Here is a 56354-nt window from a genome sequence, read left to right as displayed (position 1 = left end):
ATAGCAGCTCCGACGGTAAGAACGGTCAGGCTGGCTACCAGTTCAACAACAATGGTGGTTATGCGAAGGACGCTGGCGAGGTTAATAACAAAACCTGGAGCGCCATGTTCACCTATAGCCTGGGTGGCAGTGCGTTCATGGTCGGTCACCAGCGTGTGAATGATGACGGCGGTTTCGTCTGGTTGAACCAGGGCGGTGTTGTCGACGGTAATGGCCGTAACGAAGGCGCTGGCGGTTCCAGCTTCTACCTCTTCACCGATAGCATGATCAACTCCTTCGTGCGTGCGGGTGAAAACACCACCTTCGGTCAGTACTCCTACGACTTCGCTGCATTGGGCGTTCCAGGTCTGAAAACCTCGATTGCTTACCTGCATGGCGACAACATCAAAGCCAAGAACGGCGGCAGCGACCAGTCCGAGTGGGAACGCGATATGCGTGTCGACTACACCATTCAGCAGGGCGCTCTGAAAGGCTTTGGCACCACACTGCGTCACGGTGTCTATCGCGGCAGCGGCACTGGCATCCAGGACCAAGACCAGACTCGTCTGATCTTCAACTACACTTACAGCTTCCTGTAAGAACCGTTGAGAAAAAAACCTCGCGTTAATCGCGAGGTTTTTTTTGCCCAGAAATTGGTCAATCAACGCAAAGCTGTATATTCATTTATGGTCTAAATAAATCGATATTTATTCTTTTTAAATTAAATTCAAAGCAGGCACAGTGGGCTCCATAAGCACTCATCAGGAGCCACACCATGAGCCTCAGACTGGGCGATATCGCCCCCGACTTTGAACAGGATTCCAGCGCCGGCAAGATTCGCTTCCACGAGTGGCTGGGCGATAGCTGGGGCGTGTTGTTTTCCCACCCGGCGGACTTCACCCCGGTGTGCACCACCGAGCTGGGTTTCACCGCCAAGCTCAAGGACGAATTCGCCCAGCGTGGGGTCAAGGCCATTGCCCTGTCGGTAGACCCGGTGGACTCCCACCACAAGTGGATCGAGGACATCAACGAAACCCAGGCCACTGTCGTCAATTTCCCGATCCTGGCCGATGCCGACCGCAAGGTTTCGGACCTCTACGACCTGATCCACCCCAATGCCAACGACACGCTCACCGTGCGTTCGCTGTTCGTGATTGACCCGAACAAAAAGATTCGCCTGACCATCACCTACCCGGCCAGCACCGGGCGCAACTTCCACGAAATCCTGCGGGTCATCGACTCGTTGCAACTGACCGACAACTACAAAGTCGCCACTCCGGCCAACTGGCAGGACGGTGATGAAGTGGTGATCGTGCCGTCGCTCAAGGATGAGGACGAGATCAAGCAACGCTTTCCCAAGGGCTATCGCGCGGTGAAGCCGTATCTGCGGCTCACGCCACAGCCTAATCGTTAACCCGCTCCCACAGGTTGATCGCATTTCAGTGCTCACATAGCAGGGGTTTTCAGGCCGTTTCGACGGCCTTTTTTTCGCCTGGCGAATGATTTCTCGCATATGCAATTTAAGAATAAACAAATGAATAAATAAGATTTATAGATATATAAATCTGCTGCTAAGGTCTGTTCCATCTTGGCGTCATCGCCGCACCGCGAACCGCCGACACTTGCTCAAGGAAACTCCCAGATGCTGGTCGTAACACTTGGTGGCAGTCCCAGCCAACGCTCCCGCTCAGGGGTGCTGCTGGATCATTCGCGGCGCTGGTTGCAGCAGCAAGGCGTGGAAGTGGTGAGTTATCAGATACGGGACTTCCCCGCCGAGGATTTGCTGTACGCACGCTTCGACAGCCCCAAGGTCCTCGACTTGCTGGCCCAGGTAGCCAATGCCGATGGCTTGTTGATCGCCACGCCGGTGTACAAGGCGTCGTTTTCTGGCGCGTTGAAAACCATCCTCGATCTGCTGCCGGAACGCGCCCTGGCCCACAAAGTGGTATTGCCCATGGCCACCGGCGGCAGTATCGCCCACATGCTGGCGGTGGATTACGCCTTGAAACCCGTGCTGTCGGCACTCAAGGCCCAGGAATTGCTGCATGGGATTTTCGCCGAAGACAGCCAGATCGCCTACGGCGAAGGCAGTGCCCAGGCGCAGTTGGTGCCGATCCTTGAACAACGCTTGAGCGAAGCCCTGGAGCAGTTCTACAGCGCCATGGCCCGCCGCCCGCAACCGCTGGACCCCCATGTGTTGAATGAACGTTTGTTGAGTGCTCGCTGGAGCATCTAAGCCTCACCCGGATGTAAGCCACACCCTAATGTAAGAAACCCTCACCTTACTCAGCCGCCATCGGCCAAGCAGGTGCAGCCACAACCCTCATCGTCAATTTGGAGAGCGCCATGCGCACTGTCATCTTGCGTCGGGGCCTGGTCGCACTGTTTGCTGCGGCTGTGTCCTTCGGCGCCATTGTTCAAGCTCAAGCGGCCGAAACCCTGCGGATCGGTTATCAGAAGTACGGCACCCTGGTGCTGCTCAAAGCCAAGGGCACCCTGGAAAAGCGCCTGGCTGAGCAGGGCGTGAACGTGCAGTGGACCGAATTTCCCGGTGGCCCGCAGTTGCTCGAAGGGCTGAATGTCGGCTCCATCGACTTTGGTGTGACTGGCGAAACCCCGCCGGTATTCGCCCAGGCCGCCGGTGCCGATCTGCTCTACGTTGCCTACGAACCGCCAGCGCCGACCAGCGAGGCCATCCTGGTGCCCAAGGACTCGCCGATCAAGTCGGTGGCTGAGCTCAAGGGCAAGAAAGTCGTGCTCAACAAAGGCTCCAACGTGCATTACCTGCTGGTGCGCGCCCTGGAAGACGCCGGCCTGAAATACACCGACGTACAGACCGTGTTCCTGCCGCCCGCCGACGCCCGTGCCGCCTTCGAACGTGGCAGTGTCGATGCCTGGGTGATCTGGGACCCGTACCAGGCTGCCGCCGAGAAACAACTGCAAGCGCGCACCCTGCGTGACGCCACCGGCATTGCCGATAACCACCAGTTCTACCTGGCCACCAAGCCTTACACCGAAAAACATCCGGACGTGATCAGGGCGCTGGTGGAAGAAGTGCGCGCCGTGGGCGAATGGTCCAAGGCCAACCCCCAGGAAGTCACCGAACAAGTCGCCCCACTGCTTGGCCTGCCGGCTGACATCACCCTGACCTCGGTGAAACGCCAGGGTTACGGCGCGCTGTTCCTGACCCCGGAAGTGGTCGCCGCCCAGCAGAAAATCGCCGACACCTTCTACCAGCTCAAATTGATTCCCAAGCCCTTGAGCATCAAGGACGTGATCTGGACGCCACCTGCGACCGTGGCCAAAGCGCCGTAATCCGATTTCTTCAGGAGACAACTCCATGAGCCTCAATATTTTCTGGTTCCTGCCTACCCACGGCGACGGCCATTACCTTGGCACCGCCGAAGGCGCGCGCGCCGTGGATCACGGTTATCTGCAACAGGTCGCCCAGGCCGCAGATCGCCTGGGCTTTGGCGGGGTACTGATCCCCACCGGACGTTCCTGCGAAGACTCGTGGCTGGTGGCCGCCTCGCTGATCCCGGTGACCCAGCGTCTGAAATTTCTGGTCGCACTGCGCCCCGGGATCATCTCGCCGACGGTGGCCGCGCGTCAGGCCGCGACCCTGGACCGATTGTCCGGTGGGCGGGCGCTGTTCAACCTGGTGACCGGCGGTGATCCAGAGGAACTGGCTGGCGACGGTCTGTTCCTCAGCCATGAGGAGCGCTACCAGGCCTCGGTGGAATTCACTCGCATCTGGCGCCGCGTGCTGGAAGGTGAAACCGTGGACTACGACGGCCAGCACATCAGCGTCAAAGGCGCCAAATTGCTGTACCCACCGATCCAGCAGCCACGTCCGCCGCTGTATTTCGGCGGATCTTCCGAAGCGGCCCAGGACCTGGCAGCCGAACAAGTGGAAATGGTCCTGACCTGGGGCGAACCACCGGCGGCAGTGGCGGAAAAAATCCAGCAGGTGCGGGCCAAGGCAGCCAAGCTTGGGCGTACCGTGCGCTTTGGTATTCGCTTGCATGTGATCGTGCGTGAAACCAACGATGAAGCCTGGAAAGCCGCCGACAAACTGATCTCCCATCTGGACGACGACACCATCGCCCGTGCCCAGGCCTCGCTGGCGCGCTTTGATTCGGTGGGCCAGCAACGCATGGCCGCCTTGCATGGTGGCAGTCGCGACAACCTCGAAGTCAGCCCCAACCTGTGGGCCGGCGTCGGCCTGGTGCGCGGCGGCGCCGGCACTGCACTGGTAGGCGATGGGCCGACCGTGGCGGCGCGGGTCAAGGAGTACGCAGAGCTGGGCATCGATACCTTCATCTTCTCCGGTTATCCCCACTTGGAAGAGTCGTACCGGGTTGCGGAGTTGCTGTTCCCGCACCTGGATATCGAACGTCCCGAGCTGCCGAAAAGCGCCGGTTACGTGAGCCCGTTTGGCGAGATGGTGGCCAACGATATTCTTCCCAAAGCCGCGTCGCAGAGCTGAGGCGCCGTCATGAATAGTCAACGGATTCTGCATCGACTGGCGCCCTGGGCGCTGCCGATCCTGTTGCTGGCAGTGTGGCAGTTGTCGGTGTCGGCGGGCTGGTTGTCGACACGTATTCTGCCGGCGCCCAGCGCAGTGATTGCGGCTGGGGTACACCTGGTCAGCAGTGGTGAAATCTGGACCCACCTGGCCATCAGCGGCTGGCGCGCGGGCCTGGGTTTTGTGATCGGTGGCGGCATCGGCCTGGCCCTGGGCTTTATCACCGGCCTGTCGACATGGGGCGAACGCCTGTTGGACAGCTCGGTGCAGATGATTCGCAACGTGCCGCACCTGGCGCTGATCCCGCTGGTGATTTTGTGGTTCGGCATTGATGAGACGGCGAAGATTTTCCTGGTCGCCCTCGGCACGCTGTTTCCGATCTACCTCAATACGTATCACGGCATCCGCAACGTCGATCCGGCGCTGGTGGAGATGGCTCGCAGTTATGGCTTGTCCGGCTTCAGTCTGTTTCGTCAGGTGATCCTGCCGGGCGCGTTGCCGTCGATCCTGGTGGGTGTGCGCTTTGCCCTGGGCTTTATGTGGCTGACGCTGATCGTTGCAGAAACCATCTCTGCCAGCTCCGGCATCGGCTACCTGGCGATGAATGCCCGGGAGTTCCTGCAAACCGACGTGGTGGTGCTGGCGATTGTGCTGTACGCGGTGCTCGGCAAATTGGCAGACCTGGCGGCGCGTGGCCTGGAGCGTGTGTGGCTGCGCTGGCATCCGGCCTATCAAGTGCAAAAAGGAGGTGCGGCATGACCGCTCAACAACCTCCACGCCTGCTGCGGGGTATCCCGTTGGCGGTGCGCAAGCTGCGCAAGGCGTTTGGCGCGCGGGAAGTCTTGCGCGAGATCGACCTGCACATTCCGGCGGGGCAGTTCGTGGCTGTTGTCGGCCGCAGTGGCTGTGGCAAAAGTACCTTGCTGCGCTTGCTGGCCGGCCTTGATAGCGCCAGCAGTGGCGAATTGCTCGCAGGCTCTGCACCGCTGAGCGAAGCGCTCGAAGACACGCGGCTGATGTTCCAGGAAGCACGCCTGCTGCCGTGGAAAAAGATCATCGATAACGTCGGCCTGGGCCTTAAAGGCAACTGGCGGCCCCAGGCGCTTGAGGCGCTGGAGGCGGTCGGCCTGGCCGAGCGTGCCGATGAATGGCCGGCGGCGTTGTCCGGTGGCCAGAAACAACGGGTGGCCCTGGCCCGCGCGTTGATTCACCAGCCGCGCCTGTTACTGCTGGATGAACCCCTGGGTGCGCTGGATGCCCTGACCCGCATCGAGATGCAGCAACTGATCGAAAACCTGTGGCGCAAGCACGGTTTCACCGTGTTGCTGGTGACCCATGACGTCAGCGAAGCCGTGGCCATTGCCGATCGGGTAATCCTGATCGAAGACGGCGAAATCGGCCTCGACCTGCATGTGGAACTGCCACGCCCGCGGGTCCGCGGCTCCCATCGCCTGGCGGCCCTGGAAACTGAAGTGCTCAACCGTGTGCTGTCACTGCCCGGCACGCCGCCGGAGCCGGAACCTGTTTCACCGTTGCCTACGCAATTGCGGTGGGCGCAATAACTCACTTGTCCCTTAAGGAGTAACACCATGACTATCAAAGCGATCAACGTGCGTAACCAGTTCAAAGGCACCATCAAGGAAATCGTCGAAGGCGACGTGCTGTCGGAAATCGACGTGCAGACTGCGTCCGGCATCGTCACTTCGGTAATCACTACCCGCTCGGTGAAAGAGCTGGAGTTGGTGATTGGCAGTGAAGTGATTGCGTTTGTGAAGTCTACCGAGGTGTCGATCGCCAAGCTGTGATCGGCTTCCGACCGCTATCGCGAGCAAGCTCGCGCCCACATTTTTGAATGTATTCACAAATCAAAATGTGGGCGCGGGCTTGCTCGCGAAGAGGCCGACCCAGTCACCACAACACTTATCGCTTAGGTAAAAACACCGGCAAATAAAGCCCCACATACGCATCAAACACCCGCATCCCTTCCTCCGCCATGCGCGGGGTGATCTGCCCATGCTGATGCACCGAGCGCGCGTAAACGCGGTCGCTCAACTCCAGCGCCAGGGCAAACACGTCCACGTCCGCCGGCAGCACCGGTACTTCAAAGTGGCGGTTGAACACTTGCAGCATCAAGTCCCCCAACTCCAGGTCGTGCTGGCGGTCGGCCTGGGTGACTTCGGTGAGGCCGTGCTGGGCGAGGATCAATTGCCGGGCGGCGGCGTCGTTGCTGTAGATGGTCAGCATGCGCAACTCCACTACGCGCGACAGGTCGCGCCAAGTGTGCAGTTGATCGTGGTCGATGGGCGCTTGCAGCGCGGCGCGAAACGCGGCGTGCACGTCAGCTGTCAGCGCTTCGAGCAAGGCCGGTACGCTGGCGAAAAAGTGATACACCGACGACGGCGGAATCTGCGCCCGTTCGGCCACGCTGTAGATCGACAGGCTGGCCACGCCTTCGGCGGCCAGCAAGGTGCGGGCGGCGTCGAGGATCGCGTCGATCCGGGCCTGGCTGCGGGCGCGGGGTTTGCGAGGGGCGGCGGGGCGGGTCATGGAAGTCTCCTACAGGGCAGCGGGCATTGTATGAGCAGCCGTCTGTGTTGTCTGCCAGGACGCCTTCGCGAGCAAGCCCGCTCCCACATTCGACCGTATTCCACCTTTGAAATGAGGTCGAATGTGGGAGCGGGCTTGCTCGCGAAGAGGCCAGCCAGGTCTCCCTGAAGAATCCCAAAAAAAACGCCACAGACCAAAGGCCTGTGGCGTTTTTTCAATGCAACCACCGCTTATACGGTATGCAGGTACCAGTTGTACTCAAGGTCGGAGATGGAGTGTTCGAACTCCTCCAGCTCACTTTCCTTGCAGGCGACGAAGATATCGATGTATTTCGGATCGATGTACTTGGCCATCACCTCGCTGTCGTCCAACTCGCGCAGGGCATCACGCAGGTTGTTCGGCAGGCTTTGCTCGTTCTGCTCGTAGCTGTTGCCTTCCACCGGTGCGCCAGGTTCGATCTTGTTGGTCAGACCGTGGTGCACGCCTGCCAGGACCGAAGCCATCAGCAGGTAAGGGTTGGCGTCGGCGCCGGCCACACGGTGTTCGATACGTACCGCGTCGGACGAGCCGGTCGGTACGCGAATCGCCACGGTGCGGTTGTCCAGGCCCCAGCACGGCGAGTTCGGCACGTAGAACTGTGCGCCGAAACGACGGTAGGAGTTGACGTTGGGGCACAGGAAAGCCATTTGTGCAGGCAGGGTCTCCAGCACACCGCCGATCGCGTGACGCAATGCGGCGTTCTGCTCGGGATCCTCGCTGGCAAAGATGTTCTTGCCGTCTTTGTCCAGGATCGAAATATGCACGTGCAAACCATTGCCTGCCTGGCCCGGGTAAGGCTTGGCCATGAAGGTGGTGTCCATCTCATGGTCGTAGGCAATGTTCTTGATCAAACGCTTGAGCAGTACCGCGTAGTCGCATGCCTTGATCGGGTCGGCGACGTGGTGCAGGTTCACTTCGAACTGCGCCGGGGCACTTTCCTTGACGATGGCGTCAGCTGGGATGCCTTGCTCTTTGGCACCTTCCAGAATGTCCTGGAGGCAGTCGACGTATTCGTCGAGGTCGTCGATCAGGTAGACCTGTGTCGAGTGCGGGCGTTTGCCGGAGATCGGCGAGCGGGGAGGCTGTGGCCGGCCGTTCACGTTCTCCTGGTCGATCAGGTAGAACTCAAGCTCGAAGGCAGCGCAGATGGTCAGGCCTAGATCGTCAAACTTGGTTACAACTTGGCGGAGCACTTCGCGCGGATCGGCGAAGAAAGGTTCACCTTCAAGTTCGTGCATGGTCATCAGCAGTTGCGCGGTAGGGCGCTTTTGCCAGGGCTCATTGCACAGGGTATCGGGGATTGGATAACAGATTCGGTCAGCATCACCGATGTCCAGACCCAGGCCGGTGCTTTCCACCGTCGAGCCATTGATATCCAGGGCAAATAAAGAGGCAGGCAGGTTAATGCCCTTCTCGTAAACCTTGTGGAGGCTGGTGCGTTCGATGCGCTTACCGCGCACCACACCATTCATATCCGCAATTAGAAGGTCTACGTACAGAACCTCAGGATGATCCTTAAGGAACGCGTTCGCTTCGTTAAGCTGAACGGCACGCGGGGGTACCGACATGATGCAACACCTTTGTTGTTAAAAATATCAATCATTGATCTTTTCTGGTTTCAGTCAACCCGAACGGCATGCCGAAGTCAAGCGAGGCCTTTTTTGCCCTAAAAAAGCGCCTTGGGGGCTTTTTTGCGGCTTTTTTGGGCAGTTTTGCCAGTTTGACCGGCTTGGGACTAGCAGGCTTGAGCGGGCCGTGTTGTATTTTTTACGGGGGTGTTGTGTAAAAAAATGAACAAGGCTAAGCTCGATTCAAACCCATAACAGCAATAATACCGGGGTGCTTCATGTCTGGCCTGCCGTTAATCGGCGTCACCGCCTGCTCCAAACAGGTTGGTCTGCATGCTTATCACATCAGTGGCGACAAATACGTCCGCGCCGTGGCAATCGCTGCCAAGGGCTTGCCATTGATTATTCCGTCCCTGGCGGATCTGTTCGATCCGGCCAATATTCTTGACGGCCTGGACGGCATTCTCTTTACCGGTTCCCCCTCCAATATCGAACCCTTTCACTACGACGGCCCGGCCAGTGCGCCTGGGACTGCCCATGATCCTGCACGGGACCAAAACACCCTGCCGCTGATTCGCGCCGCGATTGCCGCAGGCGTACCGGTGCTGGGGATTTGCCGGGGCTTCCAGGAAATGAACGTGGCCCTGGGCGGCAGCCTGCACCAGAAGGTTCATGAACTGCCGGGCATGATGGATCACCGCGAAGACGACACCCAGCCGCTGGAAGTCCAGTACGGCCCGGCGCACGCCGTGGCGATCAGCCCGGGCGGTGTATTGGCGAGCCTGGGCTTGCCGGACACGATCCAGGTCAACTCGATCCACAGCCAGGGCGTTGACCGCCTGGCGCCCGGCCTGCAGGTCGAAGCGCGCGCGCCGGATGGCCTGGTCGAAGCTTTTTCGCTCAAACAGGGCAAGGCTTTTGCAGACGCTTTTGCATTAGGAGTGCAATGGCACCCTGAATGGCAGGTAAGCTCCAATCCGTACTACCTCGCGATCTTCAAGGCATTTGGCGATGCCTGCCGAAAGCGGGCGAAACAAAGAGACGCGCACGCGTCAAACAACGCCTGACCTTTAATGGATGTCAGGAAACCCAGCCCAGAGGCATTTATGAGTAACAACCTCGACCAGCTCACCGATTGGTTGAAAGACCACAAGATCACAGAAGTCGAATGCATGATTGGCGACCTCACCGGGATCACCCGGGGCAAGATCTCGCCGACCAACAAGTTCATTGCCGAAAAAGGCATGCGCCTGCCCGAGAGCGTTCTGTTGCAGACCGTGACCGGCGACTATGTCGAAGACGACATCTATTACGAACTGCTCGACCCGGCCGACATCGACATGATCTGCCGCCCCGACCAGAACGCCGTGTTCCTCGTGCCCTGGGCCATCGAACCCACCGCCCAGGTGATCCACGACACCTACGACAAGCAAGGCAACCCGATCGAGCTGTCGCCGCGCAACGTGCTCAAGAAAGTCCTCAAGCTCTACGCCGACAAAGGCTGGCAGCCCATCGTGGCGCCGGAGATGGAGTTCTACCTGACCAAGCGTTGCGAGGACCCGGACTTCCCGCTGCAACCGCCGATTGGCCGTTCCGGCCGCCCGGAAACCGGTCGCCAGTCCTTCTCTATAGAAGCGGCCAACGAATTCGACCCCTTGTTCGAAGACGTCTACGACTGGTGCGAGCTGCAAGAGCTGGACCTCGACACGCTGATCCACGAGGACGGCACGGCGCAGATGGAAATCAACTTCCGTCATGGCGATGCCCTGTCCCTGGCCGACCAGATCCTGGTGTTCAAGCGCACCATGCGTGAAGCCGCGCTCAAGCACGACGTTGCCGCCACCTTCATGGCCAAGCCCATGACCGGCGAGCCCGGCAGTGCCATGCACTTGCACCAGAGCATCATCGACATCGCCACTGGCAAGAACGTGTTCTCCAATGAAGACGGTTCCAAGAGCGAGCTGTTCCTGCACCACATTGGCGGCCTGCAGAAGTTCATTCCCGAGCTGTTGCCGCTGTTCGCCCCCAACGTCAACTCGTTCCGCCGCTTCCTGCCCGACACCTCGGCGCCGGTGAACGTGGAGTGGGGCGAAGAGAACCGCACCGTCGGCCTGCGCGTACCGGATGCCGGCCCGCAGAACCGTCGCGTGGAAAACCGCCTGCCGGGCGCCGATGCCAACCCGTACCTGGCGATCGCCGCCAGCTTGCTGTGCGGCTATATCGGCATGGTCGAAGGCATCAGCCCGAGTGCGCCGGTGGTCGGTCGTGGTTACGAACGGCGCAACCTGCGCCTGCCGTTGACTATCGAAGACGCGCTGGAGCGCATGGAAAACAGCAAGACCATCGAGAAATACCTGGGTCACAAATTCATCACTGGCTACGTCGCGGTCAAGCGGGCCGAGCATGAAAACTTCAAGCGCGTGATCAGTTCGTGGGAGCGGGAATTCCTGCTCTTCGCCGTCTGATGCGCCGGGTGCGGCCGGGATGCGCCGCACCCTCACCTGCTACTTTTGGAGATTGGTATGTCCAGCAACAACCCGCAAACCCGTGAATGGCAAGCCCTGAGCAACGATCACCACCTGGCGCCGTTCAGCGACTTCAAGCAATTGAAAGAAAAAGGCCCGCGCATCATCACCAACGCCAAGGGCGTTTACCTGTGGGACAGTGAAGGCAACAAGATCCTCGACGGCATGGCCGGCCTGTGGTGCGTGGCCATCGGTTACGGTCGCGATGAACTGGCCGACGCCGCCGCCAAGCAGATGAAACAACTGCCTTACTACAACCTGTTCTTCCAGACCGCCCACCCGCCGGTGCTGGAGCTGGCCAAGGCCATCGCCGATATCGCCCCGGCCGGCATGAACCATGTGTTCTTCACTGGCTCCGGCTCCGAAGGCAACGACACGATGTTGCGCATGGTTCGCCACTACTGGGCGATCAAGGGCCAGCCGACCAAGAAAACCATCATCAGCCGCAAGAACGGCTACCACGGCTCCACCGTGGCCGGCGCGAGCCTGGGCGGCATGACGTATATGCACGAGCAAGGCGACTTGCCGATCCCGGGTATCGTGCATATCGCGCAGCCGTACTGGTTCGGTGAAGGCGGCGACATGAGCCCTGAAGAGTTCGGGGTCTGGGCTGCCAATCAACTGGAAGAGAAAATTCTGGAAGTCGGCGTGGACAACGTCGGTGCCTTTATTGCCGAGCCGATCCAGGGTGCCGGTGGCGTGATCGTGCCGCCAGCGACCTACTGGCCGCGCATCAAGGAAATCCTCGCCAAGTACGACATCCTGTTTGTCGCCGACGAAGTGATCTGTGGCTTTGGCCGTACCGGTGAGTGGTTCGGTAGCGATTTCTACGATCTGACGCCAGACATGATGACCATCGCCAAGGGCCTGACCTCGGGCTACATCCCCATGGGCGGCCTGATCGTGCGCGACGAAGTGGTGGCGGTGCTCAACGAAGGGGGCGATTTCAACCACGGTTTCACCTACTCCGGGCACCCGGTGGCGGCTGCGGTGGCGCTGGAAAACATCCGCATCCTGCGCGATGAAAAAATTGTCAGCCGCGTCCATGACGAAACGGCACCGTATTTGCAAAAGCGTCTACGCGAGCTGGCGGATCATCCGTTGGTGGGCGAAGTACGTGGTGTCGGCATGTTGGGTGCGATCGAGCTGGTGCAGGACAAGGCCACGCGCAAGCGTTATGAAGGCAAAGGCGTGGGGATGATCTGCCGCACCTTCTGCTTCGAGAATGGCCTGATCATGCGCGCCGTGGGCGACACCATGATCATTTCGCCGCCGCTGGTGATCAGCAAGGCCGAGATTGACGAGCTGGTGACCAAGGCTCGCCAGTGCCTGGACCTGACTTTGGCGGCATTGCAGGGCTAAGTGCTAGGCTCAGAATGCAGCGGCTTGCGGCTGTTGCATTCGGGCAATGATAAATGCGGGGCTTTGGTTGAAAGCCGGCCCCTGAACTTGCCAGACTGTCGCCCTGTTTTGTCGCCCTTCGACGGGCCATGAAACGTAGAAAGATGTGGCCCAAAAAAGAAAAATTGGAGCATGACCGAATGAAGGCATTAGGTTTGAAGAACGCTGGCAAGACCCTCCTGGCCTTGTCCCTGATGGGCGCAATGGCCGGCACGGCCCAGGCTGCCGACAAAGTGCTGCACGTCTACAACTGGTCCGACTACATTGCACCGGACACCGTCGCCAACTTTGAGAAAGAGTCTGGCATCAAGGTGGTGTACGACGTTTTTGACAGCAACGAAACCCTGGAAGCCAAGCTGTTGGCGGGCAAGTCCGGCTACGACATCGTCGTACCGTCGAACAACTTCCTGGCCAAGCAGATCAAGGCCGGTGTGTACCAGGAGCTGGACAAGTCCAAGCTGCCAAACTGGAAAAACCTCGATACCGACCTGCTCAAGGCCGTGGGCGATGCCAGTGACAAAGGCAACAAATATGCATTCCCCTACATGTGGGGCACCATCGGCATCGGCTACAACCCGGACAAGGTCAAGGCCGCGCTGGGCGTCGACAAGATCGACTCGTGGGACGTGCTGTTCAAGCCCGAGAACATCGAAAAACTCAAAAGCTGTGGCGTGAGCTTCCTCGACTCGCCGACCGAAATGATCCCGGTGGCCCTGCATTACCTGGGTTACCCGACCGACAGCCAGGACAAGAAACAGCTGGCTGAAGCCGAAGCGCTGTTCCTCAAGATCCGTCCTTCGGTGGGCTACTTCCACTCCTCCAAGTACATTTCCGACCTTGCCAACGGCAACATCTGCGTGGCCGTGGGTTACTCGGGTGACCTGGAACAATCCAAGTCCCGCGCGGCTGAAGCCGGTGGCAAGGTCAAGGTTTCCTACGCCATTCCCAAGGAAGGTGCAGGCAGCTTCTATGACATGGTCGCCATCCCTAAAGATGCCGAGAACCTGGACGCCGCCTACCAGTTCATGAACTACCTGATGAAGCCTGAAGTCATGGCCGCCATCACCAACAGCGTACGTTTCCCGAACGGTAACAAGGCTGCCACGCCGCTGGTGAACAAGGATATCTCGGGCGATCCGAGTATCTATCCATCGGATGATGTGAAGGCCAAGCTGTATGCAATCAGCGATCTGCCAGCCGCGACCCAGCGTCTGCTGACGCGCAGCTGGACCAAGATCAAATCGGGTAAATAAGCACGAATCTGTAGGAGCGAGCTTGCTCGCGAAAAACTCAAATGCGCCGCGGGGTGCCTGATGCCCCGCGTTATCGTTGACGACCTTCGCGAGCAAGCTCGCTCCTACAAAAAATTAAATGACAGAAAGTTTTGCCGGATCGGTTTATCGAGGGTAAGTTGCGCGCCGGTTTTGTTGCCGGGCAACAACTTCGGGCCCAACTATTTAAGAGGACCTCCACTTGCCAATTTCTTTATTTCGCAAAGCCTTGCTGGTTGGGGCAGGCCTCACGTTGGCAGTCAGCGTGCAGGCAGCTTCCACCGTGCATGTTTATAACTGGTCGGACTATATCGGCCCCGACACTCTGGCCAACTTTGAAAAGGCCACTGGCATCAAGCCCGTCTACGACGTGTTCGACTCCAACGAAACCCTGGAAGGCAAGTTGCTGGCCGGGCGCACCGGGTATGACGTGGTGGTGCCGTCCAACCACTTCCTGGGCAAGCAGATCAAGGCCGGTGCGTTCCAGAAGATCGACAAGTCGTTGCTGAGCAACTACGCCAATCTCGACCCGGCGCTGCTCAAGCGCCTGGAAAAGAACGATCCGGGCAACCAATACGCCGTGCCTTACCTGTGGGGCACCAACGGCATCGGCTACAACGTCGATAAAGTGAAGGAAGTGCTGGGCGTCGACAAGATCGACTCCTGGGCTGTGCTGTTCGAGCCGGAAAACATGAAGAAGCTGGCCAGTTGCGGTGTGTCCTTCATGGACTCGGCCGATGAAATGCTGCCGGCGGTACTCAACTACATGGGCCTGGACCCTAACAGCACCAACCCGGCGGACTACAAGAAAGCCGAGGAAAAACTGCTGAAAGTGCGTCCCTACGTGACCTACTTCCACTCATCCAAATACATCTCGGACCTGGCCAACGGCAATATCTGCGTGGCCGCCGGGTTCTCCGGCGATGTGTTCCAGGCCAAGGCCCGCGCGGCCGAGGCCGGCAAAGGCGTGAACATCGCCTACGCGATTCCGAAAGAAGGCGGCAACCTGTGGTTTGACGTACTGGCGATCCCCAAGGACTCGACCAACGTCAAAGAGGCCCATGCCTTCATCAACTATTTACTGCAACCTGAAGTGATCGCTCAGGTCAGTGATTACGTCGGCTACGCCAACCCTAACCCAGGGGCGGACACGCTGATGGAGCAATCGATACGCACCGACGAAGCGGTTTATCCACCGCAGGCGGTTCTCGACCGGACGTTTGTCAACTTCGAGCTACCCCCGAAAGTGCAACGCTTGATGACCCGTAGCTGGACCAAGGTCAAGACGGGCAAGTAAGGCTCAAATTATCCAAGGTTCGTCCGTATTGGACGTTCTGCACTCTTTTTTTTGGGAGTTTCGTAAATGGCAGTTGCCTCCGGCGCCTATAAGAAAGCCCTCGAGGGCGACCAGACACCGAAAAAGGTGTTGGTCAAAATCGACCGGGTCACGAAGAAGTTCGACGAGACGATTGCCGTGGACGATGTGTCCCTGGAAATCAAGAAAGGCGAGATCTTTGCCTTGCTCGGCGGTTCGGGTTCGGGCAAGTCCACCTTGCTGCGTATGCTCGCAGGTTTCGAGCGCCCGACCGAAGGGCGGATTTTCCTCGACGGTGTGGATATCACCGACATGCCGCCCTACGAGCGGCCGATCAACATGATGTTCCAGTCCTACGCCTTGTTCCCACACATGACGGTGGCGCAGAACATCGCCTTCGGCCTGCAACAGGACAAGATTCCCAAGGCCGAGGTCGAGGCCCGTGTGGCCGAGATGCTCAAGCTGGTGCAGATGAGCCAGTACGCCAAGCGCAAGCCGCACCAGCTGTCTGGCGGCCAGCGTCAGCGCGTGGCATTGGCCCGTTCCCTGGCCAAGCGCCCGAAACTGCTGCTGCTCGATGAGCCGATGGGCGCCCTGGACAAGAAGCTGCGCTCGCAGATGCAACTGGAGCTGGTGGAAATCATCGAGCGCGTCGGCGTGACCTGTGTGATGGTGACCCACGATCAGGAAGAGGCCATGACCATGGCCGAGCGCATCGCAATCATGCACCTGGGCTGGATCGCGCAGATCGGCAGCCCGATCGACATCTACGAAACCCCCACCAGCCGTCTGGTGTGCGAGTTTATCGGCAACGTCAACATCTTCGACACCGTGGTGGTGGATGACGCCGAAGGCCATGCGGTGCTCAAGTGCGCCGACCTGGACCGCGATATCTACGTGGGTTATGGCATCGCCACTTCGGTGGAAGACAAGTCGGTGACCTACGCCATCCGCCCGGAAAAGCTGCTGGTCACCACCGAAATGCCGACCTGCGAGCACAACTGGTCCAGCGGCAAGGTGCATGACATTGCCTACCTGGGCGGCCACTCTGTGTTCTACGTTGAACTGCCGAGCGGCAAGCTGGTGCAGTCCTTCGTCGCCAACGCCGAACGCCGTGGCGCGCGACCGACCTGGGGTGACCAGGTCTACGTGTGGTGGGAAGACGACAGCGGCGTGGTACTTCGCTCATGAACATGAAGAAATTCAAACGGCGACTGCACCGAATAATTCCCAGCGGCAAACAGGTGGTCATCGGGATTCCATTCCTGTGGCTGTTCATGTTCTTCATGCTACCGTTCTTCATCGTCCTGAAGATCAGCTTTGCCGAAGCCGACGTGGCGATCCCGCCCTACACCGAGATCTATACCTACATCGAGCAGAAGCTGGAGGTGGTGCTCAACCTGGCCAACTACAGCCTGCTGGCCGGCGACGAGTTGTACATCGCCGCCTACCTGGGCTCGCTGAAGATGGCGTTTTTCAGCACGGCGCTCTGCCTGCTGATCGGCTACCCGATGGCCTACGCCATCGCCAGTGCGCGCAAAGAGATGCAGACCGTGCTGGTGCTGCTGATCATGATGCCGACCTGGACCGCGATCCTGATCCGCGTGTACGCGTGGATGGGCATCCTCAGCAACAACGGCTTGCTCAATGGCTTCCTGATGTCCATGGGGTTGATCAACGAACCGTTGCAGATCCTCAACACCAACATCGCGGTGTATATCGGCGTGGTCTATTCGTACCTGCCGTTCATGATCCTGCCGCTGTACGCCAACCTGGTCAAACATGACCAGAGCCTGCTGGAAGCGGCCTCGGACCTGGGTTCGAGCACCTTCAACAGCTTCTGGAAAATCACCGTGCCGCTGTCCAAGAACGGCATCATCGCCGGCTGCATGCTGGTGTTCATCCCGGTGGTGGGCGAGTTCGTGATCCCGGAACTGCTGGGCGGCCCGGAAACCCTGATGATCGGTAAAGTGTTGTGGCAAGAGTTCTTCAACAACCGCGACTGGCCGGTGGCGTCTGCCCTGGCGGTGGTGATGCTGGCGATCCTGATCGTGCCAATCATTCTGTTTAACCGCAGCCAAGCCAAAGAGATGGAGGGCAAGGTATGAAGCGCTTCAGTTTCTCCAGCTTCATGCTGGTCGTAGGGCTGCTGTTCATCTACCTGCCGATGCTGATCCTGGTGATCTATTCGTTCAACGAATCGAAACTGGTGACGGTGTGGGGCGGCTGGTCGATCAAGTGGTACGTGGGCCTGCTGGACAACACCCAGTTGATGGGCTCGGTGGCCCGCTCCCTGGAAATCGCCTGCTACACGGCGGTGGCTGCGGTGGCGTTGGGTACGTTGGCGGCGTTTGTGCTGACGCGTATCAGCCAGTTCAAGGGCCGCACGCTGTTCGGCGGCCTGGTGACGGCGCCGCTGGTGATGCCGGAAGTGATCACCGGTCTGTCGCTGTTGCTGCTGTTCGTGGCCATGGCGCAGATGATCGGTTGGCCCCAGGAGCGTGGCATCGTCACCATCTGGATCGCCCACACCACGTTCTGTGCGGCGTACGTGGCGGTGGTGGTGTCGGCGCGCCTGCGTGAGCTGGACCTGTCGATCGAAGAAGCGGCCATGGACCTGGGTGCGCGGCCGTGGAAGGTGTTCTTCCTGATCACCATCCCGATGATCGCGCCATCGTTAGCGGCGGGCGGCATGATGTCGTTCGCGTTGTCGCTGGATGATTTGGTTCTGGCCAGCTTCGTCTCGGGCCCGGGTTCGACTACCTTGCCGATGGAAGTGTTCTCGGCGGTGCGCCTTGGGGTCAAACCCGAGATCAACGCCGTGGCCAGCCTGATTCTGCTGGCGGTGTCGCTGGTGACGTTCCTGGTGTGGTACTTCAGCCGTCGCGCGGAAGAGCGGCGCAAGAAGGCGATCCAGCAAGCCATCGAAGAAGCGGCAGCGGATGGCTGGAAACAGCCGGACGTGCGCCGCGCGCCCGCACCGGTCTAAAAATGTGGGAGCTGGCTTGCCTGCGATAGCTGAGTGTCAGTCACTGAAGAGGTGACTGAACCACCGCTATCGCAGGCAAGCCAGCTCCCACACTTGATTGCATTTCAAGTTGATTAGGCAGTCCACGGCGACTGGCGAATCACCTCGACAAAGTTCATCGGCTTGAACCCCGGTTCCTGATCCACCAACACATCGGTCTTCACGTTGCCAAACGTGGTCTGCGGGCGATGGCGCAAGCCGTCGGCAAACGCACAGATGATGCACTCCTTGAACCCTTCGCCCCGTGGATGCGCATGCACCACCGCTTCGCGCTGCACGTGGCTAAAGGCGGCGTAGTCCATGCCCAGCACATCCATCTCCACACCGGCCGTGACCAGCGCGACAGTGGGGCGCAGGTGCTGGGGCACGCCAGGGGTGGTGTGCAGGGCGATGGACAGCCACACCTGCTCGATATCGTCGTCGCTTAAACCGTAGGGCTTGAGAAAGTCGGCGGCAGCGTTGGCACCGTCTACTTCAAAGCGTTCGTTGTCGCTGCGATGGCCTGCCACCAGGCCCAGATCGTGGAACATCGCGCCGACGTAGAGCAGCTCCGGGTTGTAGGCCAGTTGCTTGCGTTCACCGCTGAGCGCGCCGAACAGGAACACCCGGCGGGAGTGGTGGTAGAGCAGGTCGGATTCAATGTCGCGGATGTACTCGGTGGTAGCCTTGGCCAGGGCGCTGTCGGGGATTTTGATACCGGCGATGGTGGTGCTCATGGTCATGATCCTCAAGAAGGCGCCGGGTTGGCGCTGATGAGTCCAGTTTGGTCGCGCCTGTGCGCGAGGGCCATCGCGGTGAGGATGCGATCCCGGCCAATGTGCGGTCACATCGTGCCACGTGAAATCGGCTAGGGTGTAGCAGGCACTGCTATCGCTTGAAGCCTGCAACAATCCAAATGTTTCTTCGTTTATTCCGATAGAAAGGTGTGCCATCCATGCACAAAACCGTCGCCATCCTGATCTTCCCCGGCGTCCAGTCACTGGATGTGACCGGTCCCATGGACGTGTTCTGCGAGGCCAATCGCTTCCTGGCGCCTGCGGATCATTACCAGCTCGAAGTCATCGGCCAGGTCCAGGGCAACATTGCCTGCTCCAACGGTCTGTCATTGCAGGCCCATATCCATTACAGCGATGCGCTGCAAGCCTATGACCTGTTGTTGGTAGCCGGTGGCCCGCAGTTGCCCTTCGAGGATTTCGGCCCGGCGTTCAATCAGTGGTTGCAAGGCGCCAGCGCCAGGGCTCGGCGTTTCGGCTCGATTTGCAATGGCGCGTTCATGCTCGCGCGCGCCGGTTTGCTGGAGGGGCGCACGGTCACCACGCACTGGGGTGACGCGGCGGATCTGGCGCGCCTGTGCCCCTCGACCCAGGTCGACGCCGACCGCCTGTACGTGCAAGACGCCAACCTCTACACCTCGGCCGGGGTCACGGCGGGCATCGATCTGTCGTTGTACCTGCTGGCCCAGGACCACGGCCCGGAAGTGGCCTTGAGCGTGGCCAAGCGCCTGGTGGTGTTTACCCAGCGTAGCGGCGGGCAGTCACAGTTCAGTCCGTTCCTGACACCCCATGCCGAATCTTCCTCGGCCGTGGCGCAGGTGCAGTTGTACGTGCTGGCGAACCTGACCGGCGACCTGGGCATTGCCGACCTGGCCCGCGCAGCCAACATGAGTGCGCGCAACTTCTCGCGGGTATTTGCCCGTGAGGCGCGAATCACCCCGGCAGAATTTGTCGAGCGGGCGCGGGTGGATGCGGCGCGGGTGATGCTCGAAAGCAGCAGCGCGCCGCTCAAGACCGTGGCCTATCAATGCGGCTTTCGTGATGCCCAGCACCTGCGCAGTGTGTTCAACCGCCGGCTGGGCGTGACGCCGCAGCAGTTTCGGCTCAACTTTGCGGCGCCGGTTTAAGCGTGTCGTAGGCTTCCAGCGCGCGCAGCGAGTAGATGTAGGCGGCGCCGGCATTCAGTGAGATGGCAGTGGCCAAGGTTGCGGCGACTTCTTCGCGGGTGGCGCCGGCCTTGATCGCGGCGTCGGCATGCACGCCGATGCAACCGTCGCAGCGAGTGGTGATCGCCACTGCAATCGAGATCAGTTCGCGGGTCTTGGCATCCAGGACGTTGTTTTCCTCGGCGGCTTCGCCAAGCGCCATGTAGGCTTTGACCATCTTCGGGTTGCTCTTGCCCAGTGTGCCAAAGGCTTTCTTCACGGTAGGCAGCAAGTCGGACCAGTTATTGAACATTGCGATAACTCCTGAACGGGTTGGGTGTGAAGCCAGTGTGTTCCGTCCGGGTTTGGCGGTATTGTTCGATCCGCTCAACTTTTTGACCGATATTCGCAAATGAACGCTATCGACACCCTGATCACCATGGCCAACCTGCGCGGCAGCCTCGATGTACGTTGCCAGTTCCAGGGCGACTGGGCCCTGGACCATGCGCCCGAATCCCTGGGCGTGGCGCCGTATCACATTGTGCTCAGTGGCACCTGCCACGCCGAGCTTTCGGGCGGGCAACGAGTGACCCTGGAAGAGGGCGACATCCTGCTGCTGCCCGGCGGTGCGACTCACCTGTTGCGCAGCCAGGGCGCGACGGTGCCAGCGATGTTACCCAGGGTGATCGACGACGGTGTCCTCAAGGTGCATCGCCTGGGTGGCGATCAGCCGGAGGTGGAGATGCTCTGTGGCAGCTTTCACTACAACCGCCAGTCGTTGCTGTTCGCGGCCTTGCCGGCGTATCTGGTGGTGTCCAGCCGGCAATGGCAGGCCGATGGGCAACTGGCGGCCCTGATTGCGCTGATGCGCAGCGAAGCGGATGGCGAGCGGCTCGGTGCGCGGTCGTTCATCGATGCGCTGTCGGTGGCCCTGTTCACTTTGCTGGTGCGCACCTGGCTGGCACAACAAGCGCCGTTGGCGGGGACGTTTGCCTTGCTCACCGACAAACGCCTGGGCCGCGCCTGGCAGGCGATGCTGGCCGAGCCCGGGCATGACTGGACCATCGACAGCCTGGCCGGCGCAGCGTCGATGTCCCGGGCCACGTTCATGCGCGCGTTTGTCAAAGTGGCGGGCGTATCGCCGTGGGTGTTGCTGACCCAGTTGCGCATGGAGCTGGCGTTCAACCTGTTGCAGCAGTCGCGGTTGAGCCTGACGGATATCGCGGCCCGGGTGGGTTATCAATCCCAGGCGGCGTTCAGCAAGAAGTTCAAGGAGGCGTATGGCCAGGCACCCGGTCGAATGCGCAACGCAGATTAAAACTGTGGGGGCGAGCAAGTCGAATCGTCGCACCGCCGCTCCCACATTTTTGATGGTGTTTCGTCAGGGCTGTTGTGGGGGGCGGGCCGGCAACAGCTTGAGGGTGCCGCGAGTATTGGCCTGGACCTCTTCTTCATCAAAATGCGCTTGCTCGTACCCGCCCTCGATGTAGGTCTCGGCCTGGTCGGCATAGTGCTTGTCGAACGGCACGCCGCTTTGCCCGACCGGGTTGATGGTCAGTGCGTGGGCGGCGTCGGCGAAGTCGACCAGGCGCCGGGTAGACGGACCATAAGTCACCGGCCATGGCGCCGGGCCAATGATTGCGGACAGGTTGTTCGGCACTTCGTGGCTGCCCGGTGAGGCAAACGGGCCGACATTGACGATCTGGTCCAACGGCTTCTTGATACCCAGTGGATGGCCGTGGGTCAGGGTGTGCGCCTTGCCCCACTGCCATTGGGTCGGGTCATCGCCGAAGGTGGTTTTCAGATGGGCCAGGCTCTTGTCCCAGGCGCGCTTGACGGTCTCGGTGCGCTGCCCGTTCCACCACGGCGAGTCCGCGGCGGCGGCCAGGCGTGGCAGGGCGGCGTCGATCACGCGAGTGGTGATCAGGGTCTTGAACATGTCGTCACCCAACTTGGGGCGAAAGGCCGCGTCTGTCAGGTCATACAGCAACTGGTTGAACACGGTGGCCGGGATCGACTCCACCGGGTAGTCACCTTTCCACGTGGCCAGTTGCTCCACCAGTTTGAGCTCGGACGGATCCTTGACCACCTCACGCAGCACCGGCAACAGCGGCGCCAGCAGGCGGGGCCCGTAGGCGGTGGTGGTGCCCAGTTGCAGGGCCTGGCTGTTGTCCAGGTCCCACTTGACCTGGTTGTCGCTCAACTGCGCGTTTAGCTGCTGGCCACGATCCGCCAGGTTGTAATAGCCGGGGATCTGCATGCCGGTGGGCGATACCGGCTGGGCATTGGCCGAGACCACATAACCACGCGCCGGGTTTTCTTCCTGGGGGTTGGCGCTGAACGGGTAGAAGCCCAGCTTGTCAGCCTGAGGCGTGCTGCCGTCGAGGATAAACCCGGCATTGGCACCCGCCGGGCGGATCGGCAACTGCGCGGCTGCCCACCAGCCGATATCGCCCTTGGCATTGGCCCACACGATGTTGAGTCCCGGCGCATGCACCTTGGCGGCCGCCGTGCGCGCCTTGGCCAGCGTGTCGGCGCGGTTGAGTTGGTAGAACCCGTCGAGGATCGGGTTTTCGGTGTCGAGGAACGCCCACCACATGGCAATCGGTGTCTTGCCGGCGTTGGCTCCGAGTACGTCGTTGATGATCGGGCCGTGGGGCGAGCGGCGCAGGGTCAACGTCACCGGGGCCTGGCCCTTGACGGCGATATGCTGTTCGCTGCTGGTCATATCGACCCACTGGCCGCGGTACCACACCTGGTTGGGATTATCCGGGTTGACCTTCTCGGCGATCAGGTCGAGGTCGTCGTTCTGGAACATCGTCAGGCTCCAGCCAAACGCTTTGTTGTGCCCCAGGAACGCCACCGGCACCAACGCATTGTGATAGCCATAGAGTTCGAAGCCGGGCGCCGAGAGGTGCGCCTCGTACCACACCGACGGCACCGAGAAACGGATATGCGGGTCGCCCGCCAGCAACGGCTTGCCGCTCTTGGTGCGATTGCCGCTGATGGCCCAGGCGTTGCTGCCTTCGAACTGCGGCAGGCCGTTGTCGGCCAGGGCCTGCTCACTGAGGCGGGCGATGGCGTCGAGGTCTTGCCAGTCACCGGCGGTCAGGCCGAGGTCGCCCTTGGCTTTCCAGTCGAGGTCAAACACCTTCAGGTAGTCGCTGCCCAGTTGGTCTCGCACATAAGTCAGCAACGGTTCTGTGCGAAAGGCTGCAGCAAAGCTGTAGGCCAGGTAGCCGGCGATGCTGATGGTGTCTTCAGCGGTGAACGGCCGCTTGGGGATGCCCAGTACGTCAAACTCCATGGGGCTGGCGTGGTTGTCCTGATATTGGTTGATCCCGTCCAGATAGGCTTGCAGGGCCTTCCAGTGCGGTGACTGGCGGTCCATCTGCGCCGCGTAGGTGGCGGCGCGCTCGCGGATGCGCAGGGTGCGGAACAGTTTGTCGGTGTCCAGCAACTTGGCGCCCAGCACTTCGGCCAGCTCGCCCTGGGCCAGGCGCCGCATGATTTCCATCTGGAACAGGCGGTCCTGGGCGTGTACATAACCCAGGGCACGATACAGGTCAGCCTCGTTCTCGGCGCGGATATGCGGCACGCCACGGTCGTCGTAACGCACCGTGACCGAACCTTGCAGGTTGGCCAGCTCCACGGTGCCCTGGCGGGTGGGTTGCTTGCTGTAGACATACCAGCCGGCGCCGAGGGCGATCAGCACCAGCAGGGCCGCGAGACCCGACACGACGCGCTTCATGAACAATCCTTATTATTAGACGTGGGGCTACTTTAGAAGAGCTACGAACCTTCTGGCCAGGAACAATAGCAGCCAACCGCCAGGGTGTGGGTCGCGTTCACCGTGCGCCCGCCCTGGAGTGCCTGCAGGATCGGTTCGATAAAACTGTTGCTTGAATTACAGGTCAGCCCTTCGCTGTACGGCCCGAAATACGCCAGTTTACCGTTGCGATCCCAGATGCCGACTGCCGGGCTGGCGGGCACCTGATTGGCGCCGGGCAGGGCATTGAGGACTTTCATGGCGCCAAGGGTGGTGGGCAATTGGCCGTGGCTGCCGGCTTTTTGCAGGGCATAGAATTCCACGCCCAGGGGCGCGTATTGCTCGATCAGTTCACTGAGGTGTTGTTGATTGCCGACATTGCACGGGCAGGCCGGGTCCCAGAAGTGCACCAGGCGGATCGGGCCGGGGCCTGCGAGCTCGTCGGGCAGGCGCAATGGGTCGCCGGAAAACACCGCCGTGTGTGCGCTGAATGCCCGCAGGTAGCGGCCCTGGAACCAGTCATACGCGGCCCACAGAACGGCGGCGCAGATCAGCATGATCAGGCTGGCGAGCAGGGCGGTGCGGTAGGGTTTTCGCATTCAGAGCAATCCTCGAAGGTCGCGTAGCTTGCCATGCTTGCCCTGACAGATGAATATCGCGACTCGATATTCATCTGTCAGGGCTGTGAAGCCCTAGTCTGGAAGTTCTTATGCCCGTTACCTTTGACCCCGATCATTTGCGCGAAAGCTTGCGGCCCCTGGTGGACGCGCAGTCGCTTTCGGCCGAAGCCAGGGTCTACCAGCGCTTCTATGGGCTGGACCTGGCCGCGCGCAAAGAGCCTGCGGTCAGTCGCCTGGGGCGCTTCGAGGTGGATGGGTTCGAGGTGGTCAGCCAGGTCTGGTGGCCGGCGAAACCGGTGGCCACACTGTTTATGTTCCACGGTTTCTACGACCACATGGGACTGTACCGCAGCGTGGTGGAGTGGGGCCTGGACCAGGGTTTCGTAGTGATTGCCTGCGACTTGCCGGGCCATGGCCTGTCCAGCGGCGTGCGTGCCAGCATCGATGATTTTGCGGTGTACCAGCGGGTGGTGAGCGGCTTGTTCGAACAGGCCGACGCGCTGCAACTGCCCAAGCCCTGGCATCTGTTCGGGCAAAGCACCGGCGGGGCGATTGTGGTGGATCATCTGCTCAACCATGGCGCAGGCAGCCCGGCGCAAGGCCAGACTTTCCTGTTGTCGCCGCTGGTGCGGCCGCGGGCCTGGGGCTGGTCGCAGCTCAGTTATTACCTGCTCAAGCCGTTCGTCAAAGGCATCGCCCGGCGTTTCAGCGATAACAGCAATGACCCGGCGTTCCGCCCGTTCCTCGAAGCTGACCCCTTGCAGCCCCGGCAACTGCCCACCGCCTGGGTGGGCGCGTTGGCGCGCTGGATCAAACGCATCGAAGCTGCGCCACGCAGCACACGACGGCCACTGATCGTGCAGGGCGAGGAGGATATGACCGTGGATTGGCAGCACAACTTGCAGGTGCTGCGCGGCAAGTTCGATCAGCCACAGATCCTGATGTTGCCGCGTGGGCGGCATCACTTGGCAAATGAATTGCCTGAAATCCGCGAGCAATACTTCAAGTTCCTCACCGACCACCTGAAATAACCCTGCACCCCTGTAGGAGCGAGCTTGCTCGCGAAGAACGTCAACGATAACGCGCGCTGCCTGGTTAGACGCGGCGTCCTTGAGTTTTTCGCGAGCAAGCTCGCTCCTACAGGGGGAGGGGCGTCAGGGGGCCAGGCTGGAGGTGCTTTGGCCGACCGCCAGGCCGGCACGGATCGCTGCCAGCGCCGCTTGGTAATACGCCTTGCCTTGCGGTGACTCGGCAAACGTGGCGAACTCTTCCAGCTCCGGGTCTGACAAGTCCCGATACACATACAACAAGGTGTTGTTCAGGTCATTGCCGATCTGCTGCATCAAGCGCTCGCGCTGACCGTTCAACATACTCTGCGCCTGACCGCCGCCCAACAGACCGGGGATCATCTGGCTCAGGCTGTCTGCTGCCACGCCAGCAATCGCCAGGCTGACCTCGGCCCCGGCTTCGCGGGCGGGCAGGGCCTGGGCCAGGTGGCCGATGATCAGGCTGCGGGTGGCGTCGGCCTGGATCTGTGGCAAGCCCTGGGCATTCTTGGCCAACTGGTCACGGCGGGTCGCCAGCAATTCGGCGGCGACAATCTTGCGCCCCAGAGGCGACTGGAAAAACGCCAGCGCGGGTTTTGGATCGGCCAGGTTCTGGCGCAACTGGGCTTCAGCCCGCTGATCCATGGCCTTGGGGGCGAAGCGTTTATTGCTGTTGTCCACCAGCGCCTGGTACACCGCCGGCGGCAAGCTGTTGCGGTAGCGCTGCTGGGCGGCACTCAAGGCGTCACTGAAATGCGCACGTTGTTGCGGCCAGCCGGCGACCGTGTACAACTGGTCATGGCTGTCTGCCCAGGCGGGCAACACGCAGAACATCAGCAAGGATAAAAACAAACGACGCATATGGACTCCTGTCAGTCGGCCACTATTGTCCGTGTCGGGCGTAGGATTTGTCGAGAAGTCCTATCAGTTGCCTGACTAAAGTGTATTTAGGTGCTCGGCGGCGCTGTCGGTTTTCCAGGCGTATGGATACTATGCGCGCCATGCAAATATCCCCTGATGACCCGCTGCTGCTACGCATCGTCGACGACCTGGCCGTGAAAGGTTGGTCGCAGCAGAACATCTTCCTGCCAGAGGCTCTGACCCTGGAACTGGCGGCTGAGTGCCATAAACGTGCCGTTGAAGGTGAATTGGCACCGGCCGCTGTCGGACGCGGGCCGGCCCAGGAGATTCGCGAGGGGATCCGTGGCGACCATATCCAATGGCTGGAGCCCGGCCAGGCGCCTATTTGCGATCGCTATCTGCTGTTGATGGACAGCCTGCGACTGGCAATGAACCGAGGGCTGTTCCTGGGCCTGGAAGAGTTTGAATGCCACTTCGCGATGTACCCGCCGGGGGCGTTCTACCTCAAGCACCTCGACCGTTTTCGCGACGATGACCGGCGCATGGTCTCGGCGGTGGTCTACCTGAACCAGGACTGGCTGCCCGAACATGGCGGCCAGTTACGCATGTACCTCAAGGATGGCGTCGAACACGACGTGGACCCCACCGGCGGGTGCCTGGTGGTGTTCCTGTCGGGGGAAGTACCCCACGAAGTCCTGCCTGCCCATCGCGAGCGCCTGTCCCTGACCGGCTGGTTTCGCCGGCGGGGCAACGAGCCGTTTTGAGCATGCAAAAGATTCTGGTCAGCCGCTGCCTGCTGGGGCATCGCGTACGTTATGACGGCGGGGCCAGCGGGCCGTTCGATCAACTGGCCGCCTGGCAGGCCGAAGGCCGGGTGGTTGCGGTGTGCCCGGAAGTCGCTGGCGGCCTGCCTACGCCACGCCCTTCTGCCGAGATTCCGGGCGGGCAGGGGATGGATGTGTGGGAAGGTCGTGCGCAAGTGCTGACTGCCGATGGCGAGGACTTCAGCGAAGCCTTTCTCGATGGGGCGCGGCAGGCCCTGGCCCTGGTGCAGCGCCATGGCATCCGCATCGCCGTGCTCAAGGCCAACAGCCCCTCATGCGGCAATCTGCTGACTTATGACGGCACGTTCAGTGGGGTGAAAGTCACGGGCGAAGGGGTGACGGCAGCGTTGCTCAAGCGCCATGGGGTGCAGGTGTTCAGCGAGTTGGAGTTGGCCGAGGCGGTGGTAGCCCTGGACCAGCTCCCAAACCCCACCTAAATCCAATCTAGGACCAGGCTTTTTGTGGGAGCGAGCAAGCCCGCTCCCACAAAAGCCCACTCACAAGCCTATTTGGTGGGTTTGCTGGTGTCGGCCTCCAGCCACTTTTGTGACAGCGCCGCCAGCCGTCCATCGGCCTTGATGCGCTCCAGCGCCTTGTCCAGGCTCGACTTGAACGCCGGGTTGCCCTTATGGAACGGGATGGCCAGGGTCAACGTGGCCTTGGCATCGACACGGTTGCGCAGGTCCACACCCTCGGTGGGCTTGGCGGCAAATTGGCTGCTGGTGAGGGTGTCGAGGTTGCCCAGCAGACGCTTTTGTTGCTTTTTCGCAAGCATCTGGGCATTGGCATAGCTATACGGCACGCTGAAATCGAAACGATCCTGCAGTTGCGCAGTCACAGCGATATGGTTAATCGCCACGTCGTACTTGCCGCTCTCTACACCGGGCAGCAAGTCGCTGTCGTCGGTGGTGATAAAGGAGGCACGTACGTCCATTTCCCGCGCCAGCAACTCACCCAGCTCCACTTCAAAGCCGGTGAGTTTGTCGCCTTCCTTGAAGTTGAAGGGTGGCGTATCGGCTTCGAGGGCAATGCGCAGTTCCCCACGGTCAAACACGTCGTCGAACAGTTCGGCGTGAGCCAAGGGGCTCAGAAGAGGCAGCAAAAGTAACAGGCCAGGCAAAAAGCGCATGGTCACTCCTAAAGAATTCGAAGGTGCGAGACGCGGTTCAGGCTCGCTTTGCTATGGTGTCGAGTGCCTTGGACAACGTTTCGTCACTAAGTTGTCATAACCCTACAGATTTCACAGAAAAACTGGAGAAGTTAATGAAAGCCATTTTGTCTCGTGCAACCCTGGCCAGTCTTTTGCTGGGAGCTTCCATGCTGGCGTCAGCCGCCGATATCCCACGTACACCTGCGCCCAAGGGGGCTGAGGTGTTTATTGTCTCGCCTAAGGATGGCGCTACCGTCGACAAGACCTTCACCGTTGAGTTTGGCATCAAGGGCATGGACCTTGAGCCTATCGACAAACAAGTCCCAGGTGCCGGCCATCACCACTTGCTGGTTGATCAGAAGGCATTGCCTGACCCAAGCCAGCCGATTCCAGCCACCGATACCGTGATCCACTTCGGCAAGGCACAAACCAAGACCGAACTGACCCTGGCCCCGGGCAAGCACACCCTGCAACTGGTGGCGGGCGATAACGTTCACCGTCAGTTTGAACCTACTGTAGCCTCAAAAGTGATCACCGTTACCGTCAAGTAAGATTTGTTCAGACGAAAAAAAGGGAGCCCTCAGGGCTCCCTTCTTCGTGGTGCGTCTGAAACCTTAGAACAACACGCGGCTACGGATAGTACCGCTGATGTGCTGCAGCTTCTCTTGCGCCAGGTCCGAGTACTCGGCGTCGACGTCGATCACCACGTAGCCAACCTTCTCGTTGGTCTGCAGGAATTGACCGGAAATGTTGATGCCGTTTTCCGCGAATACCTTGTTGATCTCCATCATCACACCCGGGATGTTCTGGTGGATGTGCAGCAGGCGGTGCTTGCCAGGGTGAGCCGGCAGGGCTACCTCCGGGAAGTTGACCGAGGACACCGACGTACCGTTGTCGCTGTACTTGACCAGCTTTTCCGCCACTTCCAGGCCGATGTTGGCCTGGGCTTCAGCGGTGGAGCCGCCGATGTGCGGGGTCAGGATCACGTTGTCCAGGCCACGCAGCGGGCTTTCGAAGATGTCATCGTTGGAGCGTGGCTCCACCGGGAACACGTCGATGGCGGCGCCGATCAGGTGCTTGTCCTTGATCGCGTCGGCCAGGGCATCCAGTTCGACCACGGTGCCGCGTGCGGCGTTGATCAGGATCCCGCCTTTCTTGATGGCGCGGATTTCCTTCTCGCCGATCATCCACTGGGTCTCAGCGGTTTCCGGAACGTGCAGGGTCACGATATCGGACATGCCCAGCAGCTCGGTCAGGCTCGACACCTGGGTGGCGTTGCCCAGCGGCAGCTTGGTCAGGGTGTCATAGAAGAACACCTGCATCCCCAGGCCTTCGGCCAGTACCGACAATTGCGTGCCGATCGAACCGTAACCAACGATACCCAGCTTCTTGCCGCGGATTTCGAAGGAGTTGGCCGCGCTCTTGATCCAGCCGCCACGGTGGCAGGAAGCGTTCTTCTCAGGGATGCCGCGCAGCAACAGGATGGCCTCGGCCAATACCAGCTCCGCCACGGAACGGGTGTTGGAGTACGGGGCGTTGAACACTGCGATACCGCGCTCGCGCGCTGCATTGAGGTCCACCTGGTTGGTGCCGATGCAGAAACAGCCGACAGCCACCAGCTTCTTGGCGTGGTCGAAGATCTCTTCGGTCAGCTGGGTGCGGGAGCGAATGCCGATAAAGTGCGCGTCGGCGATCTTTTCCTTGAGCTGGGATTCCGGCAGAGAACTGGTGATGTACTCAATGCTGGTGTACCCGGCGGCCTTTAGGACGTCGACGGCCGATGGGTGGACGCCTTCCAGAAGAAGGAACTTGATCTTGCTCTTATCGAGAGAAGTCTTGCTCATCTGCGTAAACCTGTATCCCGGAGAAAAATGGCAGGGAATCGAGCAGCGCAAGCTGACCCGGACGGCAGGAAAGCCGTCACCGCAGAAACGCCCTTGGGCTCTGTCCTGCGGGGGCGGTATGCTAGCATACGCGCCCCGCTAAACACTCATTCCTGCGACGTGAAGCGTTCTCAGGATGACCATGAATTGTTCGAGAGTTCTGTCGATGACCCATCCTGCCCTGATTGATGAGCTAAAGACCCTGGTTGAGCCCGGCAAAGTGCTGACCGATGCAGACTCCCTGGAGGCTTACGGCAAGGATTGGACCAAGCACTTCGCCCCCGCGCCGACCGCCATCGTCTTCCCCAAGACCATTGAGCAGGTGCAGGCCATTGTCCGTTGGGCCAATGAACACAAGGTGGCGCTGGTGCCATCCGGTGGGCGTACCGGTCTGTCGGCTGCTGCCGTTGCCGCCAATGGCGAAGTGGTGGTGTCGTTCGACTACATGAACCAGATTCTCGACGTGAACCTCACCGACCGCACCGCCGTGTGCCAGCCGGGCGTGGTCACCAAGCAATTGCAGAACACCGCCGAAGAAAACGGCCTGTACTACCCGGTGGACTTCGCTTCGTCCGGCTCCAGCCAGATTGGCGGCAATATCGGCACCAATGCCGGCGGGATCAAGGTCATTCGCTACGGCATGACCCGCAACTGGGTGGCCGGCATGAAGGTCGTCACCGGCAAGGGCGATGTACTGGAGCTCAACCGCGACCTGATCAAGAACGCCACCGGCTACGACATGCGCCAGCTGTTTATCGGCGCCGAAGGCACCCTGGGTTTTGTGGTCGAAGCCACCATGCGCCTGGACCGTGCGCCGAAGAACCTGACCGCCATGGTCCTCGGTACGACTGATTTCGACTCGATCATGCCGGTGTTGCATGCGTTCCAGAGCAAGCTGGATCTGACGGCGTTCGAGTTCTTCTCCGACAAGGCCCTGGCCAAAGTCCTCGGCCGTGGCGACGTGCCGGCGCCGTTCGAGACCGATTGCCCGTTCTATGCCCTGCTGGAATTCGAAGCCACCACCGAAGAAGTTGCCAACCACGCCCTGGAAACCTTTGAGCACTGTGTCGAACAGGGCTGGGTGCTGGATGGCGTGATGAGCCAGAGCGAAACCCAGTTGCACAACCTGTGGAAGCTGCGTGAGTACATCTCCGAGACCATCTCGCACTGGACGCCGTACAAGAACGACATCTCGGTCACCGTGTCGAAAGTGCCGGCGTTCTTGAAGGAAATCGACGCGATCGTCGGCGAACATTACCCAGACTTCGAAATTGTCTGGTTCGGCCACATTGGTGACGGCAACCTGCACTTGAACATCCTCAAGCCACAAAACCTGTCCAAGGATGAGTTCTTCGCCAAGTGCGCCACCGTCAACAAGTGGGTGTTTGAAACCGTCGAGAAGTACAACGGTTCGATCTCCGCCGAACATGGCGTGGGCATGACCAAGCGTGATTACCTGACCTACAGCCGCTCCCCGGTTGAAATCGAATATATGAAGGCGGTGAAGGCCGTGTTCGACCCGAACGGGATCATGAACCCGGGCAAGATCTTCGCTGTTTAATCATCACGAAAGAGGAAGTGGTCCATGAGCTATCAGCATAAGTACGTCGACGGCACCAACATCCACTTTCCACTGGGCAAAGTGGTTTGCATCGGGCGCAACTACGCCGAACACGCCAAGGAGCTGGATAACCCGGTGCCGACCGAGCCGCTGCTGTTTATCAAGCCGGGCAGTTGCGTGGTGCCATTGGAAGGCGGTTTTGCCATTCCGGCCGAGCGCGGTTCGGTGCATTACGAAGCGGAAATCGCGGTGTTGATCGGCAAGCCCCTGTCGAAAACCCCGAGCCGTGAAGAAGTGCTGGATGCCATCTCCGGCTTCGCCCCGGCCCTGGACCTGACCCTGCGCGACAAGCAGGCCGAGCTCAAGGCCAAGGGGTTGCCGTGGGAAATCGCCAAGTCCTTCGATGGTGCGGCAGTGATCGCGCCCTTTGTGGTCGGCAGCACGTTCCCGGACCTGGCCGATATCGGCATTCGCCTGACCATCAATGGCCAGGTGCGCCAGGACGGCAACAGTTCGCATATGCTCAACCCGATCGTACCGATGATCCAGCACATGGCCGGCTGCTTCTCGCTGCAGGCCGGTGATGTGATCCTCACCGGTACGCCAGCCGGTGTCGGCCCGCTGAATGTGGGCGATGAGCTGGTGCTGGAACTGCCGGGCGTGAGCCGCTTCGAAAGCAGCGTGCGCTAAACGAATGTGGGAGCGGGCTTGCTCGCGATAACGGACTGTCAGTTAACGAATATGTCGACTGATAGACCGTTATCGCGAGCAAGCCCGCTCCCACGATTTATTGGTGTGTATCCGCAAGTCGGGGTTTTGCATTTTTTTCACACGTTATCCGGATAATCCCCAGTCATAAGGCACGCGGGCGTATATCGCCTGGGCTTCCCCCTACAGCTGAATATCTGGAAAGCCTCCATGGCCGTGCCGCTCCCTTCTGTGAAACCCACTCCTCGTCCGCGCTTGAAGATGCGCTGGTACTCCTGGCTGTTCCTGGTCGGGGCGCTCATGTACGGGGTCTCCTGGTTGATGCACTGGGATGACCGTGGTGCGTTATGGGTGCTGGAACGTTTCGAAACCCCGGTTGAACGCCAGGAAAGTGTCTGGCTTCCGGACTACCAGGCCGTGATCGACGCCAAACCGTTGCCCGGCATGGAAAAGGACGAGGCTTCGGACTTGGCCTACAACCCCCAGACCAAAACCTTGTTCGCAGTCATGGGGCGCAACCCGTTCCTGGTGGAGCTCAGCCTGCAGGGTGATGTGCTGCGCAAAATGCCTCTGGTCGGCTGGAGCAACCCTGAAGGCGTGACGGTGATGGAAAATGGCGTGCTCGGTATTGTTGATGAGCGCCGGCACTCCCTGACCCTGGTCAAGGTGGATGCCGACACACGCCAATTGGCTTTCGCGGACTTCCCGACCTATGACCTGGGCCCTTCCGAGAATCAGAACAAGGCGTTTGAAGGCGCAGCCTGGGATAAACGCAATCAACAACTGATCCTGGGCAAAGAGCGGCCAGCACAGTTGTTCACCTGGAAAAGCAACGGCGGTCAGGCCCTGACGGGCGACAAGCAGGTATTGCCCAGTACCGAGTTGGATATACGCAACCTTTCCGCCTTGAGCATCGATCCGCGTACCGGACACCTGTTGGTGCTGTCCGCCGATTCCAATCTGCTGCTGGAGCTGGACGAAAAGGGTGAGCAAGTCAGCTTCATGACCGTGCTCGGCGGTTTCAACGGTCTGAAAGACACCATCCCACGCGCCGAAGGCGTGGCCATGGACGAGAACGGTACGCTGTACATGGTCAGTGAGCCAAACCTGTTCTATCGTTTCGAGAAGCAGAAATAGTCGACTGATTACGTCGGATTTTTCCCTATGAGCGGCATTCGCCAGACAGTGAGGGGCGTTTAAGTTTAAATTCAGACTGCTGTGATATTCATTTGCCAGTTTTGACTTTGAGCCAGCCCCCATGCGCCGATTTGCCCGCCCCAAACCTGCACTTCTTATCCTGTTGTTGATCGCTCTGATCGGCGGTGGAGTGGTTGCGCAGAATTTCCGTTTATTCGAGCGTGCCTGGTTCAATTGGCAGTCCTGGCGTCAGCCGGCGGATGAGCGATCCATTGGCCTGGCGGATTATCAGGTGGTGCTGGAGGCGCAGGTCATCGACGGCCTCGACGATGATGTCTCGGCACTGACCTTTGATCCGGTGCGCAAGAGCCTGTTTACCGTGACCAATCAAAACGCCGAACTGGTCGAGTTGTCCCTGGACGGCAAGATCCTGCGGCGGATTAATCTGGTGGGTTTTGGCGATGCCGAAGCGGTGGAGTTCATCAGCGAGAACACCTATGTGGTCAGCGATGAACGCCAGCAGCGCCTGATCAAGATTCACCTGGAGGACGACACACAGTTTCTCGACGCGGCCGACGCCGAGCAGATGACCCTGGGTGTGCACCTCAAGGGCAATAAAGGGTTTGAAGGGCTGGCCTATGACTCGGTGGGCAAGCGCCTGTTTGTCGCCAAGGAACGGGACCCGATGCTGATCTACGAAGTACACGGCTTTCCCCATTTCAAACCGGAAAAAACCTACTCGGTCCATGTCGTCAACAACCCCCGGCGCGATGCCGGGCTGTTTGTACGCGACCTGTCCAGCCTGCAATACGACGAACGCAGCGGCCACCTGCTGGCGCTGTCCGATGAGTCGTATTTGGTGTTGGAGCTGGATATCGACGGTCGCCCCTTGAGCAGTCTGTCGCTGCTCAAGGGGCGCCATGGCTTGAAAAAGCGCGTGCCCCAGGCCGAGGGCATTGCCATGGATGACGATGGCACGCTGTATCTGGTCAGCGAGCCGAACCTGTTCTACGTCTTCAAGAAAACACCCGATCCACTGTAGGAGCGAGCTTGCTCGCGAAAAACTCAAGAACACCGCGTTTAACCAGACTGAACGCGTTGGCGTTGGCGTTGACGTTCTTCGCGAGCAAGCTCGCTCCTACAAGGATCGTATGGGGCTCAGAACATCCACTGCACGCCCAGGGAATAGCCGGTCTGGCTGCCTTCGGCATGGCCCAGGCGGCCGTTCACTTCGGCGTACACCCCAAGCTGCGGGGTGATTGCCAACTGGCTGCCGACCTGTGCGCGGCCAAAACTCTTGTCCACTGAACCCAGGCGCGCAGTGCGCACCTGGCCATCCGCCCGTGCAGTCAGGTCCAGGTCGTCCAGGCGGCCGTCGGCCAATTCCTTGACCCAGGCGATGTCGCCGTAGGGCATCAGGCTCAAGCCGTAAGGCAGGGCCACAGCACCGCGTACGCGCCAACCGAGGCTGGCTTCCAGGGAGTTGAAGGACTGTTCTTCATATTCAAGGGCGGTGCGCAGGTTCTGCTTCTCGTGGAACTTGTCGATGCGGTAGTGGCTGTAGTCCAGCCCGGCAAACGGCCCGGTCTTGAGGGTGCCCAGGTCGAAGTCATAACCACCGAGCACCCGAGCGCCGAGGGACAAGGCATCGGTCTCGCCAGTCAGTTGCTGGTTAAGCAGCACGGGGCCGCCATTGGCCTGGATCACCAGGTTACGTTTTGAGTCGAAGCTGCTGTGGCCCACGCTCAGGTCGCCGGCCAGCCAGGTTGGGCCGCCATCGTTCAACAAGGCATAGACTGCGGCTTGCCAGGTGTCGCTTTGCAGCTTGCCACGGTGCTCCAGTTTGTCGCGACCGTTAAGGTAGCTGAGGCTGGCGCCGATGTTCAGGTTGCTGCTCAGTTGATAGTCGCCCAGGGCATGCAGGCCCAGGCGCCGGGCTTCGGGGTTAGGGGCGGTGTCGAAGCCGCTGTCCGGGCTGTACTCGCCGTCCACGCCGATCTCGCCATCAAAGCTGCCCACTTCACGGCTGGCCGATTGCAACGTCAGCCAGCGGCGATCGTGCAAACGCACCATGGCCTGGTGCTGGCGCTGCAGGTTGTCCTGCATATTGCGCGCAACCGCACCGCCCGAGGTGGTGGAGGCCATCAAGTCGGCATTGGTCAGCTCCAGCACCAGGCGGCTGAGCAGGCGCGAATAGTCGCGCAGGCGCTGGTCGATGCGTTCCTGGCCGAAAGCATTGGTCAGGACCGTCTTGTTGTCTTCGTTGGGGTCGTGCCAGGTCGAACCGCCGGGGATCGCCGGGTTGTCGGTCTGGGTGTAGCCGTCCAGGTCGCCCAGTTCCCAGTTGGTGGCTTCGATATAAAGGATGGGAATGTTCAGCGGCTCGAAGGCTTCGCCGTCGCTGCAGCAACCGGTGCCTGCGGGGTATTTCGGGTCCAGGCCGGGGTTGGTGAACAGGTTGATGTTCAATTCCTTGGCGATCTGCATCGTGTGCTCACGCAGCGACGCCAGGGCCGGGTTGGCGGTGCTGTTCTGGCCAGCGTGGGCGTACATCATGTCGCCGGTGATCAGGCTGTCGAGGTTGATCATGGCTAGCATATTGGCGCGCTGACTGGCGCTCAGCGAGTCGACAAATGCCCGGGAGCCGCGCAGGCCTTCCTCTTCGGCGCCGAAGCCGACGATCTGCAAGCCGTTTTCCAGTTGCAGGCCGCCGAGGTTCTTCGCCACTTCGGTCAGCACGCTGGCACCGGAACCGTTGTCGTCCAGGCCTTGCAAGGCCGGGCGGCCAAAAAAGGTATCGAAGTGCGCGCCAATCACCACGTACTGCGCCTTGGTGCCGGCAGCGTAGGCCACCACGTTCTGTGAGGCGCGGCTGCCGGCGTTCCAGGTGAAGTCCTGGCGACTGATGGCGTAGGCATTGCCCATCTGGCTCTGCATCCAGTCGGCAGCGCCGGCAAAATTGGCCGTGCCGCGATAACGGCCAGGGTAGTCGGTGATCAGTTTTTCCAGGGTGACATTGGCGTGTTCGCCATAGTCGTAGGCGTTGGATTGTGTCGAAAGCAGGGCACAGGCAACGCTGACAGCGAGAGCTAGGGGCTTGATCACAAGATCTTCCTTGAAGGGGTTGAGGGAGTTGCTCGGCGGGACCGATTGCACAATGCGCGCCTCATTCCATGGGGCGGTCGCGGATTGGCGCGTTGTTGGAAGTGGGGGTCGCCTGGCTATAAGTTGTAACGGATTTGATACCAGATGCGGCGGGGGATGCCGTGACCTGGCGCACAAATTGGGGCGGGCGGGGGAGAGGTTGCTGCGAAAAGTAGCGTTTTTGTTACATGTCCATCGGACGGGACGCGATCAAAAATGTGGGAGCGGGCTTGCTCGCGAATGCGGTGTGTCAGTCAACATATCCATCACTGGCACACCGCATTCGCGAGCAAGCCCGCTCCCACAGGGGTTCTGCGTGGACTTAGGCCTTGAGGGTCTTCACGCCTTCGCTAGTGCCCAGCAGCAGCACATCGGCAGGGCGCGCGGCAAACAACCCATTGGTGACCACGCCAACGATGGCATTGATCTGGGTCTCCAGCTCCACCGGGTTGGTGATCTGCATGTTGAACACATCGAGGATGATGTTGCCGTTATCGGTCAGCACGCCTTCGCGGTACACCGGGTCGCCGCCCAGCTTTACCAGCTCGCGGGCCACGTGGCTGCGGGCCATGGGGATCACTTCCACCGGCAGCGGGAAGTTGCCCAGCACCGGGACCAGCTTGCTGGCGTCGGCGATGCAGATAAAGGTCTTGGCCACGGCCGCGACGATCTTCTCGCGGGTCAGGGCTGCGCCGCCGCCCTTGATCAGGTTCAGGTGCTCGTCGCTTTCGTCAGCGCCGTCGATGTAGAACTCCAGGTCGCTCACGGTATTGAGCTCGTACACCGGAATGCCATGGCCCTTGAGGCGCGCGGCGGTGGCTTCGGAACTGGCTACGGCGCCGTCGAACGCGCCCTTGTGCAGGGCCAGCGCGTCGATAAAGCAATTGGCGGTGGAGCCGGTGCCAACACCGACGATGCTTTTATCGTCGAGTTTAGGAAGGATTAAATCGACGGCGGCCTGGGCCACTGCCTGTTTGAGTTGATCCTGGGTCATGCGGGCTCCGGAACGGGCGGGGAGTAAAGAGGGGCGCGAGTATAACCCAACAAAACCTCTGGATTCGTGTGGTCGTCCGGCCAAGAGGCGGGTTAGACTCCTCGGCCCTGCCCAACCCGCCCAGTGATGCTTTCCGATGCTCGAACAGTACGTCAAGAAGATCCTCACCTCGCGCGTTTACGACGTTGCCGTGGAAACCCCGTTGCAGACCGCCCGCCAGCTCTCCGAGCGCCTGGGTAACAAGGTCTGGCTCAAGCGTGAAGACTTGCAGCCGGTGTTCTCCTTCAAGATTCGCGGCGCTTACAACAAGCTGACCCAACTGACGGCCCAGGAACGCGCGCGTGGCGTGGTCACCGCCTCGGCCGGCAACCATGCCCAGGGCCTGGCCCTCGCGGCCAAGGTGCTGGGGGTCAAGGCCACGATCGTGATGCCCAAGACCACCCCGGAGATCAAGGTCGAAGGCGTGCGTTCCCGTGGTGGCAAAGTGGTGCTGCACGGTGATTCCTTCCCGGAAGCGCTGGCGTATTCGTTGAAGCTGGTCGACGAAAAAGGCTACGTCTACATTCACCCCTACGATGATCCGCACACCATTGCCGGGCAGGGCACGGTGGCGATGGAGATCCTGCGCCAGCATCCAGGGCCGCTGGACGCGATTTTCGTCCCGGTGGGCGGTGGCGGCCTGATTGCCGGTATCGCGGCCTATGTGAAATACCTGCGCCCCGAGATCAAGATCATCGGTGTCGAACCCGACGACTCCAACTGCCTGCAAGCCGCCATGGCCGCTGGCGAGCGCGTGGTGTTACCGACCGTTGGGCTGTTTGCCGACGGCGTGGCAGTGGCGCAGATCGGCCAGCACACCTTTGATATCTGCAAAGACTATGTAGACGAAGTGATCACCGTCAGCACCGATGAAATCTGTGCGGCGATCAAGGACATCTACGACGACACCCGCTCCATCACCGAGCCGGCGGGTGCATTGGGTGTGGCCGGGATCAAGAAGTATGTGGAGACCCGTGGCGTCAGCGGCCAGACCTTTGTTGCCATCGACTCCGGGGCCAACGTCAACTTCGACCGTCTGCGTCATGTGGCTGAGCGCGCCGAGTTGGGCGAAGGTCGTGAAGCGATCATTGCCGTGACCATCCCCGAGCGTCCGGGCAGCTTCAAGGCTTTCTGCGAGGCCGTGGGCAAGCGCCAGATCACCGAATTCAACTACCGCTACCACTCCGGCAGCGAAGCACACATTTTCGTCGGAGTGCAGACCCACCCGGAAAACGACCCGCGCAGCGCGCTGATCGCCAGCCTGACCGAGCAGGGCTTCCCGGTGCTGGACCTGACGGAGAACGAACTGGCCAAGCTGCACATCCGCCATATGGTCGGCGGGCATGCGGCGCACGTGAGCAATGAAGTGGTGTTCCGCTTCGAGTTCCCGGAGCGTCCGGGGGCGTTGTTCAACTTTCTTAACAAATTAGGCGGACGCTGGAACATCTCGATGTTCCATTATCGCAACCACGGTGCGGCGGACGGCCGTGTGGTCGCCGGGCTGCAAGTGCCGGCCAATGAGCGTCACCTGGTGCCGGCGGCGCTGGAGGCAATTGGTTACCCGTATTGGGATGAAAGCGACAACCCGGCTTATCAGCTGTTCCTCGGTTGAGCGACTACGCTGACTGGGCGGCCATTAAGGAATCGAAAACATGGAATACCTGACGACCCTCAAGACTCTCCACATGGTGGCGACGGTGCTGTTACTGGCCAGTGGCCTGGCACTGGCCGTGCTGACCTGGCGCAAGCGTAGCGCGGGCCCGGCGATTACCTTGCAACGGCCATGGCTGTTTGTCTGGCTGTTGATGGGCGTAAGCCTGGTGAGCATGCCATTTACCGGTTGGTGGCTGGTGCACCTGATCGGCTGGCCCTTGGGGCAGACCTGGATCCTGGGCTCCAGTGTGATCTACACCGTGGCGGCGCTGGCCTGGTTCTGGCTGGTGGTGCGCCTCAATCGCCTGCGCCTGGGTGGTACGGGCAGCGCGAAATTCACCCTGGCCCTGGCGGTTGTGAGCCTGGTGGGGTTTGTGGCGATTGCCGGGTTGATGGGTGCCAAGCCGGTCTAGCATTCGTCAAACCATTGTAGGAGCGAGCTTGCTCGCGAAAAACGTCAACGATAACGCGTACCCACTGATTAAACGTGTCGCGCTCAGGTTTTTCGCGAGCAAGCTCGCTCCTACAGGGATTCGGGTTATCAGCCGCGCAGGCTGATCACCGGCCACCCGCGCTTCTGGGCCTCCGCCCGCAAATTCGCATCCGGATCCACCGCCACCGCATGAGTCACCTGCTCCAGCAGCGGCAGGTCATTCATCGAGTCGCTATAGAAATAGCTGTCCTCCAGGCTATACCCGGTCTCTTCCAGCCACCGATTCAAACGTGTCACCTTGCCCTCACGGAAGCACGGCACATCCGTACTGCGTCCGGTGTAGCGGCCATCAGCCATCTCGCATTCGGTGGCGATCAGGGTTTCAACCCCCAAACGTGCGGCAATCGGCGCGGTGACAAAGCGGTTGGTGGCGGTGATGATCACCAGCGTGTCACCGGCAGCACGGTGCTTGGCCAGCAGTTCAACCGCCTTGGGCAGCATCAGCGGCTCGATGCAATCGCGCATGAAGTCGCGGTGCCATTCATCCAGTTGGGCCATGTCGGTGCGGCCGAGGATTTCCAGGCTGAAGTTCAGGTACGCGGCGTTGTCCAGCTTGCCGGCCAGGTAATCCTGGTAGAACTCATCGTTACGGGTCTTGTAGGCAATGGCATCAAGAATGCCGCGCTCACACAGGTAATCACCCCAGGCGTGGTCACTGTCGCCGCCCAAAAGTGTGTTGTCCAAGTCGAATAAAGCCAGGCGCATTGCGGTTACTCGCTGAAAAGTCTGTAAAAAGGCGTCCAGAATACGGTCTTTTCACAAGAGTGCACATAAGGTAAGCAGCCTCGTTGCCGCTGCAACAAGCTTTGTGGAACAATGCGGCGACATGCGTTTGCGAGGTTGTTGCCGTGATCGACCCCGATGGTTTCCGTCCAAATGTCGGGATTATTCTTACGAATGATGCCGGACAGGTGCTATGGGCTCGCCGTATCAACCAAGATGCCTGGCAGTTTCCCCAGGGCGGGATCAACCCCGACGAAACCCCTGAAGACGCCCTGTACCGCGAGTTGAACGAAGAAGTAGGCCTGGAACGTGAAGATGTGCAAATTCTCGCCTGTACTCGAGGCTGGTTGCGCTATCGTTTGCCGCAACGCCTGGTGCGTACCCACAGCCAACCGCTGTGCATCGGCCAGAAGCAAAAGTGGTTTCTCCTGCGCCTGGTCTCCAATGAGCAGCGGGTGCGGATGGATTTGACCGGTAAACCGGAGTTCGATGGCTGGCGCTGGGTCAGTTATTGGTATCCGTTGGGCCAGGTGGTGACATTCAAGCGCGAGGTTTATCGTCGCGCTCTCAAAGAGCTTGCCCCGCGCCTTTTAGCGCGCGACTGACGACGGAGTTCGACCCCGAGCCATGCTCAATACGCTGCGCAAGATCGTCCAGGAAGTTAACTCCGCCAAGGATCTCAAGGCGGCGTTGGGGATTATTGTGTTGCGCGTCAAGGAGGCCATGGGCAGCCAGGTCTGCTCGGTTTACCTGCTGGACCCCGAGACCAACCGTTTTGTGCTGATGGCCACGGAGGGCTTGAATAAGCGCTCCATCGGCAAGGTCAGCATGGCGCCCAATGAAGGTCTGGTGGGCCTGGTGGGGACGCGTGAAGAACCCCTGAACCTTGAGAACGCGGCCGATCACCCGCGCTATCGCTACTTTGCCGAAACCGGCGAAGAACGCTACGCCTCCTTCCTCGGTGCCCCGATCATCCACCACCGCCGTGTTGTCGGCGTGTTGGTCATCCAGCAGAAAGAACGCCGCCAGTTCGACGAAGGTGAAGAAGCCTTCCTCGTGACCATGAGCGCGCAGTTGGCCGGGGTTATCGCCCATGCCGAAGCCACCGGCTCGATTCGTGGCCTGGGTCGCCAGGGCAAGGGTATCCAGGAGGCCAAGTTCGTCGGCGTGCCGGGTTCGCCGGGCGCGGCGGTCGGTACCGCGGTGGTCATGCTGCCACCGGCCGATCTCGATGTGGTGCCGGACAAGACCGTCGACGACATCGACGCTGAAATCAAACTGTTCAAGACCGCCCTGGAAGGCGTGCGCACCGATATGCGCAACCTGTCGACCAAGCTGGCCACCCAGTTGCGCCCCGAGGAACGGGCGCTGTTCGACGTTTACCAGATGATGCTGGATGACGCGTCCCTGGGGAATGAAGTCAAGACGGTGATCAAGACCGGCCAGTGGGCCCAGGGCGCACTGCGCCAGGTGGTCACCGACCACGTCAACCGCTTTGAACTGATGGACGACGCGTACCTGCGCGAGCGCGCCTCGGATGTACGTGACCTCGGTCGCCGCCTGCTGGCCTACCTGCAGGAAGATCGCAGCACCAACCTGGTCTACCCCGACAACACCATCCTGATCAGTGAAGAACTGACCGCCACCATGCTCGGCGAAGTGCCGGAAGGCAAACTGGTGGGTCTGGTCTCGGTATTGGGCTCGGGCAACTCCCACGTGGCGATCCTGGCCCGTGCCATGGGCATCCCGACGGTGATGGGCCTGGTGGACCTGCCGTATGCCAAGGTCGACGGCATCTCGATGATCGTCGACGGGCACCGTGGCGAGGTCTTCACCAACCCCAGCGACGTGCTGCGCAAGCAGTACGCCGAAATTGTAGAAGAGGAGCGCCAGCTGTCCCAGGGCCTTGATGCCCTGCGCGAACTGCCCTGCGTGACCCTCGACGGCCACCGTGTGCCGCTGCTGGTCAATACTGGCCTGCTGGCGGATGTCGCGCGTGCCCAACAACGTGGCGCTGAAGGGGTGGGGCTGTACCGCACCGAAGTGCCGTTCATGATCAACCAGCGTTTCCCTAGCGAGAAGGAGCAACTGGCGATTTATCGCGAGCAACTGTCCGCCTTCCATCCGCTACCGGTGACGATGCGCAGCCTGGACATCGGCGGCGACAAGTCACTGTCTTATTTCCCCATCAAGGAAGACAACCCCTTCCTTGGCTGGCGCGGCATCCGCGTTACCCTCGACCACCCCGAAATTTTCCTCGTCCAGACCCGCGCCATGCTCAAGGCCAGCGAAGGCCTGAACAACCTGCGCATTCTCCTGCCGATGATCTCCGGCACCCACGAACTGGAAGAAGCCCTGCACCTGATCCACCGTGCCTGGGGCGAAGTGCGCGACGAAGGTGCCGATGTACCGATGCCGCCAATTGGCGTGATGATCGAAATCCCGGCAGCGGTGTACCAGGCCAAGGAACTGGCGCGGCAGGTGGACTTCCTGTCGGTGGGCTCCAACGACCTGACCCAATACCTGCTGGCCGTGGACCGCAACAACCCTCGGGTGGCCGACCTCTACGACTACCTGCACCCGGCGGTGTTGCAAGCCCTGCAACATGTAGTGCGCGATGCCCATGCCGAAGGCAAGCCGGTGAGTATCTGCGGGGAAATGGCCGGTGATCCGGCGGCGGCGGTGCTGTTGATGGCCATGGGCTTTGACAGCCTGTCGATGAACGCCACCAACTTGCCGAAGGTCAAGTGGATGCTGCGCCAGATTAACCTGAGCAAGGCCAAGGAACTGCTGGCGGAGTTGATGACCATCGACAACCCGCAAGTTATCCACAGCTCGCTGCAACTGGCCCTGAAAAGCCTGGGGTTGGCGCGGATGATCAATCCGACCGCGACGAAAACCCTGTAGGCGCGAGCAAGCTCGCGCCTACAGGTTGATGTCTACCTCGCCGAGTCGCCCACCATGGGGCCCGAAGCTACGTTCCACCATCCGCCGCGTCCCATCGGCATGCACAATCAGCGCGGTACTCGCTCGCGTCCCATAACTGGGGCTGGCGATAAACACACTCGACAACAGGCTCTCCGTCGCCAGCCCCACCCCGGTATCCGGCAGCTCGGCAAAGGGGGCGGTCTGCGGGTCGCTCAAAATTCCCAGCAAGGCTTCAGGCTGCGGATCGTCCAACACTTCGGCCAGCGCGGCCTTGGCCTTGAGCAGTTTCGGCCACGGCGTATCCAGCCCGGCATTGGATAACCCATAGACCCCGGCCATCAGTTGCGTGGGCGTCGACTCATTGGCGTTGTAATGCCACAACGCGTCCCGCGTCCCGATCAACAGGTTGAACCCGGCATATTCAATTGATCTGCCGTTAACATCGGCTAAATAGTCGTCAATTGGCAGTGACCCGTTGAGAAAGCGCGCTACCAGCTCGCCACGGGACTTGCGCGCCGGTGGCTGGTGCGGGTTGCGGATATTGGTCAGCGCGGCGAACCGTCCATCGGCGCCGACCCCCAGCCAGGTCCCGCCCGCTTCCTGGTCGCGGCCGGCATAAACCTGCGGTGCATCCGGCCACTGGGCCAGGGGCAGGCTGGGCCGGGCGTAGAACTCATCACGGTTGGCCGCGACGATCAGCGGCTGGGCATGGCCCGGCCGCCAGGCGAAAACAATCAGGCACATAAGGTATTACCTCTGTGTTTTTGCCCACTCTACCCATAGAGCCGCCGGCTATCCATCGTATCGAAGTTGGGCCAGATGCCTCCCATCCGTTAACATGCCAGGCTGCTTGGCGTGGGGGCGAACTTCTTCATTTGATCGAACTGCTGTAACGCAGGCTTAATCGCCCACCGGCATGGTCCGTGCGCACTAACGAATGATTTAACGAGGAGTCGCAATGCTGCCTTACCCGCAGATCGACCCGGTGGCCCTGGCCATCGGTCCGCTGAAAATCCACTGGTACGGCTTGATGTACCTGATCGGCATCGGCGGTGCCTGGCTGCTGGCTTCCCGGCGCCTGAACCGCTTCGACCCGACCTGGACCAAGGAAAAGCTCTCCGACATGGTGTTCTGGATGTCCATGGGCGTGATCGTTGGCGGACGCCTGGGCTATGTGCTGTTCTACGACCTCAGCGCGTACCTGGCCAACCCGACCCTGATTTTCGAGGTGTGGAAGGGCGGCATGGCATTCCACGGCGGCTTTATCGGTGTAATGCTCGCGGCCTGGTGGTTTGGCCGGCGCAACGGCAAGTCATTCTTCCAGTTGATGGACTTCGTCGCGCCAATGGTGCCGATTGGCCTGGGTGCCGGGCGTATCGGTAACTTTATCAACGCCGAATTGTGGGGCAAGCCGACCGACGTGCCGTGGGCCATGGTGTTCCCGCCGTTCAGCGATCCGGCGCAATTGCCGCGTCATCCGTCGCAGTTGTATCAGTTCGCCCTTGAGGGCGTGGCGCTGTTCCTGATCCTCTACATCTTCTCGCGCAAACCACGGCCAACCATGGCGGTGTCGGGGATGTTTGCCCTGTTCTACGGGATCTTCCGTTTCATCGTCGAGTTTGTGCGGGTGCCGGATGCGCAGTTGGGTTACCTGGCGTTCGGTTGGCTGACCATGGGTCAGGTTCTCAGCATTCCGATGATTCTGGCAGGCCTGGGCATGCTCTGGTGGGCTTACAATCGCCCGCAGGCGATCAAGAACACCGCGCTATAAATTCGAACGCCGAGGCTCATGGGCCTCGGCTTCACCGATACAGGTAATGACATGAAGCAATATCTAGAGCTGGTTTCCCACGTCATCAACAATGGCACCAAGCAGGCCAACCGCACTGGCGTGAACACCATCAGCTTCCCCGGTGCGATGTTGCGCTTTGACCTGCAGGAAGGTTTCCCGGCCATCACCACCCGCAAAATGGCCTTCAAGTCGGCGATCGGCGAGATGTGCGGCTTTTTGCGCGGGGTGAACAATGCTGCCGAGTTTCGCGCCCTGGGCTGCAAGGTGTGGGACCAGAACGCCAACGAAAACGCACAGTGGCTGGCCAACCCGTTCCGCCAGGGCGATGACGACCTGGGTGAAATCTACGGTGTGCAATGGCGCAAGTGGCCGGCGTACAAGCAGATCCCGCTGAGCAACCAGGCCGCTATCGAGCAGACCCTGGCCCAAGGCTATCGCCAGATCGCCGAAGGCGAGGAAGACGGCCAGGCCTACGTGGTGCTGTACAAGGCCATCGACCAGATACGCCAGTGTGTCGACACCATCATCAAGGACCCGGGCAGCCGCCGCATCCTGTTCCACGGCTGGAACTGCGCCCAACTCGATGAAATGGCCCTGCCGCCGTGCCACTTGTTGTACCAGTTCCACCCGAATGTCGAGACCCGGGAGATTTCCCTGACCCTCTACATCCGCTCCAACGACCTGGGCCTGGGCACGCCGTTCAACCTGACCGAAGGTGCTGCGCTGCTGAGCCTGATCGGCCGCCTGACCGGCTACACGCCGCGCTGGTTCACCTATTTCATCGGTGATGCCCACGTCTACGAAAACCATCTGGACATGCTCAACGAGCAGCTCAAGCGCGAGCCATTCGCTGCGCCCAAGCTGGTGATCAGCGACCGCGTGCCGGAGTTTGCCAAGACCGGTGTATACCAGCCGGAGTGGCTGGAGTTGATCGAGCCGGGCGACTTCTCGCTGGAAGGCTATGAGCACCATGCGCCGATGACCGCGCCGATGGCGGTCTGATCTAAACGCGGTCAAAAAATGTGGGAGCGGGCTTGCCCGCGATAGCGGTGTATCAGTCGACATCTTAATTGACTGGTCCACCGCTATCGCGGGCAAGCCCGCTCCCACATTTGGTTGGCGTTCACATTAGTTAATGGCCATGGCTTCTACCGACATGTGAATGCTCCGCCTCACTGGTCGCCACACTCCCGCTGACTTCCAGCCGCTGCAAAATCCCACACTGATCAATCTCCGGCCCTTCGCCACAGCGCTGGCGCAGGTCGAGCAGTTGCGTCTGCAACGCCAACAACCCATCGATCCGCGCCTTGACGTGATGGATATGCTCGTCGATCAGGGCATTGACGCTTTCGCACTGGTCCTGGGGGCTGTCGCGCAGGCCCAGCAGGCTGCGGATCTCTTCCAGGGTCATGTCCAGGCTGCGGCAGTTGCGGATAAAGGTCAGCCGCTCGGTGTGGGCCTGGGTGTACAGGCGGTAGTTGCCCTCACTGCGCGCAGGCGGCGGCAACAGGCCTTCCTTCTCGTAATAACGGATGGTTTCTACCGGGCAGTCGGTCAGTTTTGCCAGTTCGCCGATCTTCATCGCAGCAATCTCCAAAAGGGTGCTTGACCCTATAGTGGCTACAGGGTCTTTACTTGGCAACAGGCACCTTCACGGACGCGACACAATGAGCGATTCCATTCACACCCCGCATAAGCATGACCACGACCACGATCATGATCACGGCGAAAAACTGCAGCCTGTGCAAAAGCACGATCATGGCGGCTCCTGCTGTTCCGGCGCGGCTGCGCCATCCCTGGTGACGTTGACCGAAGCGCCTAGCGCCAACGCGCGGCTGAGCACCTTCCGCATCGAAGCCATGGACTGTCCCACCGAGCAAACGCTGATCCAGAACAAACTGGGCAAGCTGGCCGGTGTGCAGCAGCTGGAATTCAACCTGATCAACCGCATCCTCGGCGTGACCCACGACCTGCCGAGCACCGCGCCGATCATTGAAGCCATCAAGTCCTTGGGCATGCAGGCCGATCCGATCGAAGAGGGTGCGCCTGCCGCCGAACCTGCGGCCAAGAAGCCCTGGTGGCCGCTGGCCCTGTCCGGTGTCGGCGCGCTGGCAGCGGAGGTGATCCATTTCACCAACGCCGCGCCGACTTGGGTGGTGGCTCTGGTGGCGCTGGTGTCGATCCTCAGTGGCGGCCTCACGACCTACAAAAAGGGTTGGATTGCCCTGAAGAACCTCAATCTGAACATCAACGCGCTGATGAGCATCGCTGTTACCGGTGCGATCCTGATCGGCCAGTGGCCAGAAGCGGCCATGGTGATGTTCCTGTTCACCGTGGCCGAGTTGATCGAAGCCAAGTCCCTGGACCGTGCGCGTAATGCCATCAGCGGCTTGATGCAGATGACACCGGAGCGGGCCACGGTGCGCTTGGCTGACGGTAGCTGGGTCGAACAGGAGGTCAAAGTCATTGAACTGGGCGCCATCGTGCGGGTACGCCCCGGTGAGCGCATTGGCCTGGACGGGGAAGTCACCGCGGGCCAATCCACCATCGACCAGGCACCGATCACCGGGGAAAGCCTGCCGATTGAAAAGACCGTGGGCGACAAAGTGTTCGCCGGCACCATCAACCAAGCCGGTTCCCTGGAATACCGGGTGACCGCCGCCGCTAACAACTCCACCCTGGCGCGCATCATCCATGCGGTGGAGCAGGCCCAGGGCTCGCGGGCGCCGACCCAGCGCTTTGTCGACAGCTTCTCGAAAATCTACACCCCGGCGGTGTTCCTGTTTGCCTTGGGCGTGGCATTGATTCCGCCGCTGTTCATGGGCGGGGTGTGGTTCGACTGGATCTACCGTGCGCTGGTGCTGCTGGTGGTTGCCTGCCCATGCGCCCTGGTGATTTCCACCCCGGTGACCATCGTCAGCGGCCTGGCCGCGGCGGCGCGCAAAGGCATCCTGATCAAGGGCGGTGTGTACCTGGAGGCTGGTTACAAGCTCGACTACCTGGCCCTGGACAAGACCGGCACCATCACCCATGGCAAGCCGGTCCAGACCGACTACCTGGCGCTGTCCGCCAATGACAATGCCCCAGCCTTGGCCGCCAGCCTTGCCGGGCGCTCCGATCACCCGGTATCGCTGGCCATCGCCAACGCGGCTGTGGATAAAAACCTGGCGCTGCTCGCTGTGGATAACTTCGAGGCCCTGGCCGGGCGCGGGGTCCGTGGCGAAATCAACGGCGAGGTCTATCACCTGGGCAACCACCGCCTGGTGGAAGAGCTGGGCCTGTGCTCGCCAGCCCTTGAAGAAAAACTCTTCGCCCTGGAGAAACAAGGCAAGTCCGTGGTGTTGCTGTTGGACAAGTCCGGCCCAATGGCGCTGTTCGCCGTGGCCGACACGGTCAAGGACAGCAGCCGCGAAGCCATCCAGCAGTTGCACGAGTTGGGCATCAAGACCCTGATGCTCACTGGCGACAACACCCACACCGCCCAGGCAATTGCCGCCCAGGTGGGGATCGACCAGGCCCAGGGCGATTTGCTGCCCACCGACAAGCTCAAGGCCATCGAGGATCTGTACGGCAAAAACCACCGGGTCGGCATGGTCGGCGATGGCATCAACGACGCCCCGGCCCTGGCCCGCGCCGAGATTGGCTTTGCCATGGCCGCCGCTGGCACTGACACCGCCATCGAGACCGCCGACGTGGCGCTGATGGACGACGATTTGCGCAAGATTCCGGCATTCATACGCTTGTCGCGACAAACGTCGAGTATCCTCAAGCAGAACATCGCCCTGGCGCTGGTGATCAAGGCGATCTTCCTTGCGGTCACCTTCCTGGGCATGGCCACTATGTGGATGGCAGTCTTCGCCGACATGGGCGTGAGCCTGCTGGTGGTTTTCAATGGTCTGCGCCTGTTGCGCAAATAGTCGATGAGAGGGTGGTGTGCTGAGTGCCGAGCTGAAGGCGTTTTACATGGTCGCCCGCCTGGGCAGCATTACCCAGGCGGCGAAAAAACTCGGCCTGAGCCAGCCCACGGTGACCACCCAGATTCGCCATCTGGAAAGCCAGTACTCGGTTGAGCTGTTCTATCGCGGTGGCCGCCGCCTCACCGTCAGCGACGAGGGCGCGCGGCTGTTGCCGATGGTCAAGGCGTTGTTGCAGCAGGAAGCGGATATCGAGTTTTTCCTGCGCAACAGCGGCCAGGTCCAGGGCACCCTGAGAATTGCCGCCACCGCGCCTTATTACATCCTCGATCTGGTCAAGACCTTCCGCGAGCGGCTGCCGCAGGTGGAAGTCTCAGTGGAAATCGGCAACTCCCAGCAGGTGCTTGAAGCCCTGGATGACTACCGGGTGGACGTCGCGGCCTCATCGCAACTGCTGGAAGATCCTCGCCTGATCCGCCGGGTGCTGGGTACCGACCCGCTGGTGCTGGCGGTGCATCGCAATCATCCGTTGGCGGTGTTGGAGCATGTGCCACTCAGTGCATTGGCCGGGCATACCTTGTTGATGCGTGAGGCAGGCTCTACCACGCGGCGCCTGACTGAAGAAATGCTCGCTGGCGCGGGCGTGAGTTATGGGCCGCTGCTGGAAATCGGCAGCCGTGAGTCGATCCGCGAGGCGGTGTTGCGCAATATCGGCATCAGCATCATTGCCCGCCAGGAAGTGCCCCATGATCCACAGTTGCGGGTGCTGACCATCGAGAATGCGCCGCAGATTCCGGAGTACCTGTATTGCCTCAAGGAGCGCAAAGGTGCGCGGCTGCCGGCGGCGTTTCTGGGGTTGGCGCAGGAAATGTCGCCACTCTGAGGGTGTTGGTGGCTTTGAAATCGCCATCGCAGGCAAGCCAGCTCCCACATTTGAATGTATTCACAGCCCCAAATGTGGGAGCGGGCTTGCCCGCGATAACGCCAGGCCAGTCACCACAACTCCGCAACCCTACCCAAATCCACCAATACCACTATCACCCGCTTTTGCCTTCCTGCCACAACAGGGACGCATTTGCTCCCTAGCATGGCCTTCATCCGTTCGATGAGGTGTCACCATGCACACAGCCCAGCTCAACCCCGGCGCGCCGATGAAGGTGCGTGGTATCCAGAAGCGCTTTGGCGCCTTTACCGCCCTGGACCATGTGTCCCTGGATGTCGACGCCGGTGAACTGGTGTGCCTGCTCGGCCCCTCGGGCTGTGGCAAGACCACTCTGCTGCGCTGCATCGCCGGCCTGGAACGCCAGGACAGCGGCGAGTTGTACCTGGGTGATCGCGATGTTTCCCTACTGGCACCGCAGGCGCGGGACTACGGCATCCTGTTCCAGTCCTACGCGCTGTTTCCCAACCTCAGCGTCGAGGCCAACATCGGCTATGGCCTGACCGGCAGCGGCCGCGATGAAGTGCGCAAGCGCGTGGCGCAGATGCTGGAACTGGTCGGCCTGACCGGCAGCGAAAAGAAATACCCCGGCCAACTGTCCGGTGGCCAGCAGCAACGGGTCGCCCTGGCCCGCGCCCTGGCGCCGGCCCCGTCGCTGTTGCTGCTGGATGAACCGATGTCGGCCCTCGACGCCCGGGTGCGCGAGCACCTGTGTACCGAACTGCGCCAGCTGCAACGCCGCCTGGGCATCACCACCTTGATGGTCACCCACAACCAGGACGAAGCCATGCTGATGGCCGACCGCATCGCTGTGATGAACAACGGCAAGGTTGAGCAGTACGCCACTCCTCAAGAGATTTACGACCGCCCGGCCACCCCATTCGTGGCCGAGTTTGTCGGCCAGGGCAACTGGCTGCCGTTCAGCCGCAACAGCGCCAGCCACGCCCAGGTCGGTGGGATGAATGTGCGCCTGGCCGATGACTGCGGTAAAGCCGCGTCGGGCCGCCTGTTCTGTCGGCCGGAAGCGATCAGCGTCAACCCGCCGGTGCATGAAGAAAACCTGTTCCCGGCCAAGGTCCGCGAGATCACCTTCCTCGGCAACCGTTGCCGCATGAGTTTCGAGCTGGACCAGTTGCCCGGTCACCCCATGCTCGCCGAACTGGCGCCGGAAGCCATGCCGCGCCTGGGCGCCCAGGATATCTGGGTCGCGCTGCCACCGCGCAGCCTGCAGGTGTTTGCCTGAGATGGCCGCTGACATGACCCTGCCGATACCCGACCGCGTGGCTCGCCAGGTTTCCCGTGCCGAAATCGGCGACCGCATCTTTGTAGTGGGCGGCAAGTTGCTGCTGCTGTGCCTGTTGGGCATCGCCGTGTTGTTGCCGTTGCTGGCGATCTTCTGGCGCGGCTTCAGCGCTGAAGACGGGCAGGGCGGCGGGCTGGTGGCGGCGCGCGAACTGCTGACCAGCGCCAACTTCCACTGGCTGCTGGGCAATAGCCTCAAGGTTTCCCTCAGCGTTGCGGCCATCGTCGTACCGCTGGCCTATCTGTTTGCCTACGCGCTGCAACGCACGCTGATCCCCGGAAAGACGCTCTGGCGTGGTCTGTCATTGCTGCCGCTGATGGCGCCCTCGATGTTGCCGGGCATCGCCCTGGTGTATCTGTTCGGCAACCAGGGCATGTTGCGCGGCCTGCTGTCAGACAACATCTACGGCTTCTGGGGCATTGTCCTCGGTGAAGTGATCTACACCTTTCCCCATGCGCTGATGATCCTGCTGTCGGCGCTGTCCCTGGCGGATGCGCGGCTGTTCGATGCCGCGTCGAGCATGGGCGCCAGCCCGGCCCGGGCGTTTCGCAGCATCACCTGGCCGGCGACGCGTCAGGCCGTGTTCGCCGCGTTCTGCCTGGTATTCACCCTGACCATCACCGACTTCGGCGTGCCCGTGGTGGTGGGCGGCGACTATCAAGTGCTGGCGCTGGAAGCCTACAAGGCGGTGGTTGGCCAGCAGCAGTTCGGTCGCGGCGCCCTGATCGGCATGGTGTTGCTGCTGCCGGCGCTGCTCAGTTTCGCGGTGGATACCTGGCTGCGCCGGCGCCACGGCGACTCCATGAGTGGCCGCGCCCAAGTGTTCCAGCCGGCGCCGTCGCGCCTGCGGGATGGTTGCTACCTGGCGATTGTGCTGCTGATCTGCGCGGTGTTGCTGCTGGTATTCGGCATGGCGGTGTATTCGTCGCTGGTGAAGTTCTGGCCGTACAACCTGTCGCTGTCGCTCAACCACTACCAGTTCAACGACACCGCCGGCGGCGGCTGGCTGGCCTATCGCAACAGTTTGACCATGGCGATCTGCACCGCACTGATCGGCAGTGTGCTGATCTTCACCGGCGCTTACCTGATGGAAAAGACCAAGGGGCAAAAAGGCCTCAACCTGGCGCTGCGCATGCTCAGTTTTGTGCCGATGGCGGTACCGGGCTTGGTGCTGGGCCTGGGCTATGTGTTCTTTTTCAACCTCAATGGCAACCCGCTGCATGTGCTCTACGGGAGCATGACGCTGTTGGTGGTATGCACCATTGCTCACTATTTGACCACTGCGCAAATGACCGCCACGACCGCCCTGCGCCAACTCGACGCCGAGTTCGAAGCCGCTGCGCTGTCGCTCAAGGCGCCGTTGTACCGCCACTATCTGCGGGTCACCGTGCCGATCTGCCTGCCGGCGCTGTTGGACATCCTGCGCTACCTGTTTGTCTCGGCGATGACCACCGTCTCGGCGGCGATCTTTCTCTACAGCCCCGACACCATCCTCGCCGCAGTCGCCGTGTTGAACATGGACGACGCCGGCAATGTTGGCGGCGCGGCGGCCATGTCGACCTTGATTCTGTTCACTTCAGCCGGCGTCTCGCTGCTGCTGGCGTGGGCCTCACGCGGCTTGTTGCGCCGCTCCCAGGCCTGGCGCCAAACCGCGCCCGGTCAATAACTCTGCCCCACACAAGGAAACGCACCATGTTCAAGCCCCTGGCCCTCGCCGCTGCTGTGCTCACCGCGTTCAGCCTGAATGCCTTTGCCGCAAAAACCGAGTTGACCGTGTACACGGCCCTCGAAGCCGAGCAGTTGAAGACCTACAAAAAAGCCTTCGAAGCGGCCAACCCGGACGTCGAGATCAAGTGGGTGCGTGACTCCACCGGGATCATCACTGCCAAGCTGCTGGCGGAAAAAGCCCGCCCGCAAGCCGACGCGGTATGGGGCCTGGCGGCGTCCAGCCTGGCGATCCTCGATCAGCAAGGCATGCTGCAAAGCTACGCGCCCAAGGATCTGGACAAGATCGGCAAGAACTACCGCGACGCCGCCAACCCGCCGGCCTGGGTCGGCATGGACGTGTGGGCCGCGACTATCTGCTTCAACACCGTCGAAGCCGAAAAGCAGGGCCTGAGCAAGCCGATCAGCTGGCAGGACCTGACCAAGCCCGAGTACAAGGGCAAGATCGTCATGCCGAACCCGGCATCGTCCGGCACCGGTTTCCTCGACGTCAGCGCCTGGTTGCAGACCTTCGGCGAGAAGCAGGGCTGGCAGTACATGGATGATCTGCACCAGAACATCGGCCAGTACGTGCACTCCGGCTCCAAGCCGTGCAAGTTGGCGGCCTCCGGTGAGTTCCCGATCGGGATTTCCTTTGAATACCCAGCGGTGCAGTTGAAGCGCCAGGGCGCGCCGCTGGATATCGTTTTGCCCAAGGAAGGCCTGGGCTGGGACATTGAAGCCACCGCCGTGATCAAAGGAACCGCGCATCAGGAAGCGGCGCAGAAACTCGCCGACTTCTCTGCAAGTCCTGCTGCGATGGAGCTGTACAAGGAAAACTTCGCGGTCCTGGCCCAGCCGGGTATTGCCAAGCCGCAGACCGAGCTGCCGGCGGACTACGAGCAACGGCTGATCAAGAACGACTTTGCCTGGGCCTCGAAAAACCGCGATAACATCCTGACTGAGTGGCGCAAGCGCTATGACGGCAAGTCGGAAAAACAATAACTTCAACCGTTGCTAACACTGTAGGAGCGAGCTTGCTCGCGAAGAACGTGAACGATAACGCGGGCAGTCAGAATGCACGCTGCGCCCTCAGGTTTTTCGCGAGCAAGCTCGCTCCTACAGGGGGCGAACACCATGACACACCACACTGACCTACTGATCATCGGCGCCGGCATCCTCGGCCTGTCCCACGCTTACGCCGCCGCCAAGCGCGGCCTCAAGGTCAAGGTCTTCGAACGCACGGCCACGCCCCTGGGCGCCTCGGTGCGTAACTTCGGCCAGGCGCTGGTCACCGGCCAACCACCAGGCCCGATGCTCGACCTGGCCCGGCAAAGCCGTGATATCTGGGGGCAATGGGCACAACTGGCGAACCTGCAACTCAAGCGCAATGGCTCCTACCTGTTTGCCCGCACCGAAGCTGAAGAACACTTGCTGGAAGCGTTTTGCGCCGGTCGCGCCGAGGAATACGGTTACCGCGTCAACCTGCTGCAAGGCGCTGCGATGAATGATCTGTATGGCGGCCAGTTTCGCCATCATCGCGCAGCCTTGCACGGCCTGGACGATCAGCAGCTGTATTCACGCGAAGCCCTCCCTGCGCTGATCAACTACCTGTGCCGCGAACTCAAGGTGGAATTCCACTTCTCCACCCTGGTGCGTGATATCGAACCCGGCCAACTGCACAGCACCGCCGGGAGTTTTCGCGGCGAGCAGATCATTGTCTGCTCCGGCCACGACTACCAGACCCTGTTGGCCGAGCAGATCGCCGAACTCAACCCGCAGATCTGCCACCTGCAAATGCTCCGTGCCCGGCCCAAGGTCGACCTGAACCTGCAACATGCGTTGCTGACAGGCCTGAGTTGCGTGCACTACGGCGCTTTTGCCGACTTGCCGGAAGCGGCGCCAGTGCAGGCGCAGATCCTGCGGGATGTGCCGCACCTGCATGAACACGGCATCCACCTGCTGATCAGCCCGACACCGTATGGCGAGTTGATCATCGGCGACTCCCACCATTACGGCAGCGATCCGTCACCGTTCAATGCCGAACAGGTGGACAACTGGATGATCGAGCTGGCAGAACAGACCCTGGGTTGCCAGATTCAGGTCGTGGAACGCTGGCAGGGCGTCTATGGTTCCCGTGGGCCGGGGCCGTTTTCGTTCCTGCGCGCTGCAGATGGCGTGAGCGTGGCCTTGATGCATACGGGCGTAGGCATGAGCGTGGGGCCGGCGATGGCCGAGCGCAATATCACTGAGCTGTGGGGGGAAGTGTGATGCAAGCTGAACACGTTATCGCGCAAGTCTTTGCCTTGTACGAACGGCATGGCGCAGCCGACTACATTGGCGAGCCGGTGTCGCAGATCGAGCATATGTCCCAGGCCGCGCAATTGGCCATGGCCGAGGGCTTCGACGACGAAGTGGTGCTGGCGGCGTTCTTCCACGATATCGGGCATATCTGCGGCCAGGGTGGCGAGAACATGGGCGGCTACGGCGTAGTCAGCCATGAACGCCTGGGCGCCGACTATCTGCGGCGCGCCGGCTTCAGTGAGCGCCTGGCAAAATTGGTGGAATATCACGTACAGGCCAAGCGCTACCTGACCTTCAGCCAGCCGGACTATTACGACCGTTTGAGCGAGGCCAGCCGCCGTACCCTGGGTTACCAGGGCGGGGTGATGACGGCCGATGAGGCCCGAGCGTTCGAGCAGGATCCGCTGTGCGCGGTGAGCCTGCGCATGCGCCACTGGGATGAACAGGCCAAGGACATGCACGTGCCGGTGCTGGACCTTGAGGTGCTGAAGGCCAAGGCCCGGCAACTGCTGGCGGCTTAAGCCTCGTCCAGGCGCTGGGCCAGGGCTTCGATCTGTTCCTGGCGTTCGGCCTGGCTCAACCTTGGGTGAGGGTTGAGCGACGACCATTGCGGATGGGCGCGCGCCTTGTGCAGGGCGTCGGGCAGCTTGCCTTCACGCCAGGTCTTGTCCTGCGGGGTATCGACCTTGATGCTGTGCATCGCCGCATGCCCACGCAGGTTCAGGGCCTTGAGCAACTGCCGTTG

The 56354-nt window shown here is 60.9% G+C and carries 54 protein-coding genes and 1 pseudogene (1 of these 55 running past the window's edge); 39 read left to right on the top strand and 16 right to left on the bottom strand.

Translation table 11 applies throughout. The annotated features are described in order from the left end of the window. The 8 genes from BFQ03_RS01205 to BFQ03_RS01170 all read left to right on the top strand — a co-directional run. Nucleotides 1-578, top strand: the 3' portion of a protein-coding gene (locus BFQ03_RS01205; protein WP_065942338.1) for an OprD family outer membrane porin. It extends 748 nt beyond the left edge of the window; 578 of the gene's 1326 nt are visible here — the last part of the coding sequence; its start codon lies beyond the left edge, outside the window; its stop codon occupies nt 576-578. Nucleotides 579-754: 176 nt separating this feature from the next. Beyond that, nucleotides 755-1393 carry a peroxiredoxin gene (locus tag BFQ03_RS01200; RefSeq protein WP_032858921.1) on the top strand — a complete coding sequence of 213 codons (639 nt, stop codon included), beginning with the start codon at nt 755-757 and terminating at the stop codon, nt 1391-1393. 228 nt (nt 1394-1621) lie between these two features. Beyond that, a complete protein-coding gene (ssuE, locus tag BFQ03_RS01195; RefSeq protein WP_032858919.1) occupies nt 1622-2215 on the top strand; it encodes an NADPH-dependent FMN reductase in 594 nt (197 codons plus the stop codon). A 110-nt stretch (nt 2216-2325) separates the two neighbouring features. Beyond that, nucleotides 2326-3294, top strand: coding sequence for a sulfonate ABC transporter substrate-binding protein (locus BFQ03_RS01190; protein ID WP_032858917.1), 969 nt, complete (start codon nt 2326-2328; stop codon nt 3292-3294). 25 nt (nt 3295-3319) lie between these two features. Beyond that, nucleotides 3320-4468, top strand: coding sequence for an FMNH2-dependent alkanesulfonate monooxygenase (gene ssuD / locus BFQ03_RS01185; RefSeq protein WP_065942337.1), 1149 nt, complete (start codon nt 3320-3322; stop codon nt 4466-4468). 9 nt (nt 4469-4477) lie between these two features. Then, on the top strand, nt 4478-5266 hold the full coding sequence (ssuC, locus tag BFQ03_RS01180) for an aliphatic sulfonate ABC transporter permease SsuC (RefSeq protein ID WP_032858913.1): 789 nt from the start codon (nt 4478-4480) through the stop codon (nt 5264-5266). Then, entirely contained in the window at nt 5263-6069 is an 807-nt protein-coding gene (ssuB, locus tag BFQ03_RS01175) for an aliphatic sulfonates ABC transporter ATP-binding protein (RefSeq protein WP_032858910.1), read from the top strand. The genes ssuC and ssuB overlap by 4 nt, the downstream gene beginning before the upstream one ends. A 27-nt stretch (nt 6070-6096) precedes the next feature. Continuing rightward, on the top strand, nt 6097-6312 hold the full coding sequence (locus BFQ03_RS01170; RefSeq protein WP_003213899.1) for a TOBE domain-containing protein: 216 nt from the start codon (nt 6097-6099) through the stop codon (nt 6310-6312). Nucleotides 6313-6427: 115 nt separating this feature from the next. Here the strand turns inward: BFQ03_RS01170 and BFQ03_RS01165 are convergent, their stop codons facing one another. Then, on the bottom strand, nt 6428-7054 hold the full coding sequence (locus BFQ03_RS01165) for a TetR/AcrR family transcriptional regulator (protein ID WP_032858909.1): 627 nt from the start codon (nt 7052-7054) through the stop codon (nt 6428-6430). A gap of 230 nt (nt 7055-7284) precedes the next feature. Then, the gene (locus tag BFQ03_RS01160) at nt 7285-8661 is read right to left on the bottom strand and encodes a glutamine synthetase family protein (protein ID WP_032858908.1); all 1377 of its coding nucleotides are present in this window, start codon (nt 8659-8661) and stop codon (nt 7285-7287) included. Between the two features lie 278 nt (nt 8662-8939). Here BFQ03_RS01160 and BFQ03_RS01155 point away from each other — a divergent pair, with 278 nt between their 5' ends. The 4 genes from BFQ03_RS01155 to BFQ03_RS01140 all read left to right on the top strand — a co-directional run bounded on the left by BFQ03_RS01155 (nt 8940) and on the right by BFQ03_RS01140 (nt 13840). Further along, on the top strand, nt 8940-9728 hold the full coding sequence (locus BFQ03_RS01155; RefSeq protein WP_032858905.1) for a gamma-glutamyl-gamma-aminobutyrate hydrolase family protein: 789 nt from the start codon (nt 8940-8942) through the stop codon (nt 9726-9728). 39 nt (nt 9729-9767) lie between these two features. Beyond that, nucleotides 9768-11126 (top strand): glutamine synthetase family protein, encoded by a 1359-nt coding sequence (locus BFQ03_RS01150; RefSeq protein ID WP_038444282.1) that lies wholly within the window; start codon nt 9768-9770, stop codon nt 11124-11126. 57 nt (nt 11127-11183) lie between these two features. After that, nucleotides 11184-12548, top strand: a complete 1365-nt coding sequence (locus tag BFQ03_RS01145; RefSeq protein ID WP_065942336.1) for an aspartate aminotransferase family protein — start codon at nt 11184-11186, stop codon at nt 12546-12548. A 179-nt stretch (nt 12549-12727) separates the two neighbouring features. After that, on the top strand, nt 12728-13840 hold the full coding sequence (locus BFQ03_RS01140; RefSeq protein WP_032858964.1) for a polyamine ABC transporter substrate-binding protein: 1113 nt from the start codon (nt 12728-12730) through the stop codon (nt 13838-13840). Here BFQ03_RS01140 and BFQ03_RS30450 read toward each other — a convergent pair. Then, nucleotides 13838-13936: pseudogene (locus tag BFQ03_RS30450) on the bottom strand (outer membrane lipoprotein carrier protein LolA); the annotation flags it as partial. The gene BFQ03_RS01140 and the pseudogene BFQ03_RS30450 sit on opposite strands and share 3 nt — an antisense overlap. 124 nt (nt 13937-14060) lie before the next feature. Here BFQ03_RS30450 and BFQ03_RS01135 point away from each other — a divergent pair. The 4 genes from BFQ03_RS01135 (at nt 14061) to BFQ03_RS01120 (ending at nt 18162) form a co-directional block, all read left to right on the top strand. Next, nucleotides 14061-15155 (top strand): polyamine ABC transporter substrate-binding protein, encoded by a 1095-nt coding sequence (locus BFQ03_RS01135; protein ID WP_032858901.1) that lies wholly within the window; start codon nt 14061-14063, stop codon nt 15153-15155. A gap of 66 nt (nt 15156-15221) precedes the next feature. Next, on the top strand, nt 15222-16364 hold the full coding sequence (potA, locus tag BFQ03_RS01130; RefSeq protein WP_029289449.1) for an ABC transporter ATP-binding protein: 1143 nt from the start codon (nt 15222-15224) through the stop codon (nt 16362-16364). Between the two features lie 35 nt (nt 16365-16399). Next, the gene (locus tag BFQ03_RS01125; RefSeq protein ID WP_169991605.1) at nt 16400-17281 is read left to right on the top strand and encodes an ABC transporter permease subunit; all 882 of its coding nucleotides are present in this window, start codon (nt 16400-16402) and stop codon (nt 17279-17281) included. Then, nucleotides 17278-18162 carry an ABC transporter permease subunit gene (locus tag BFQ03_RS01120; protein WP_029289445.1) on the top strand — a complete coding sequence of 295 codons (885 nt, stop codon included), beginning with the start codon at nt 17278-17280 and terminating at the stop codon, nt 18160-18162. Before BFQ03_RS01125 ends, BFQ03_RS01120 begins: the two co-directional genes overlap by 4 nt. A 113-nt stretch (nt 18163-18275) precedes the next feature. On the opposite strand, the gene BFQ03_RS01115 is transcribed toward BFQ03_RS01120, so the two are convergent. Continuing rightward, complete coding sequence (locus BFQ03_RS01115; protein WP_032858898.1) at nt 18276-18917, bottom strand: HD domain-containing protein; 642 nt, start codon at nt 18915-18917, stop codon at nt 18276-18278. 218 nt (nt 18918-19135) lie between these two features. Between BFQ03_RS01115 and BFQ03_RS01110 the strand changes: the two genes are divergently transcribed. Beyond that, nucleotides 19136-20101: a GlxA family transcriptional regulator gene (locus BFQ03_RS01110; protein ID WP_032858897.1), complete on the top strand. Its 966-nt coding sequence runs from the start codon at nt 19136-19138 to the stop codon at nt 20099-20101. Here the strand turns inward: BFQ03_RS01110 and BFQ03_RS01105 are convergent. After that, entirely contained in the window at nt 20079-20432 is a 354-nt protein-coding gene (locus tag BFQ03_RS01105) for a carboxymuconolactone decarboxylase family protein (protein ID WP_028618364.1), read from the bottom strand. The genes BFQ03_RS01110 and BFQ03_RS01105 overlap by 23 nt on opposite strands. Nucleotides 20433-20531: 99 nt before the next feature. Here BFQ03_RS01105 and BFQ03_RS01100 point away from each other — a divergent pair, with 99 nt between their 5' ends. Continuing rightward, nucleotides 20532-21437, top strand: coding sequence for an AraC family transcriptional regulator (locus BFQ03_RS01100; protein WP_032858893.1), 906 nt, complete (start codon nt 20532-20534; stop codon nt 21435-21437). A gap of 63 nt (nt 21438-21500) precedes the next feature. Here the strand turns inward: BFQ03_RS01100 and BFQ03_RS01095 are convergent, their stop codons facing one another. Together BFQ03_RS01095 and BFQ03_RS01090 are read right to left on the bottom strand one after the other, a co-directional pair. Beyond that, nucleotides 21501-23870, bottom strand: coding sequence for a penicillin acylase family protein (locus BFQ03_RS01095; protein WP_032858892.1), 2370 nt, complete (start codon nt 23868-23870; stop codon nt 21501-21503). A gap of 41 nt (nt 23871-23911) precedes the next feature. After that, nucleotides 23912-24487: a DUF6436 domain-containing protein gene (locus BFQ03_RS01090; protein ID WP_032858891.1), complete on the bottom strand. Its 576-nt coding sequence runs from the start codon at nt 24485-24487 to the stop codon at nt 23912-23914. Nucleotides 24488-24597: 110 nt separating this feature from the next. Between BFQ03_RS01090 and BFQ03_RS01085 the strand changes: the two genes are divergently transcribed. Beyond that, a complete protein-coding gene (locus BFQ03_RS01085; RefSeq protein ID WP_065942335.1) occupies nt 24598-25539 on the top strand; it encodes a phospholipase BipL in 942 nt (313 codons plus the stop codon). Between the two features lie 123 nt (nt 25540-25662). Here BFQ03_RS01085 and BFQ03_RS01080 read toward each other — a convergent pair whose 3' ends face one another. Continuing rightward, nucleotides 25663-26415, bottom strand: coding sequence for a DUF2059 domain-containing protein (locus BFQ03_RS01080; RefSeq protein WP_032858889.1), 753 nt, complete (start codon nt 26413-26415; stop codon nt 25663-25665). A 131-nt stretch (nt 26416-26546) separates the two neighbouring features. Here BFQ03_RS01080 and BFQ03_RS01075 point away from each other — a divergent pair, with 131 nt between their 5' ends. Together BFQ03_RS01075 and BFQ03_RS01070 are read left to right on the top strand one after the other, a co-directional pair. After that, a complete protein-coding gene (locus tag BFQ03_RS01075; RefSeq protein WP_032858887.1) occupies nt 26547-27179 on the top strand; it encodes a 2OG-Fe(II) oxygenase in 633 nt (210 codons plus the stop codon). Between the two features lie 2 nt (nt 27180-27181). Further along, nucleotides 27182-27676, top strand: coding sequence for a 2-thiouracil desulfurase family protein (locus BFQ03_RS01070; RefSeq protein WP_065942334.1), 495 nt, complete (start codon nt 27182-27184; stop codon nt 27674-27676). 68 nt (nt 27677-27744) lie between these two features. On the opposite strand, the gene BFQ03_RS01065 is transcribed toward BFQ03_RS01070, so the two are convergent. Then, the gene (locus BFQ03_RS01065) at nt 27745-28368 is read right to left on the bottom strand and encodes a transporter substrate-binding domain-containing protein (RefSeq protein WP_032858883.1); all 624 of its coding nucleotides are present in this window, start codon (nt 28366-28368) and stop codon (nt 27745-27747) included. A gap of 134 nt (nt 28369-28502) precedes the next feature. On the opposite strand from BFQ03_RS01065, the gene BFQ03_RS01060 reads away from it, so the two are divergent. Then, the gene (locus BFQ03_RS01060) at nt 28503-28940 is read left to right on the top strand and encodes a DUF4399 domain-containing protein (protein WP_032858882.1); all 438 of its coding nucleotides are present in this window, start codon (nt 28503-28505) and stop codon (nt 28938-28940) included. Nucleotides 28941-29003: 63 nt separating this feature from the next. On the opposite strand, the gene serA is transcribed toward BFQ03_RS01060, so the two are convergent. Next, nucleotides 29004-30233, bottom strand: a complete 1230-nt coding sequence (gene serA / locus BFQ03_RS01055; RefSeq protein WP_029289418.1) for a phosphoglycerate dehydrogenase — start codon at nt 30231-30233, stop codon at nt 29004-29006. Between the two features lie 205 nt (nt 30234-30438). Between serA and BFQ03_RS01050 the strand changes: the two genes are divergently transcribed. From BFQ03_RS01050 to BFQ03_RS01035, 4 genes are all read left to right on the top strand, one after another. Continuing rightward, nucleotides 30439-31833, top strand: a complete 1395-nt coding sequence (locus tag BFQ03_RS01050) for an FAD-binding oxidoreductase (protein ID WP_065942333.1) — start codon at nt 30439-30441, stop codon at nt 31831-31833. Between the two features lie 24 nt (nt 31834-31857). Then, entirely contained in the window at nt 31858-32523 is a 666-nt protein-coding gene (locus BFQ03_RS01045; RefSeq protein WP_032858880.1) for a fumarylacetoacetate hydrolase family protein, read from the top strand. A gap of 228 nt (nt 32524-32751) precedes the next feature. After that, nucleotides 32752-33678, top strand: coding sequence for an SdiA-regulated domain-containing protein (locus tag BFQ03_RS01040; protein ID WP_032858877.1), 927 nt, complete (start codon nt 32752-32754; stop codon nt 33676-33678). Nucleotides 33679-33799: 121 nt separating this feature from the next. Then, nucleotides 33800-34720, top strand: a complete 921-nt coding sequence (locus BFQ03_RS01035) for an SdiA-regulated domain-containing protein (protein WP_065942332.1) — start codon at nt 33800-33802, stop codon at nt 34718-34720. Between the two features lie 116 nt (nt 34721-34836). Here the strand turns inward: BFQ03_RS01035 and BFQ03_RS01030 are convergent, their stop codons facing one another. After that, nucleotides 34837-36783 carry an autotransporter domain-containing protein gene (locus BFQ03_RS01030; protein WP_065942341.1) on the bottom strand — a complete coding sequence of 649 codons (1947 nt, stop codon included), beginning with the start codon at nt 36781-36783 and terminating at the stop codon, nt 34837-34839. A 361-nt stretch (nt 36784-37144) separates the two neighbouring features. Further along, the gene (gene rpiA, locus BFQ03_RS01025; RefSeq protein ID WP_029289406.1) at nt 37145-37816 is read right to left on the bottom strand and encodes a ribose-5-phosphate isomerase RpiA; all 672 of its coding nucleotides are present in this window, start codon (nt 37814-37816) and stop codon (nt 37145-37147) included. Between the two features lie 136 nt (nt 37817-37952). Between rpiA and ilvA the strand changes: the two genes are divergently transcribed. Both ilvA and BFQ03_RS01015 read left to right on the top strand, forming a co-directional pair. Next, nucleotides 37953-39467, top strand: coding sequence for a threonine ammonia-lyase, biosynthetic (gene ilvA / locus BFQ03_RS01020; RefSeq protein WP_032858872.1), 1515 nt, complete (start codon nt 37953-37955; stop codon nt 39465-39467). A 40-nt stretch (nt 39468-39507) separates the two neighbouring features. Further along, on the top strand, nt 39508-39921 hold the full coding sequence (locus tag BFQ03_RS01015; RefSeq protein WP_032858870.1) for a DUF2269 family protein: 414 nt from the start codon (nt 39508-39510) through the stop codon (nt 39919-39921). A gap of 128 nt (nt 39922-40049) precedes the next feature. Here BFQ03_RS01015 and BFQ03_RS01010 read toward each other — a convergent pair whose 3' ends face one another. Continuing rightward, complete coding sequence (locus BFQ03_RS01010; RefSeq protein WP_032858867.1) at nt 40050-40706, bottom strand: histidinol-phosphatase; 657 nt, start codon at nt 40704-40706, stop codon at nt 40050-40052. A gap of 143 nt (nt 40707-40849) precedes the next feature. On the opposite strand from BFQ03_RS01010, the gene BFQ03_RS01005 reads away from it, so the two are divergent. Continuing rightward, nucleotides 40850-41329, top strand: a complete 480-nt coding sequence (locus BFQ03_RS01005) for an RNA pyrophosphohydrolase (RefSeq protein ID WP_032858866.1) — start codon at nt 40850-40852, stop codon at nt 41327-41329. 22 nt (nt 41330-41351) lie between these two features. Next, a complete protein-coding gene (gene ptsP / locus BFQ03_RS01000) occupies nt 41352-43631 on the top strand; it encodes a phosphoenolpyruvate--protein phosphotransferase (protein ID WP_032858864.1) in 2280 nt (759 codons plus the stop codon). 18 nt (nt 43632-43649) lie between these two features. Here ptsP and BFQ03_RS00995 read toward each other — a convergent pair whose 3' ends face one another. Beyond that, nucleotides 43650-44396 carry an NRDE family protein gene (locus tag BFQ03_RS00995; RefSeq protein ID WP_065942331.1) on the bottom strand — a complete coding sequence of 249 codons (747 nt, stop codon included), beginning with the start codon at nt 44394-44396 and terminating at the stop codon, nt 43650-43652. A 214-nt stretch (nt 44397-44610) separates the two neighbouring features. On the opposite strand from BFQ03_RS00995, the gene lgt reads away from it, so the two are divergent. Both lgt and BFQ03_RS00985 read left to right on the top strand, forming a co-directional pair. Continuing rightward, entirely contained in the window at nt 44611-45423 is an 813-nt protein-coding gene (gene lgt / locus BFQ03_RS00990; RefSeq protein ID WP_032858860.1) for a prolipoprotein diacylglyceryl transferase, read from the top strand. A gap of 51 nt (nt 45424-45474) precedes the next feature. Continuing rightward, nucleotides 45475-46446, top strand: a complete 972-nt coding sequence (locus tag BFQ03_RS00985) for a thymidylate synthase (RefSeq protein ID WP_065942340.1) — start codon at nt 45475-45477, stop codon at nt 46444-46446. Between the two features lie 130 nt (nt 46447-46576). Here BFQ03_RS00985 and cadR read toward each other — a convergent pair whose 3' ends face one another. Next, nucleotides 46577-47026, bottom strand: a complete 450-nt coding sequence (gene cadR / locus BFQ03_RS00980) for a Cd(II)/Pb(II)-responsive transcriptional regulator (RefSeq protein ID WP_032858858.1) — start codon at nt 47024-47026, stop codon at nt 46577-46579. An 85-nt stretch (nt 47027-47111) separates the two neighbouring features. Between cadR and BFQ03_RS00975 the strand changes: the two genes are divergently transcribed. From BFQ03_RS00975 to BFQ03_RS00945, 7 genes are all read left to right on the top strand, one after another. Further along, nucleotides 47112-49361, top strand: coding sequence for a heavy metal translocating P-type ATPase (locus BFQ03_RS00975; RefSeq protein WP_065942330.1), 2250 nt, complete (start codon nt 47112-47114; stop codon nt 49359-49361). 16 nt (nt 49362-49377) lie between these two features. Next, on the top strand, nt 49378-50241 hold the full coding sequence (locus tag BFQ03_RS00970) for a LysR family transcriptional regulator (protein ID WP_065942329.1): 864 nt from the start codon (nt 49378-49380) through the stop codon (nt 50239-50241). Nucleotides 50242-50476: 235 nt separating this feature from the next. Beyond that, entirely contained in the window at nt 50477-51541 is a 1065-nt protein-coding gene (locus tag BFQ03_RS00965) for a putative 2-aminoethylphosphonate ABC transporter ATP-binding protein (RefSeq protein WP_065942328.1), read from the top strand. Nucleotide 51542: 1 nt separating this feature from the next. Next, nucleotides 51543-53267, top strand: coding sequence for a putative 2-aminoethylphosphonate ABC transporter permease subunit (locus tag BFQ03_RS00960; protein ID WP_065942327.1), 1725 nt, complete (start codon nt 51543-51545; stop codon nt 53265-53267). 26 nt (nt 53268-53293) lie between these two features. Next, complete coding sequence (locus BFQ03_RS00955; RefSeq protein WP_029289369.1) at nt 53294-54310, top strand: putative 2-aminoethylphosphonate ABC transporter substrate-binding protein; 1017 nt, start codon at nt 53294-53296, stop codon at nt 54308-54310. A 132-nt stretch (nt 54311-54442) separates the two neighbouring features. After that, nucleotides 54443-55576, top strand: a complete 1134-nt coding sequence (locus BFQ03_RS00950) for a TIGR03364 family FAD-dependent oxidoreductase (RefSeq protein ID WP_032858850.1) — start codon at nt 54443-54445, stop codon at nt 55574-55576. Next, nucleotides 55576-56130 carry a phosphonate degradation HD-domain oxygenase gene (locus tag BFQ03_RS00945; protein ID WP_032858849.1) on the top strand — a complete coding sequence of 185 codons (555 nt, stop codon included), beginning with the start codon at nt 55576-55578 and terminating at the stop codon, nt 56128-56130. The genes BFQ03_RS00950 and BFQ03_RS00945 overlap by 1 nt, the downstream gene beginning before the upstream one ends. Here BFQ03_RS00945 and BFQ03_RS00940 read toward each other — a convergent pair. Then, nucleotides 56127-56354: DUF3482 domain-containing protein (locus tag BFQ03_RS00940; RefSeq protein WP_139115619.1), on the bottom strand; the 228-nt coding region annotated here is incomplete at its 5' end. The genes BFQ03_RS00945 and BFQ03_RS00940 overlap by 4 nt on opposite strands.

It is taken from the genome of Pseudomonas sp. 25 R 14, assembly GCF_900004755.1.
GTDB lineage: Bacteria > Pseudomonadota > Gammaproteobacteria > Pseudomonadales > Pseudomonadaceae > Aquipseudomonas > Aquipseudomonas brenneri.
Note: the sequence above shows the minus strand (reverse complement) of the source record. Positions and strands in the feature narration are given on the sequence as shown.

Bases quoted from the DNA above. Each gene is read 5' to 3' on its own strand.
- lgt (WP_032858860.1), top strand. From the start codon at position 44,611: ATGCTGCCTTACCCGCAGATCGACCCGGTGGCCCTGGCCATCGGTCCG.
- rpiA (WP_029289406.1), bottom strand. From the start codon at position 37,816: ATGACCCAGGATCAACTCAAACAGGCAGTGGCCCAGGCCGCCGTCGAT.
- ilvA (WP_032858872.1), top strand. From the start codon at position 37,953: ATGCTCGAACAGTACGTCAAGAAGATCCTCACCTCGCGCGTTTACGAC.
- BFQ03_RS00985 (WP_065942340.1), top strand. From the start codon at position 45,475: ATGAAGCAATATCTAGAGCTGGTTTCCCACGTCATCAACAATGGCACC.
- BFQ03_RS01090 (WP_032858891.1), bottom strand. From the start codon at position 24,487: ATGCGAAAACCCTACCGCACCGCCCTGCTCGCCAGCCTGATCATGCTG.
- BFQ03_RS01065 (WP_032858883.1), bottom strand. From the start codon at position 28,368: ATGCGCTTTTTGCCTGGCCTGTTACTTTTGCTGCCTCTTCTGAGCCCC.
- BFQ03_RS01105 (WP_028618364.1), bottom strand. From the start codon at position 20,432: ATGTTCAATAACTGGTCCGACTTGCTGCCTACCGTGAAGAAAGCCTTT.
- BFQ03_RS01035 (WP_065942332.1), top strand. From the start codon at position 33,800: ATGCGCCGATTTGCCCGCCCCAAACCTGCACTTCTTATCCTGTTGTTG.
- cadR (WP_032858858.1), bottom strand. From the start codon at position 47,026: ATGAAGATCGGCGAACTGGCAAAACTGACCGACTGCCCGGTAGAAACC.
- BFQ03_RS01120 (WP_029289445.1), top strand. From the start codon at position 17,278: ATGAAGCGCTTCAGTTTCTCCAGCTTCATGCTGGTCGTAGGGCTGCTG.
- ssuE (WP_032858919.1), top strand. From the start codon at position 1,622: ATGCTGGTCGTAACACTTGGTGGCAGTCCCAGCCAACGCTCCCGCTCA.
- BFQ03_RS01145 (WP_065942336.1), top strand. From the start codon at position 11,184: ATGTCCAGCAACAACCCGCAAACCCGTGAATGGCAAGCCCTGAGCAAC.
- ptsP (WP_032858864.1), top strand. From the start codon at position 41,352: ATGCTCAATACGCTGCGCAAGATCGTCCAGGAAGTTAACTCCGCCAAG.
- BFQ03_RS01165 (WP_032858909.1), bottom strand. From the start codon at position 7,054: ATGACCCGCCCCGCCGCCCCTCGCAAACCCCGCGCCCGCAGCCAGGCC.
- BFQ03_RS00955 (WP_029289369.1), top strand. From the start codon at position 53,294: ATGTTCAAGCCCCTGGCCCTCGCCGCTGCTGTGCTCACCGCGTTCAGC.
- BFQ03_RS01045 (WP_032858880.1), top strand. From the start codon at position 31,858: ATGAGCTATCAGCATAAGTACGTCGACGGCACCAACATCCACTTTCCA.
- BFQ03_RS01190 (WP_032858917.1), top strand. From the start codon at position 2,326: ATGCGCACTGTCATCTTGCGTCGGGGCCTGGTCGCACTGTTTGCTGCG.
- BFQ03_RS01085 (WP_065942335.1), top strand. From the start codon at position 24,598: ATGCCCGTTACCTTTGACCCCGATCATTTGCGCGAAAGCTTGCGGCCC.
- BFQ03_RS00965 (WP_065942328.1), top strand. From the start codon at position 50,477: ATGCACACAGCCCAGCTCAACCCCGGCGCGCCGATGAAGGTGCGTGGT.
- BFQ03_RS01160 (WP_032858908.1), bottom strand. From the start codon at position 8,661: ATGTCGGTACCCCCGCGTGCCGTTCAGCTTAACGAAGCGAACGCGTTC.
- ssuC (WP_032858913.1), top strand. From the start codon at position 4,478: ATGAATAGTCAACGGATTCTGCATCGACTGGCGCCCTGGGCGCTGCCG.
- BFQ03_RS00945 (WP_032858849.1), top strand. From the start codon at position 55,576: ATGCAAGCTGAACACGTTATCGCGCAAGTCTTTGCCTTGTACGAACGG.
- BFQ03_RS01040 (WP_032858877.1), top strand. From the start codon at position 32,752: ATGGCCGTGCCGCTCCCTTCTGTGAAACCCACTCCTCGTCCGCGCTTG.
- BFQ03_RS01110 (WP_032858897.1), top strand. From the start codon at position 19,136: ATGCACAAAACCGTCGCCATCCTGATCTTCCCCGGCGTCCAGTCACTG.
- BFQ03_RS01200 (WP_032858921.1), top strand. From the start codon at position 755: ATGAGCCTCAGACTGGGCGATATCGCCCCCGACTTTGAACAGGATTCC.
- BFQ03_RS01095 (WP_032858892.1), bottom strand. From the start codon at position 23,870: ATGAAGCGCGTCGTGTCGGGTCTCGCGGCCCTGCTGGTGCTGATCGCC.
- serA (WP_029289418.1), bottom strand. From the start codon at position 30,233: ATGAGCAAGACTTCTCTCGATAAGAGCAAGATCAAGTTCCTTCTTCTG.
- BFQ03_RS00950 (WP_032858850.1), top strand. From the start codon at position 54,443: ATGACACACCACACTGACCTACTGATCATCGGCGCCGGCATCCTCGGC.
- BFQ03_RS01060 (WP_032858882.1), top strand. From the start codon at position 28,503: ATGAAAGCCATTTTGTCTCGTGCAACCCTGGCCAGTCTTTTGCTGGGA.
- ssuD (WP_065942337.1), top strand. From the start codon at position 3,320: ATGAGCCTCAATATTTTCTGGTTCCTGCCTACCCACGGCGACGGCCAT.
- BFQ03_RS01015 (WP_032858870.1), top strand. From the start codon at position 39,508: ATGGAATACCTGACGACCCTCAAGACTCTCCACATGGTGGCGACGGTG.
- BFQ03_RS01075 (WP_032858887.1), top strand. From the start codon at position 26,547: ATGCGCGCCATGCAAATATCCCCTGATGACCCGCTGCTGCTACGCATC.
- BFQ03_RS01140 (WP_032858964.1), top strand. From the start codon at position 12,728: ATGAAGGCATTAGGTTTGAAGAACGCTGGCAAGACCCTCCTGGCCTTG.
- BFQ03_RS00960 (WP_065942327.1), top strand. From the start codon at position 51,543: ATGGCCGCTGACATGACCCTGCCGATACCCGACCGCGTGGCTCGCCAG.
- BFQ03_RS00975 (WP_065942330.1), top strand. From the start codon at position 47,112: ATGAGCGATTCCATTCACACCCCGCATAAGCATGACCACGACCACGAT.
- potA (WP_029289449.1), top strand. From the start codon at position 15,222: ATGGCAGTTGCCTCCGGCGCCTATAAGAAAGCCCTCGAGGGCGACCAG.
- BFQ03_RS01010 (WP_032858867.1), bottom strand. From the start codon at position 40,706: ATGCGCCTGGCTTTATTCGACTTGGACAACACACTTTTGGGCGGCGAC.
- BFQ03_RS01150 (WP_038444282.1), top strand. From the start codon at position 9,768: ATGAGTAACAACCTCGACCAGCTCACCGATTGGTTGAAAGACCACAAG.
- BFQ03_RS00995 (WP_065942331.1), bottom strand. From the start codon at position 44,396: ATGTGCCTGATTGTTTTCGCCTGGCGGCCGGGCCATGCCCAGCCGCTG.
- BFQ03_RS01050 (WP_065942333.1), top strand. From the start codon at position 30,439: ATGACCCATCCTGCCCTGATTGATGAGCTAAAGACCCTGGTTGAGCCC.
- BFQ03_RS01080 (WP_032858889.1), bottom strand. From the start codon at position 26,415: ATGCGTCGTTTGTTTTTATCCTTGCTGATGTTCTGCGTGTTGCCCGCC.
- BFQ03_RS01115 (WP_032858898.1), bottom strand. From the start codon at position 18,917: ATGAGCACCACCATCGCCGGTATCAAAATCCCCGACAGCGCCCTGGCC.
- ssuB (WP_032858910.1), top strand. From the start codon at position 5,263: ATGACCGCTCAACAACCTCCACGCCTGCTGCGGGGTATCCCGTTGGCG.
- BFQ03_RS01070 (WP_065942334.1), top strand. From the start codon at position 27,182: ATGCAAAAGATTCTGGTCAGCCGCTGCCTGCTGGGGCATCGCGTACGT.
- BFQ03_RS01170 (WP_003213899.1), top strand. From the start codon at position 6,097: ATGACTATCAAAGCGATCAACGTGCGTAACCAGTTCAAAGGCACCATC.
- BFQ03_RS01155 (WP_032858905.1), top strand. From the start codon at position 8,940: ATGTCTGGCCTGCCGTTAATCGGCGTCACCGCCTGCTCCAAACAGGTT.
- BFQ03_RS01100 (WP_032858893.1), top strand. From the start codon at position 20,532: ATGAACGCTATCGACACCCTGATCACCATGGCCAACCTGCGCGGCAGC.